Source organism: Nocardia sp. NPDC127606, assembly GCF_042671725.1.
In the GTDB taxonomy this organism is placed as follows: domain Bacteria; phylum Actinomycetota; class Actinomycetes; order Mycobacteriales; family Mycobacteriaceae; genus Nocardia.
In genome coordinates this window covers 1-55,007 of record NZ_JBHXWQ010000013.1, presented here as the reverse complement: position 1 = coordinate 55,007, position 55,007 = coordinate 1, and the positions used below count along the sequence as shown (strand labels likewise).

At 66.8% G+C, this 55,007-nt stretch carries 55 protein-coding genes, 1 tRNA gene and 1 pseudogene (1 of these 57 running past the window's edge); 37 read left to right on the top strand and 20 right to left on the bottom strand.

Annotated elements, in window-relative coordinates; translation table 11 throughout:
* The 4 genes in view from ACFVJ5_RS34745 to ACFVJ5_RS34730 are tightly spaced (at most 52 nt apart) and all read left to right on the top strand, a layout consistent with a single transcriptional unit that may run on beyond the window.
* Positions 1–409: the 3' portion of a TetR/AcrR family transcriptional regulator gene (locus ACFVJ5_RS34745; protein WP_379226822.1), read on the top strand. It extends 197 nt beyond the left edge of the window; only the last 409 of its 606 coding nucleotides appear in the window; its start codon lies beyond the left edge, outside the window; its stop codon occupies positions 407–409.
* 18 nt (positions 410–427) lie between these two features.
* Positions 428–2,056 (top strand): acyl-CoA dehydrogenase family protein, encoded by a 1,629-nt coding sequence (locus ACFVJ5_RS34740; protein ID WP_379226820.1) that lies wholly within the window; start codon positions 428–430, stop codon positions 2,054–2,056.
* Between the two features lie 20 nt (positions 2,057–2,076).
* Positions 2,077–2,742, top strand: a complete 666-nt coding sequence (locus ACFVJ5_RS34735) for a nucleoside/nucleotide kinase family protein (RefSeq protein ID WP_379226818.1) — start codon at positions 2,077–2,079, stop codon at positions 2,740–2,742.
* Between the two features lie 52 nt (positions 2,743–2,794).
* Positions 2,795–3,361, top strand: a complete 567-nt coding sequence (locus ACFVJ5_RS34730; protein ID WP_379226816.1) for a potassium channel family protein — start codon at positions 2,795–2,797, stop codon at positions 3,359–3,361.
* Here the strand turns inward: ACFVJ5_RS34730 and pgi are convergent.
* Positions 3,330–4,973: a glucose-6-phosphate isomerase gene (gene pgi, locus ACFVJ5_RS34725; RefSeq protein WP_379226814.1), complete on the bottom strand. Its 1,644-nt coding sequence runs from the start codon at positions 4,971–4,973 to the stop codon at positions 3,330–3,332. The two genes, ACFVJ5_RS34730 and pgi, sit on opposite strands and share 32 nt — an antisense overlap.
* A 190-nt stretch (positions 4,974–5,163) precedes the next feature.
* Here pgi and ACFVJ5_RS34720 point away from each other — a divergent pair, with 190 nt between their 5' ends.
* A complete protein-coding gene (locus tag ACFVJ5_RS34720) occupies positions 5,164–6,618 on the top strand; it encodes an NAD-dependent succinate-semialdehyde dehydrogenase (RefSeq protein ID WP_379226813.1) in 1,455 nt (484 codons plus the stop codon).
* Between the two features lie 101 nt (positions 6,619–6,719).
* Here ACFVJ5_RS34720 and ACFVJ5_RS34715 read toward each other — a convergent pair whose 3' ends face one another.
* Positions 6,720–7,013: a chorismate mutase gene (locus ACFVJ5_RS34715; RefSeq protein WP_056816138.1), complete on the bottom strand. Its 294-nt coding sequence runs from the start codon at positions 7,011–7,013 to the stop codon at positions 6,720–6,722.
* A 617-nt stretch (positions 7,014–7,630) separates the two neighbouring features.
* Between ACFVJ5_RS34715 and ACFVJ5_RS34710 the strand changes: the two genes are divergently transcribed.
* Positions 7,631–9,973 carry a UvrD-helicase domain-containing protein gene (locus ACFVJ5_RS34710; protein WP_379226872.1) on the top strand — a complete coding sequence of 781 codons (2,343 nt, stop codon included), beginning with the start codon at positions 7,631–7,633 and terminating at the stop codon, positions 9,971–9,973.
* A gap of 52 nt (positions 9,974–10,025) precedes the next feature.
* Here the strand turns inward: ACFVJ5_RS34710 and ACFVJ5_RS34705 are convergent, their stop codons facing one another.
* Positions 10,026–11,405 (bottom strand): DUF1731 domain-containing protein, encoded by a 1,380-nt coding sequence (locus ACFVJ5_RS34705; RefSeq protein ID WP_379226811.1) that lies wholly within the window; start codon positions 11,403–11,405, stop codon positions 10,026–10,028.
* Positions 11,406–11,491: 86 nt separating this feature from the next.
* A complete protein-coding gene (locus tag ACFVJ5_RS34700) occupies positions 11,492–12,532 on the bottom strand; it encodes a M23 family metallopeptidase (protein ID WP_379226809.1) in 1,041 nt (346 codons plus the stop codon).
* A gap of 517 nt (positions 12,533–13,049) precedes the next feature.
* Here ACFVJ5_RS34700 and sucC point away from each other — a divergent pair.
* The 6 genes from sucC (at position 13,050) to purH (ending at position 20,355) form a co-directional block, all read left to right on the top strand.
* Positions 13,050–14,219: an ADP-forming succinate--CoA ligase subunit beta gene (gene sucC, locus ACFVJ5_RS34695; RefSeq protein WP_378993279.1), complete on the top strand. Its 1,170-nt coding sequence runs from the start codon at positions 13,050–13,052 to the stop codon at positions 14,217–14,219.
* A gap of 12 nt (positions 14,220–14,231) precedes the next feature.
* Positions 14,232–15,149: a succinate--CoA ligase subunit alpha gene (sucD, locus tag ACFVJ5_RS34690; protein WP_101465684.1), complete on the top strand. Its 918-nt coding sequence runs from the start codon at positions 14,232–14,234 to the stop codon at positions 15,147–15,149.
* 279 nt (positions 15,150–15,428) lie between these two features.
* Positions 15,429–16,457: a DUF5336 domain-containing protein gene (locus tag ACFVJ5_RS34685; RefSeq protein WP_379226807.1), complete on the top strand. Its 1,029-nt coding sequence runs from the start codon at positions 15,429–15,431 to the stop codon at positions 16,455–16,457.
* 114 nt (positions 16,458–16,571) lie between these two features.
* The gene (locus ACFVJ5_RS34680; RefSeq protein WP_379226805.1) at positions 16,572–18,080 is read left to right on the top strand and encodes a DUF6350 family protein; all 1,509 of its coding nucleotides are present in this window, start codon (positions 16,572–16,574) and stop codon (positions 18,078–18,080) included.
* 36 nt (positions 18,081–18,116) lie between these two features.
* Positions 18,117–18,797 carry a phosphoribosylglycinamide formyltransferase gene (purN, locus tag ACFVJ5_RS34675; RefSeq protein WP_379226870.1) on the top strand — a complete coding sequence of 227 codons (681 nt, stop codon included), beginning with the start codon at positions 18,117–18,119 and terminating at the stop codon, positions 18,795–18,797.
* Positions 18,790–20,355: a bifunctional phosphoribosylaminoimidazolecarboxamide formyltransferase/IMP cyclohydrolase gene (gene purH / locus ACFVJ5_RS34670; protein WP_358071217.1), complete on the top strand. Its 1,566-nt coding sequence runs from the start codon at positions 18,790–18,792 to the stop codon at positions 20,353–20,355. The genes purN and purH overlap by 8 nt, the downstream gene beginning before the upstream one ends.
* A 55-nt stretch (positions 20,356–20,410) precedes the next feature.
* Here purH and ACFVJ5_RS34665 read toward each other — a convergent pair whose 3' ends face one another.
* Positions 20,411–20,854, bottom strand: coding sequence for a hypothetical protein (locus ACFVJ5_RS34665; RefSeq protein WP_379226803.1), 444 nt, complete (start codon positions 20,852–20,854; stop codon positions 20,411–20,413).
* A gap of 170 nt (positions 20,855–21,024) precedes the next feature.
* Between ACFVJ5_RS34665 and ACFVJ5_RS34660 the strand changes: the two genes are divergently transcribed.
* Complete coding sequence (locus ACFVJ5_RS34660) at positions 21,025–21,582, top strand: LysM peptidoglycan-binding domain-containing protein (protein WP_378635915.1); 558 nt, start codon at positions 21,025–21,027, stop codon at positions 21,580–21,582.
* A gap of 59 nt (positions 21,583–21,641) precedes the next feature.
* Here ACFVJ5_RS34660 and rpsR read toward each other — a convergent pair whose 3' ends face one another.
* The 4 genes from rpsR to rpmB are packed head-to-tail and all read right to left on the bottom strand — an operon-like array spanning position 21,642 to position 22,657.
* Positions 21,642–21,899: a 30S ribosomal protein S18 gene (gene rpsR, locus ACFVJ5_RS34655; RefSeq protein ID WP_067449582.1), complete on the bottom strand. Its 258-nt coding sequence runs from the start codon at positions 21,897–21,899 to the stop codon at positions 21,642–21,644.
* Positions 21,900–21,935: 36 nt separating this feature from the next.
* Positions 21,936–22,241 (bottom strand): 30S ribosomal protein S14, encoded by a 306-nt coding sequence (gene rpsN / locus ACFVJ5_RS34650; protein WP_378913385.1) that lies wholly within the window; start codon positions 22,239–22,241, stop codon positions 21,936–21,938.
* Positions 22,241–22,411, bottom strand: coding sequence for a 50S ribosomal protein L33 (gene rpmG / locus ACFVJ5_RS34645; RefSeq protein ID WP_378635921.1), 171 nt, complete (start codon positions 22,409–22,411; stop codon positions 22,241–22,243). The genes rpsN and rpmG overlap by 1 nt, the downstream gene beginning before the upstream one ends.
* A 9-nt stretch (positions 22,412–22,420) precedes the next feature.
* Positions 22,421–22,657 carry a 50S ribosomal protein L28 gene (gene rpmB / locus ACFVJ5_RS34640; protein WP_194826729.1) on the bottom strand — a complete coding sequence of 79 codons (237 nt, stop codon included), beginning with the start codon at positions 22,655–22,657 and terminating at the stop codon, positions 22,421–22,423.
* 103 nt (positions 22,658–22,760) lie between these two features.
* On the opposite strand from rpmB, the gene mrf reads away from it, so the two are divergent.
* The 3 genes from mrf to rpmF are packed head-to-tail and all read left to right on the top strand — an operon-like array spanning position 22,761 to position 24,505.
* Positions 22,761–24,065, top strand: a complete 1,305-nt coding sequence (gene mrf / locus ACFVJ5_RS34635; RefSeq protein WP_379226800.1) for a ribosome hibernation factor-recruiting GTPase MRF — start codon at positions 22,761–22,763, stop codon at positions 24,063–24,065.
* Positions 24,062–24,328: a type B 50S ribosomal protein L31 gene (locus tag ACFVJ5_RS34630; RefSeq protein ID WP_379226798.1), complete on the top strand. Its 267-nt coding sequence runs from the start codon at positions 24,062–24,064 to the stop codon at positions 24,326–24,328. The genes mrf and ACFVJ5_RS34630 overlap by 4 nt, the downstream gene beginning before the upstream one ends.
* A 3-nt stretch (positions 24,329–24,331) precedes the next feature.
* Positions 24,332–24,505, top strand: coding sequence for a 50S ribosomal protein L32 (gene rpmF / locus ACFVJ5_RS34625; RefSeq protein ID WP_378635926.1), 174 nt, complete (start codon positions 24,332–24,334; stop codon positions 24,503–24,505).
* 177 nt (positions 24,506–24,682) lie between these two features.
* On the opposite strand, the gene ACFVJ5_RS34620 is transcribed toward rpmF, so the two are convergent.
* The 6 genes from ACFVJ5_RS34620 to ACFVJ5_RS34595 all read right to left on the bottom strand — a co-directional run bounded on the left by ACFVJ5_RS34620 (position 24,683) and on the right by ACFVJ5_RS34595 (position 30,367).
* Positions 24,683–24,907, bottom strand: a complete 225-nt coding sequence (locus tag ACFVJ5_RS34620; RefSeq protein WP_379226796.1) for a hypothetical protein — start codon at positions 24,905–24,907, stop codon at positions 24,683–24,685.
* A 503-nt stretch (positions 24,908–25,410) separates the two neighbouring features.
* Entirely contained in the window at positions 25,411–26,187 is a 777-nt protein-coding gene (locus ACFVJ5_RS34615) for an MHYT domain-containing protein (RefSeq protein WP_379226794.1), read from the bottom strand.
* Positions 26,180–26,779 carry an ATP/GTP-binding protein gene (locus ACFVJ5_RS34610; protein WP_266295760.1) on the bottom strand — a complete coding sequence of 200 codons (600 nt, stop codon included), beginning with the start codon at positions 26,777–26,779 and terminating at the stop codon, positions 26,180–26,182. Before ACFVJ5_RS34610 ends, ACFVJ5_RS34615 begins: the two co-directional genes overlap by 8 nt.
* A 4-nt stretch (positions 26,780–26,783) precedes the next feature.
* Positions 26,784–27,155: a DUF742 domain-containing protein gene (locus tag ACFVJ5_RS34605; protein ID WP_379226792.1), complete on the bottom strand. Its 372-nt coding sequence runs from the start codon at positions 27,153–27,155 to the stop codon at positions 26,784–26,786.
* A 6-nt stretch (positions 27,156–27,161) separates the two neighbouring features.
* Positions 27,162–27,566: a roadblock/LC7 domain-containing protein gene (locus tag ACFVJ5_RS34600; protein WP_019049250.1), complete on the bottom strand. Its 405-nt coding sequence runs from the start codon at positions 27,564–27,566 to the stop codon at positions 27,162–27,164.
* Positions 27,563–30,367, bottom strand: coding sequence for an ATP-binding protein (locus ACFVJ5_RS34595; RefSeq protein WP_379226791.1), 2,805 nt, complete (start codon positions 30,365–30,367; stop codon positions 27,563–27,565). Before ACFVJ5_RS34595 ends, ACFVJ5_RS34600 begins: the two co-directional genes overlap by 4 nt.
* A 291-nt stretch (positions 30,368–30,658) precedes the next feature.
* Between ACFVJ5_RS34595 and ACFVJ5_RS34590 the strand changes: the two genes are divergently transcribed.
* The 9 genes from ACFVJ5_RS34590 (at position 30,659) to ACFVJ5_RS34550 (ending at position 38,760) form a co-directional block, all read left to right on the top strand.
* The gene (locus ACFVJ5_RS34590) at positions 30,659–31,345 is read left to right on the top strand and encodes a response regulator transcription factor (RefSeq protein WP_358071318.1); all 687 of its coding nucleotides are present in this window, start codon (positions 30,659–30,661) and stop codon (positions 31,343–31,345) included.
* A gap of 9 nt (positions 31,346–31,354) precedes the next feature.
* On the top strand, positions 31,355–32,809 hold the full coding sequence (locus ACFVJ5_RS34585) for an ATP-binding protein (RefSeq protein WP_379226789.1): 1,455 nt from the start codon (positions 31,355–31,357) through the stop codon (positions 32,807–32,809).
* A 92-nt stretch (positions 32,810–32,901) separates the two neighbouring features.
* Positions 32,902–34,338, top strand: a complete 1,437-nt coding sequence (locus tag ACFVJ5_RS34580) for a trypsin-like peptidase domain-containing protein (RefSeq protein WP_379226787.1) — start codon at positions 32,902–32,904, stop codon at positions 34,336–34,338.
* Positions 34,338–34,880 (top strand): MogA/MoaB family molybdenum cofactor biosynthesis protein, encoded by a 543-nt coding sequence (locus ACFVJ5_RS34575; protein ID WP_194826720.1) that lies wholly within the window; start codon positions 34,338–34,340, stop codon positions 34,878–34,880. Before ACFVJ5_RS34580 ends, ACFVJ5_RS34575 begins: the two co-directional genes overlap by 1 nt.
* Entirely contained in the window at positions 34,877–35,098 is a 222-nt protein-coding gene (locus tag ACFVJ5_RS34570) for a hypothetical protein (RefSeq protein ID WP_379226785.1), read from the top strand. Before ACFVJ5_RS34575 ends, ACFVJ5_RS34570 begins: the two co-directional genes overlap by 4 nt.
* Positions 35,099–35,622: 524 nt before the next feature.
* The gene (locus ACFVJ5_RS34565; RefSeq protein ID WP_378635940.1) at positions 35,623–36,303 is read left to right on the top strand and encodes an MspA family porin; all 681 of its coding nucleotides are present in this window, start codon (positions 35,623–35,625) and stop codon (positions 36,301–36,303) included.
* Between the two features lie 66 nt (positions 36,304–36,369).
* Positions 36,370–37,029 carry an MspA family porin gene (locus ACFVJ5_RS34560; protein ID WP_378635943.1) on the top strand — a complete coding sequence of 220 codons (660 nt, stop codon included), beginning with the start codon at positions 36,370–36,372 and terminating at the stop codon, positions 37,027–37,029.
* A gap of 344 nt (positions 37,030–37,373) precedes the next feature.
* Positions 37,374–38,042 carry an MspA family porin gene (locus ACFVJ5_RS34555; RefSeq protein ID WP_379226782.1) on the top strand — a complete coding sequence of 223 codons (669 nt, stop codon included), beginning with the start codon at positions 37,374–37,376 and terminating at the stop codon, positions 38,040–38,042.
* A 61-nt stretch (positions 38,043–38,103) separates the two neighbouring features.
* The gene (locus ACFVJ5_RS34550; protein WP_379226781.1) at positions 38,104–38,760 is read left to right on the top strand and encodes an MspA family porin; all 657 of its coding nucleotides are present in this window, start codon (positions 38,104–38,106) and stop codon (positions 38,758–38,760) included.
* A 74-nt stretch (positions 38,761–38,834) separates the two neighbouring features.
* Here ACFVJ5_RS34550 and mscL read toward each other — a convergent pair whose 3' ends face one another.
* The 4 genes from mscL to ACFVJ5_RS34530 all read right to left on the bottom strand — a co-directional run bounded on the left by mscL (position 38,835) and on the right by ACFVJ5_RS34530 (position 41,177).
* Positions 38,835–39,281, bottom strand: a complete 447-nt coding sequence (gene mscL / locus ACFVJ5_RS34545; protein ID WP_379226779.1) for a large conductance mechanosensitive channel protein MscL — start codon at positions 39,279–39,281, stop codon at positions 38,835–38,837.
* Between the two features lie 147 nt (positions 39,282–39,428).
* The gene (locus ACFVJ5_RS34540; protein ID WP_379226777.1) at positions 39,429–40,097 is read right to left on the bottom strand and encodes an SAF domain-containing protein; all 669 of its coding nucleotides are present in this window, start codon (positions 40,095–40,097) and stop codon (positions 39,429–39,431) included.
* Positions 40,098–40,188: 91 nt separating this feature from the next.
* The gene (locus ACFVJ5_RS34535; RefSeq protein WP_379226775.1) at positions 40,189–40,506 is read right to left on the bottom strand and encodes an FmdB family zinc ribbon protein; all 318 of its coding nucleotides are present in this window, start codon (positions 40,504–40,506) and stop codon (positions 40,189–40,191) included.
* A gap of 71 nt (positions 40,507–40,577) precedes the next feature.
* A complete protein-coding gene (locus tag ACFVJ5_RS34530) occupies positions 40,578–41,177 on the bottom strand; it encodes a 5-formyltetrahydrofolate cyclo-ligase (protein ID WP_379226868.1) in 600 nt (199 codons plus the stop codon).
* Between the two features lie 150 nt (positions 41,178–41,327).
* Here ACFVJ5_RS34530 and ACFVJ5_RS34525 point away from each other — a divergent pair, with 150 nt between their 5' ends.
* From ACFVJ5_RS34525 to ACFVJ5_RS34475, 11 genes and pseudogenes are all read left to right on the top strand, one after another.
* The gene (locus ACFVJ5_RS34525; protein ID WP_378635957.1) at positions 41,328–42,254 is read left to right on the top strand and encodes a UTP--glucose-1-phosphate uridylyltransferase; all 927 of its coding nucleotides are present in this window, start codon (positions 41,328–41,330) and stop codon (positions 42,252–42,254) included.
* A 39-nt stretch (positions 42,255–42,293) separates the two neighbouring features.
* Positions 42,294–43,553, top strand: a complete 1,260-nt coding sequence (gene glp, locus ACFVJ5_RS34520; protein WP_378635959.1) for a gephyrin-like molybdotransferase Glp — start codon at positions 42,294–42,296, stop codon at positions 43,551–43,553.
* 11 nt (positions 43,554–43,564) lie between these two features.
* Positions 43,565–44,215 (top strand): GNAT family protein, encoded by a 651-nt coding sequence (locus tag ACFVJ5_RS34515; protein ID WP_358109313.1) that lies wholly within the window; start codon positions 43,565–43,567, stop codon positions 44,213–44,215.
* A 136-nt stretch (positions 44,216–44,351) separates the two neighbouring features.
* Entirely contained in the window at positions 44,352–45,362 is a 1,011-nt protein-coding gene (glpR, locus tag ACFVJ5_RS34510; protein ID WP_379226773.1) for a gephyrin-like molybdotransferase receptor GlpR, read from the top strand.
* Between the two features lie 98 nt (positions 45,363–45,460).
* A tRNA-Ala gene (locus ACFVJ5_RS34505) sits at positions 45,461–45,533 on the top strand.
* Between the two features lie 902 nt (positions 45,534–46,435).
* Positions 46,436–46,774 carry a WXG100 family type VII secretion target gene (locus tag ACFVJ5_RS34500; protein WP_379226771.1) on the top strand — a complete coding sequence of 113 codons (339 nt, stop codon included), beginning with the start codon at positions 46,436–46,438 and terminating at the stop codon, positions 46,772–46,774.
* Positions 46,774–47,076 (top strand): WXG100 family type VII secretion target, encoded by a 303-nt coding sequence (locus tag ACFVJ5_RS34495; protein ID WP_379226866.1) that lies wholly within the window; start codon positions 46,774–46,776, stop codon positions 47,074–47,076. Before ACFVJ5_RS34500 ends, ACFVJ5_RS34495 begins: the two co-directional genes overlap by 1 nt.
* 6 nt (positions 47,077–47,082) lie before the next feature.
* Positions 47,083–48,543 (top strand): deaminase domain-containing protein, encoded by a 1,461-nt coding sequence (locus ACFVJ5_RS34490; RefSeq protein WP_379226767.1) that lies wholly within the window; start codon positions 47,083–47,085, stop codon positions 48,541–48,543.
* Entirely contained in the window at positions 48,533–49,027 is a 495-nt protein-coding gene (locus ACFVJ5_RS34485; RefSeq protein ID WP_379226765.1) for an SMI1/KNR4 family protein, read from the top strand. Before ACFVJ5_RS34490 ends, ACFVJ5_RS34485 begins: the two co-directional genes overlap by 11 nt.
* 415 nt (positions 49,028–49,442) lie before the next feature.
* A pseudogene (locus ACFVJ5_RS34480) lies at positions 49,443–49,762 on the top strand (IS1634 family transposase); the annotation flags it as partial.
* Between the two features lie 554 nt (positions 49,763–50,316).
* The gene (locus ACFVJ5_RS34475; RefSeq protein ID WP_379226764.1) at positions 50,317–51,906 is read left to right on the top strand and encodes a glycosyltransferase family 39 protein; all 1,590 of its coding nucleotides are present in this window, start codon (positions 50,317–50,319) and stop codon (positions 51,904–51,906) included.
* A gap of 67 nt (positions 51,907–51,973) precedes the next feature.
* On the opposite strand, the gene ACFVJ5_RS34470 is transcribed toward ACFVJ5_RS34475, so the two are convergent.
* Complete coding sequence (locus tag ACFVJ5_RS34470) at positions 51,974–53,458, bottom strand: MDR family MFS transporter (protein WP_379226763.1); 1,485 nt, start codon at positions 53,456–53,458, stop codon at positions 51,974–51,976.
* Between the two features lie 354 nt (positions 53,459–53,812).
* Here ACFVJ5_RS34470 and ACFVJ5_RS34465 point away from each other — a divergent pair, with 354 nt between their 5' ends.
* Complete coding sequence (locus ACFVJ5_RS34465; RefSeq protein WP_379226762.1) at positions 53,813–54,712, top strand: alpha/beta hydrolase; 900 nt, start codon at positions 53,813–53,815, stop codon at positions 54,710–54,712.
* Positions 54,713–55,007: the final 295 nt, after the last annotated feature.

Sequence of the window (55,007 nt, the reverse complement as noted above, 5' to 3'; positions counted from 1 at the left end):
CTTCGAGACGGTTGTCGCCCGCGAGGTCGACGCGGTACGGGCCGCGGTGGCCGATGGTGATGTGGTGGAGCGGGTCACCGCCGCGGTGGAGACCTTCGCCGGGCGTGCGATGAAGAATCCGAAACTGGCCTACGTACTGCTGGCCGAGCCCGTCGACGCCGCCGTCGACGCGCAGCGGCTGGAATTCCGGCGGGCGTTCGCCGCCTCGTTCGAGACCGCGATCGCACACGGTGTCGCCGAAGGCCGCTTGCCCGCTCAGGACTCGAGCCTCACCGCCGCCGCCCTCGTCGGCGCGATCGGCGAGGTGCTGGTCGGCCCGTTGGCCGCCGCTCCGCACGCCGAGACCGTCATCCCCGAATTGGTCGCTTTCGCCGTGCGCGCACTCGGTGCGCGCCCGGAAACGTTGTAGTCGAAGGAGTTACCGGACATGCCGACCCACGAAGTGTTCAACCAGGCGCCACCACTGATCCCCTTCGATGCCGCGCGCAACCCCGCGCTGCTGGAAGGCCTGCACCGCGAAGGCGCGGGCTGGGCCGAGGCCGAAGTACGCGAACTCGGCGTGCTGGCAGGCGGTTTCGAGGCGCAGGAGTGGGGCAGGCTCGCCAACGAGTACCCGCCGGTGCTGCACACCCACGACCGGTGGGGCAATCGTGTCGACGAGGTGGAATTCCACCCGCACTGGCACGACCTGATGAATGTCGCGGTGACGCATGGTCTGCACGGTTCCCCGTGGCTGGACGAGCGGCCCGGCGCGCACACCGCGCGCGCCGCCAAGTTCTACACCTGGGGCGCCGCCGACGCCGGACACATGTGCCCGATCTCGATGACCTACGCGGTGGTGCCCGCGCTGCGCCACAATCCCGAACTGGCAGCCCGCTTCGAGCCGCTACTCGGTTCGCGCACCTACGATTTCGGTTTGCGCGAACCATCCACCAAGGCCGGCCTCATCGCGGGCATGTCGATGACGGAGAAGCAGGGCGGCTCCGACGTTCGGGCCAACACCACCACTGCCACACCACAACCCGATGGCTCGTACCGCATCGTCGGGCACAAGTGGTTCACCTCGGCGCCCATGTCGGACATGTTCCTCACGCTCGCACAGGCCCCCGGCGGCCTGTCGTGTTTCCTGCTGCCCCGGGTACTGCCCGACGGCACCCGCAACCCCATCCGCATCCAGCGGCTGAAAGACAAGCTGGGCAACAAGTCCAACGCGTCCTCGGAGATCGAATACGAGAACGCCACCGGCTGGCTCGTCGGCGCCGAGGGGGCAGGCGTGAAGACGATCATCGAGATGGTCAACATGACCCGCCTCGACTGCGTCATCGGCTCGGCCACCGGCATGCGGCTCGGCGCGGTCACCGCGATCCACCATGCTCGCCACCGAGAAGCCTTTGGCGCCAAGCTGATCGACCAGCCCGCCATGCGCAATGTGCTCGCCGACCTCGTCATCGAATCGGATGCCGCGACCACGGTGATGATGCGACTGGCCGGGGCCACCGACCGCGCCGGCAGCGATCCGGCCGAGGCCGCGCTACGCCGGATCGCGCTCGCCATCACCAAGTACTGGATCTGCAAGCGTGCTCCCGCGCACGCCGCCGAAGCGCTGGAATGCCTGGGCGGCAACGGCTATGCCGAGGAATCGGGCATGCCGCGGCTGTATCGCGAGGCGCCGCTCATGTCGATCTGGGAAGGGTCGGGCAATGTGGCGGCGCTGGACGCGTTGCGCGCCATGGGACGTCAGCCCGAAACGGTCGAGGCGTACTTCGCCGAGGTCGGACTCGCCCGCGGCGCCGATGCGCGCCTCGACGACGCGATCGACCGGGTGGGCAAGGAACTCACCGACCTGTCCGATATCGAATACCGTGCCCGCCGCGTCGTGGAACTGATGGCACTCGTCCTCCAGGGCGCACAGCTGGTGCGACACGGCCACCCCGCCGTCGCGGATGCCTTCTGCGCGACCCGCCTCGGGGCCGACTGGGGCATCGCCTTCGGCACTCTGCCCGTCGGCGTGGACACCGGCGCGATCCTCGAACGCGGTTTCGTCGACGTGCGCTAGCTCGTCGGTAAGGTTGGGCGGTGACCTGGACGAACGACGTGCAGTCGGTGGGCGAACTGGCCCAACGGGTCCCGGCAAACCATGAGCGGTTCCTGCTCGGAATCGCCGGACCTCCCGGCGCCGGGAAATCGACACTGGCGCAGCGGCTCCGCGTCGCGTTGATCAGCGCCGGGCGGCCCGCTGCCGTCGCGCCGATGGATGGTTATCACCTGCGCAATCAGGTGTTGCTGGCCCGGAACGCGCTGGCGCGCAAGGGCGAGCCCGATACCTTCGACGCCGCCGGGTTCGTCGCCGACCTGCGGTTGCTGCGGGAAACTCCGGTCGGATCCCCGGTGTCGTGGCCGCTGTTCGATCGGGCGATCGACGAGCCCACCGAGGGCGGGGTGATCGTGCGCGACGAACGTATTGTCATCGTCGAAGGGAATTACCTGCTGTTGACCGACGCCGAGGCGCCCGGCTGGGCCGAGGTACGCGGACTGCTCGACGCGTGCTGGTACCTGGACGCGCCGAGACCGGTGCTCACCGAGCGTTTGCTGCACCGGCACACCGCCGGTGGGCGCACGCCGGAGCAGGCGAGCCACAAGGTGGCGGGCAGCGATCTGCGCAATGCCGACCTCATCGCCGCGAGCAGACACCGCGCCGATCTCGTACTGACCGCGTCGGGCCGCGACTACCGCGTGAACTGATCCACCGGCGCGTACGGCGCGGATTCGGCGAACCCGGGGCAATCATGGAGTGATGAAGCGACCTCAGCGGGTCCCCGGGCATGTGATGCGCAACGGTGCGGCGGCTCTGTGCGCGCTGCTGTTCTACTACAGCGTGCCGGTGGGATGGGTGTTCGAGCTCGACGCGTGGCCGGGGCGGGCGGTCGGGGTGTGCGCTTTCCTCACCGGCGTGGCTGGGCTCGGCTGGTTGGTGTGGCGGCGGGTCCAGAGCTTCCTGCGCGCGCCGACCGCCGCAGGCGGGCGGGTCGACGGATTACTGCTGATCGTGTGTGTCGTCGGCTCGGTGTTCGCCCTGTTCTATTACCGGCTACAGCAACTACACCCGGATCAATTCGTCGGCCTCGAGACTCGCACCGACGCGCTGTACTACACGCTGGTCACCCTCGGCACCGTCGGATTCGGCGACGTACACGCAGTCGGTCAGGTGGCACGCGTGGTGACGATGGTGCAGATCGTCTTCGACCTGGTAGTGCTCGGCACCCTGCTCACCATCATCACCTCCAGCGTCACCAGCCGGATTCACGCCGCGACCCTGGCCGCGAGAAAGGTCAGCGGCGATGAGCCCGATACCACTCGATGAGCTCGTCGGTCGACGAATCACCCACCGACACCGGCTTTTCCGGCCCGCTCAGCAGCGGCATCAGGGCGAGGGCCTGCTGCTTGCCCAGCTCGACACCCCACTGATCGAAACTGTCGACGCCCCAGATGATGCCCTCGACGAACACCTGGTGCTCGTAGAGCGCGATCAGCTGACCCAGCGCCGACGGCGTGAGCTCCGCCGCCAGGATCGTGGTGCTCGGCCGGTTGCCCGGCATCACCTTGTGCGGCACCAGTTCCGGGTCGGTGCCCTCGGCGCGGATCTCCTCGGCGGTCTTGCCGAACGCCAGCACCTTCGACTGCGCGAACAGGTTGCTCATCAGGATGTCCTGCATGCTGCCGGTGCCGTCGCGGGTCGGCAGGTCGTCGGTGGACCGGGCGAAGCCGAGGAAATCGGCGGGGATCAGCCGGGTGCCCTGATGGAGGAGTTGGTAGAAGGCGTGCTGGCCGTTGGTACCCGGCTCGCCCCAGAAGATCTCGCCGGTCGACGAGGTGACCGGGGTGCCGTCGGCGCGCACCGACTTGCCGTTGGACTCCATCGTCAATTGCTGCAGATAGGCGGGGAATCGGGCCATGTCGTTCGAATAGGGCAGGACCACACGGGATTCCGCGCCGAAGAAATTCGAGTACCAGACACCGAGCATCGCCAGCAGTACCGGCGCGTTCTCCGCCAGCGGCGCGGTGGCGAAATGCTTGTCTATGGCGTGCATTCCGCTGAGGAATTCCGCGAACTGCTCCTTGCCGATGGTCACCATCACCGAAAGACCGATCGCCGAATCCACCGAGTAGCGGCCGCCGACCCAATCCCAGAAGCCGAACATGTGCGCGGTGTCGATGCCGAAGTCGGCCACCCGTTCCGCATTCGTCGACACCGCGACGAAATGCTTGGCGACCGCTTCCTCGCCCAGCGCGTCGACCAGCCAGCGGCGCGCGGCGGTGGCGTTGGTGAGGGTTTCCAGCGTCGAGAACGTCTTGGACGCGACGATGAACAAGGTCGTCGCCGGGTCGAGGCCGGTGAGCTTGGCGACCAGATCGGCGGGGTCCACATTCGAGACGAAACGGGCGCTGATGCCCGCGTCGACATAGTGGCGCAGTGCGCGATACACCATGTCGGGGCCCAGATCCGAGCCGCCGATGCCGATATTGACGATGGTCTCGATGCGTTCGCCGGTCGCGCCGCGCCACGCGCCAGAGCGCACGGAATCGGCGAATTCGCCCATCCGGCGCAGGACGTCGTGCACCTCGGCGTCGGCGTCGGCGCCGTCGATACAGAGCTGGTCGCCGACCGGTAGGCGCAGGGCGATATGGCCGACTGCGCGGTCCTCGGAGGTGTTGATGTGCTGGCCCGCGTACATCGCGTCGCGGCGTTGCGGCACACCCGCCGTGTCCGCGAGATCGACGAGCAGGCGCAGGGTTTCGCGGGTCACGCGATGTTTGCTGTAGTCGATGTGCAGGTCCGCCACCTGCATCGTCAGCTCGCGACCGCGTGCCGGGTCATCGGCGAACAGCTGCCTCAGGTGCATCGGTGCAACGGTGCGGTGGTTGCTGTGCAGTGCCTGCCAGGCCGCCGACGCGGTGATGTCGCTGCTGCTCACGAGCCGAGGGTACCGCGTTACCGGCGGGCTGGCGCGCGGGTGTCGACGACCCCGACAGGCCACCGGTACGGTCTGGGAGTGTGCCGGGCACGAGGCCCCACCGCCTCCCACTGCTGCGCACGCGACGCAGGGCCGAGAGCTGACAGTCGAGCTCCCGGACGACGCGCTAAATTCTCGGAGAGGCGGGACAGTGTCTGAACGCGATGTACTCGAATTCGTACCCAAGGGTTTGTGGATCGGCTCCGGACCCGTGGAGGCCACCGGGGGTGGCACTTTCGACGTGCGTAATCCGGCCGACGGGACGGTGATCGCGCAGGTGGCCGACGCGACTCCCGAGGACGCGATGCGGGCGCTGGACGCGGCCGTCGCGGCGGGGCAGGCGTGGGCGGCGACGCCGTCACGGGAGCGGGGCGAGATCCTGCGGACGGTGTTCGAGCAGCTCACCGCGCGAGCGGAGGAATTCGCGCTGCTGATGACGCTCGAGATGGGCAAGGCACTGTCCGAGAGCCGCAACGAGGTGCGCTACGGCGCCGAGTTCTTCCGCTGGAACAGCGAGGAGGCCGTGCGGATCCACGGGCGGTATCTGAACGCGCCGTCGGGAACCGGGCGGATCATGGTCGCCAAGCAGCCGGTGGGGCCGTGCCTGGCGATCACGCCGTGGAATTTCCCGCTGGCCATGGGCACCCGCAAAATCGGGCCCGCGCTGGCGGCAGGCTGCACGATGATCGTCAAACCCGCCTCGGCGACGCCGCTGACCATGCTGGCGCTGGCCAAGCTCTGTAGCGAGGCAGGTCTGCCCGACGGGGTGCTGTCGGTGATCACCACCCAGCGTTCCGGGGCCGTCACTGGCCCGCTGATCGACGATCCGCGGCTGCGCAAGCTTACTTTCACCGGCTCCACCGAAGTCGGTAAGAAACTCGTTGCGGCGTCCGCGAACCGGCTGCTGCGTACGTCCATGGAGTTGGGTGGCAACGCACCGTTCGTCGTGTTCGACGATGCCGATATCGACGCCGCCGTGGCCGGTGCGATGCAGGCGAAACTGCGCAACGGCGGCGAAGCCTGCACCGCGGCCAACCGGTTCTACGTGCAGCGCGGCGTGGTCGCCGAGTTCACCGAGAAGTTCGTCGCCGCGATGGCCGACACCGTCGTGATGGGCCCCGGCACCGACGCCGCGACCACCCTCGGCCCACTGGTGAGCGAGGACCAGCGCGAGATCGTGAGCGACCTGGTCGACGATGCTGTCGCCGCGGGCGCGCGAGCGCTGATCGGCGGCAAGGTTCCCGGCGGTCCGGGGTGGTACTACCCCGCGACGATCCTGGGCGATGTCCCGCCGTCCGCCCGCATCCTGCGCGAGGAAGTGTTCGGTCCGGTCGCCCCGATCGTCGCGTTCGACACCGACGAGGAGGGCGTCGCCGCCGCGAACGACACCGAATACGGGCTGGTCAGCTACGTGTTCACTCGTGATCTCGACCGTGCGCTGCGCATCTCGGAGGCGATGGAGAGCGGCATGGTCGGCGTGAACCGCGGTGTCATCTCCGACCCCGCCGCCCCGTTCGGCGGCGTCAAGGAATCAGGCTTCGGTCGTGAGGGCGGCACCGAGGGCATCGAGGAATACCTGAACACCAAGTACATCGCCCTGACCTGAGCCGGGCAGAAAAATAACCGCCCCGGGGATGGTGTCGCACCCGGGGCGGCTTTTTGGAAGCGGCGAACTGGCTGGTCCGCCGCGTGGTTTGTGGTCTGGGGTCAGCGGCCGAGACGGCCGCGGCCGAGGCGGAGCAGGAGCATGGCGAGGGTGTGACCCTCCTGGCCCAGCTCACTGAAGCGCTCGAGGACTTTCATCTCACGGCTGTGGACCAGGCGCGTACCACCGGAAGCCATCCGGGTGCGGCCGATGATCCGGGAGATCTCGCTGCGGCGTTTGATCGCGGCGAGGATCGTGGCATCGAGCTGATCGATCTCGAGGCGGAGCTTGTCGATCTCGGCTTCGGACTGCGGCAAGGCCGAATCGGAGCCGGTGGTCGTAGCAGGGGTGCTCATCATTCATCTCCTCGTGTCAGAACTTGGATCGGTCAAACCGAACGGCCTGTTACCCGATCTGTTCCGTCACCCTGAAACTTTTCCCGATGGGCAGTACTTGATCCCCCCGGGAGTGCGCGATCAGTACTCCCCGCCACGATATCGGATCGGCTGCCGATCCGGACATGCGGAGAAGCGCTGACCATGGGGCTCAGTCTGCCATGGGGCGCTAGGTAGGCAAAACAGTTCTGTTTGTGAATTCGCTGAGAACGCTCACCACGTGTCGCCCGCGTCGACCTGGTCGGGTTCACCGGATGTTTGCCCGGCTGTCGTCGGCTGGTCATCGCGGTGGCGGCAGTTCGCGGCTTGTCGGTGCCCGCCGGTAGCGTGGACAGACGATGGATATCACGGTCGCTCCCCACGCCTCAGCCACCGATCCCAGCGAACCCGCGCCCGCGCCGACCGGTGGCGCGCTACCGCCTCGGGACGGGGGTGGCACCGGCGCGTCCGCGCTGGCTCAGGCGGCGGCCAGGAACAGCGCCGAACAGTCACAGCGCCGCCAGGAGCGTGAACAACAGCGTGCCGAGGAGATCGAGCGGCTGCTCGACGGGCTCAACCCGCCCCAGCGTGCCGCGGTGATGCACGCGGGTTCCCCGCTGCTGATCGTGGCGGGCGCGGGCTCGGGCAAGACCGCGGTGCTCACCCGCCGGATCGCCTATCTGCTGGCGGCGCGCGGCGTACGCACCGGGGAGATCCTGGCCATCACCTTTACCAACAAGGCCGCCGCCGAGATGCGGGAACGGGTCGCCGGGCTGGTCGGTCCGCGGGCGGCCAGCATGTGGGTGTCGACCTTCCATTCCAGCTGTGTGCGCATTCTGCGGATGCAGGCCTCCCTGCTGCCCGGCCTGAATTCGAATTTCTCGATCTACGACGCCGACGATTCTCGGCGTTTGCTCACGATGATCAGTCGCGATTTCGAGATCGATACGAAGAAGTATTCGGCGCGTTTGCTGTCGACCGCCATTTCGAATCTGAAGAACGAACTGATCGGTCCGGAAAAGGCCGCCGCCGACGCGGAAGCCGACGACACCGAACTGCCCGCGCTGGTCGCCCGGGTCTACGCCGAGTACCAGCGGCGGTTGCGTACGGCCAATGCGATGGACTTCGACGATCTGATCGGCGAAACGGTGGCGCTGCTGCAGAACCATCCTCAGGTCGCCGAGTACTACCGGCGCCGGTTCCGGCACGTGCTGGTCGACGAGTACCAGGACACCAACCACGCCCAGTACGTGCTGGTGCGTGAGCTGGTCGGGCACCACAGCGAGGCGCACGAGCAGGCGGTCGAGCCGAGTGAGCTGTGCGTGGTCGGCGACGCCGATCAGTCCATCTACGCGTTCCGTGGCGCCACCATCCGCAACATCGAGGAATTCGAACGCGACTTCCCGGATGCGGAAACCATTCTGCTGGAACAGAACTACCGCTCCACCCAGCACATTCTGTCCGCCGCCAACGCGGTGATTGCGCGCAACGAGGGCAGGCGCGAGAAGAAACTGTGGACCGATTCCGGCGAAGGTGAACTGATCACCGGCTACGTCGCCGACAACGAGCACGACGAAGCGTCCTTCGTCGCCAAGGAGATCGATCGGCTCGTCGACACGGGCGAGGCCAACTACGGCGACGTGGCGGTGTTCTATCGCACCAACAACAATTCGCGTGCGCTGGAAGAGATCTTCATCCGAATGGGCCTGCCGTACAAGGTCGTCGGTGGTGTGCGGTTCTACGAGCGCAAAGAAGTGCGTGACGTGGTCGCCTACCTGCGCGTGCTCGAAAATCCCGAGGACGCGGTGAGTGTGCGCCGCATTCTCAATACTCCGCGGCGCGGGATCGGCGATCGTGCGGAGGCGTGCGTGGCGGTGCATGCCGAACAGCGCGGTATCGGTTTCGCCGCGGCGCTGCGTGATGCCGCCGATGGCAAAGTCGCGTTGCTGAACACCCGCGCGCAGCGGGCGATCGCGGGATTCCTCGACCTGCTCGACGAGATCCGGGTGGCCGGAAAGCGGGCCGACAGCGACTATCCCGATGTGGGCAATGTCGTCGAGGCGGTGCTCGACCGCACCGGATATCGCGGTGAACTGGAAGCCTCCGACGATCCGCAGGACGGCGCGCGGCTCGACAACCTCAACGAATTGGTCAGCGTCGCCCGCGAATTCAGTTCCGAGGCGTTCAACAATGCCGAGGCCGCGCGAGAGGAAGGGCTGGTGCCGGAGGCGGGCGACGGCGAACCCGAGCCGGGGTCGCTGGCCGCGTTCCTCGAACGGGTGTCGCTGGTCGCCGATACCGATCAGATCCCCGATGAGGGCACCGGCGTGGTCACCATGATGACGCTGCACACGGCCAAGGGGCTGGAATTCCCGGTGGTCTTCGTAACCGGTTGGGAGGACGGGCAATTCCCGCACATGCGGGCGCTGGGTGATCCGAACGAGTTGGCCGAGGAACGTCGTCTGGCCTACGTGGGGATCACGCGGGCTCGCCAGCGGCTCTATCTCTCGCGCGCTGTCGTGCGGTCCGGCTGGGGACAGCCGGTGTCGAACCCGGAATCACGGTTCCTGCAGGAGATTCCGCAGCATCTGCTGGATTGGCGCAGGTTGGAGCCGGTGATCTCGCCGGTGCAGCGCGGGCGGCGTCGGGGTGAGGACAGTGGGTTCGATCGGGATTGGACCAGTGGGAACGGGTGGGATCAGCGGCCCGGTGTGCGTGGGGGATCCGGTGAGCGCCGGCCTGCGCCGGGTGGGGCGGTGAAGCGGAACAACACGGAACTCGTTCTTGCCGTGGGGGATCGGGTTACCGATGACAAGTACGGGCTGGGGCGGGTCGTGGCCGCTGACGGGGTGGGGCCGTTGGCTACGGTGACCATCGACTTCGGGTCCGCGGGGAAGATCCGGTTGATCCCGCAGTTCAGCCGGACGATTGTGAAGTTGTGATGGTGGACCCCCGCCCACGCTCCCGGCATGCGGAGCGCGGGCGGCGGTCGGGTCAGTGGGGCAACAGGTCTGTCAGGGCCTCGTCGAGGGTGGGGTAGCGGAAGTCGAAGCCGACCTTGTGGAGGACTTCGGAGGTGGCGTGGCGGCCGGTGAGGCCGAGGGCGGGGTCGGTGCGGAGGGCTACCGCGCCTATTCTCAGGATCGCCGAGGGGGTGGGGGGCGATGGGGGGCGGTGCAGGATTCGGCGGAGGGTGGCCATGAGTTCGGTATTGCGGACCGGGAATTCGGTGGCGGCCACGAGGATGCCGTCGGGGAGGATGACGGTGGGGTCGAGGCCGAGGGAAGCGCGGACGATGGCCAGCCAGTCCTCGATGTGGATCCAGCTGAACCACTGATCGCCGGGGCCTACCCGCCCGCCGAGGCCGGCCTTGGTGAGCTGGCCGAGGCGTTTGAGGGCGGGGGCGTCGGGGTCGAGGACGATGGAGGTGCGCAGGATCGTCCAGTGGTCGGTGCGAGCGGGGTCGAACGCCTCCTCCCACGGCTGGGCGACGCCGGTCATCTGCGGGAGGCCGACGGGTAGGGGAGTTGTTTCGGTGCACCGGGTTTCGCCCGCGTCCGACCAGATGGCCGTGGTGCTGGCCTGGACCCAGTAGTCGACGGGGGTGTCGCGCAGGCCCGCCGCGGCGACGAGAGCGGTGGTCGAATCGACTCGGCTGGAGCGCAGTTCGGCGACATTGCGTTCGGTCGGCCTGCAGTCGACCAGCTTTCCGGCGAGGTTGATCACCGCCAGCCGCCCGGGTTCGCGCAGTTCGGCGGACCAGGAGCCGACCGAGCGGCCGTCCCATTCGGTCTGGCGGAACGGTAGATCCGGGTTGCGGCGGCGGGTCAGCAGCGTGACGCGTTGTCCGCGGCAGGTCAGGTCGGCGGCGATCTGGAGCCCGAGCGCGCCGGTGCCACCGGCGATGACGACATTCAGCGCGTCGTCGACGGGAGCGAGTCCGGCCAGCCGGGCCAGCCGGGAGAAGTTCACGCGCGCATCGGTTTCGATGAACGGACGGACGACGGTGCGCGCCGCCGCGGCGGAAGCGCCGGTGAACCGCAGTTCCTGGGTGAGCTCCGTACCGCCGTCGCGCGGAGTCAGCCGCCAGGTGAGGTGCATGGTGCCCGCGGGTTCGGGCTGCTCGATGCCGAGCTCACGATGCGGTTCGAACACGGTGACGGTGAACGGTTGCGCGAACCGACGGTGAATTCGCGCCGAGACCGCGCCGCTGGGGAGGTAGTCGCCGGTGGCGCCGACGGCAACCGGCCCGTGCATCCGCACCGAACGCACCCCGGGATTCCACTCCGGCCACTGCTCGAGATCTCCGAGCACCCCCCACACCAATTCCGGTGCGAGCCCGATGAACTGCGTGTACTTCGTCGTACCAGCCATAACCGAAACGCTAACCCCGCTACCTGCTCAGGGGAAGCGTGCCGCTGGTCACGCAACAAGACCGACCATTCACGGGCCGGTGAATACTAATCGCGCTGGGCGCCGAGGCTGATGCCGCGCGTGGCCAGCCACGGGACCGGGTCGATCTTGTCGGTGCCGTTGAGCCAGACCTCGAAGTGGCAGTGCGGGCCGGTGGAGAAGCCGCGGTTGCCCATCGTGGCGATCTGATCGCCCGCCATCACGCGCTCGCCCTGCGAGACGGTGGCGGTGTCGATGTGGCCGTAGATGGTGACGGTGCCGTCGTCGTGCAGGACACGGACCCACATGCCGAAACCGGAGGCCGGGCCCGCTTCGATGATGGTGCCGTCGGCGACCGCGTAGATCGGGGTGCCGATCGGGCCCGCGACGTCGATGCCGAGGTGCTGGACGCCCCAGCGAGCACCGAAACCGGAGGTGTAGTTGCCCGAGGTGAACTTGGTGAACAGGGGCCGCAGCTTGGCGGATTCCTGGGCGGCGAGGTCTTCGGCGAACTTGGCGCCCTTGGCGAGGATGTCGTCGAAGTGGCTCTTGTCGGCGACGGTGCTCGCGTCGAGCACCTGCGGCGACGCGCCGGTGCCGGGGTCGCCGATGTCGGCGGTGCTCATCGACTGGGCGGCGATCTCGTGGACCTGGCCCGCTGCCTCGTAATCGATGCCGTGCGCGGGCTGGCCCGGATCGGCCATAGCGGCCTGACCTGCGGCGACAATAGCGCCGGCGGCGACGGCGATGACCGCGGCGCGGCCCTTCAGCGCGGCGGGCGGTGCGGGGACGCGGTGTGCGCCACCACGACGTTCGGCGCGGCGCGGCGTCGGGCGTTCCTCCGCGGAAGTCTCTTCGGCCGTGGGCGCCCAGTCGGTGCCGTACGTGCCGGTGTCGTAGGACTCGTCCGCGGTCCATTCGTCTTCGGCGGGCGTCCATGCCGCGTCGTCGGACCACGTGTTCTGATCGCGCCACGCATCGTCGGTCTGCGGCCATGCGGCGGCGGGGGCTCGACGGGCCTGCGGATGCGACGTGTATTCGTCGGCATACCGGTAACGGTGGCCGGAGTTGGTGCGATTTTCGACTGGAAGGGTGGAGCGGTGGTTCATCGGCCGTGCCGATTCGCCAGCTGTTCCAAGCGAGTACTGAAGTACCTCAAGCTTGTCGTCCTCCTCAGTCCTGACTTGCCAGTCGTGACCTGGTTGTCGTGACCTGGTTGTGACTTCGACCGCATTGACGGTAACGAAGCGATTGCAGAGTGGCAAGCGCTGGTCGAAAACCTACACGTGTGTGTGACATTCGTCACCGTAACGCGATGGAATATCTCACCGTTTTCCGGCATCCCGGGTGAGGTCTGTCGACGACATAACGTAGTAGATGCCGGGGGTGTCCGGGTTTAGGCGGCCCGACCTGCCAAGGCGTTGTGAAACGTCCGAAAACTACTCGCCAGTAGCCTTGGCCAGCGGTTTTTCGGGGCTCCCGTTATGGGCCGTGACCTGCGCCACTTACTATGAACGTGGTCGTTTACCCCTCCCCGTGACTAGCTACAGTCCGATCCGACCCGCTACCGACGTCGGGCCGCCAACAAAGACGTTGTCATAGCAACGCAGACGAGACGGTGAGTACATGGATCTCTTCGAATATCAGGCGAAGGAGCTCTTCGTTAAGCACGGAGTGCCTTCGTCCGAGGGTCGTGTTTGCGACACGGCCGAAGAAGCACGCGCCATTGCCGAGGAAATCGGCAAGCCCGTGATGGTCAAGGCGCAGGTCAAGGTGGGCGGCCGCGGCAAGGCTGGCGGCGTCAAATACGCGGCCACCCCGGAAGACGCGTTCACGCACGCGCAGAACATTCTCGGCCTGGACATCAAGGGCCACATCGTCAAGAAGCTCCTGGTCGCCGAGGCCAAGGACATCGCGGAGGAGTACTACATCTCCTTCCTGCTCGACCGCTCCAACCGCACCTACCTGGCCATGTGTTCGGTCGAGGGCGGCATGGAGATCGAAGAGGTCGCCGAGAAGACTCCCGAGCGCCTCGCCAAGATCGCCGTCGACGCCGTCAAGGGCGTCGACCTGGCCTTCGCCCGTGAGATCGCGGAGAAGGGCCATCTGCCCGCCGACGTGCTCGACGCCGCGGCCGTGACCATCCAGAAGCTGTGGGAGGTCTTCGTCAACGAGGACACCACCCTGGTCGAGGTCAACCCGCTGGTGCGCACCCCCAACGACGAGATCCTCGCCCTCGACGGCAAGGTCACCCTGGACGAGAACGCCGAGTACCGGCATCCCGACCACCTCGAGTTCGCCGACGTCGACGCGACCGACCCGCTCGAGCTCAAGGCCAAGGAAAACGACCTCAACTACGTCAAGCTCGACGGTGAGGTCGGCATCATCGGCAACGGCGCCGGTCTGGTCATGTCCACGCTGGACGTCGTCGCGTACGCCGGTGAGAACCACGGCGGCGTGAAGCCGGCCAACTTCCTCGACATCGGCGGCGGCGCTTCGGCTTCCGTGATGGCCGCGGGCCTGGACGTGATCCTGGGCGACGCGCAGGTCAAGAGCGTGTTCGTCAACGTCTTCGGTGGCATCACCGCCTGTGACGCGGTCGCCAACGGCATCGTGGGCGCCCTCGAGGTGCTCGGTGCCGCGGCCACCAAGCCGCTGGTCGTTCGTCTGGACGGCAACAACGTCGAAGAGGGTCGTCGCATCCTCGCCGAGGCCAACCACCCGCTGGTGACGCTGGCCCAGACCATGGACGAGGGCGCCGACAAGGCCGCCGAACTCGCCTTCAGCGCCAAGTAAGGAACAGCGAACATGTCCATCTTCCTGAACAAGGACAACAAGGTCATCGTCCAGGGCATCACCGGCGGCGAGGGCACCAAGCACACCGCGCTGATGCTGAAGGCGGGCACCAACGTCGTCGGCGGCGTGAACGCGCGCAAGGCCGGGACCACGGTCAAGCACACCGACAAAGACGGCAACGAGATCGAACTGCCCGTGTTCGCCTCCGTCGCCGAGGCGATCGAGAAGACCGGCGCCGACACCTCCATCGCGTTCGTGCCGCCCGCCTTCTCCAAGGACGCCATCATCGAGGCCATCGACGCGGAGATCCCGCTGCTCGTGGTCATCACCGAGGGCATCCCGGTGCAGGACTCCGCCTACGCGTGGGCCTACAACGTCGAAAAGGGCGAGAAGACCCGCATCATCGGCCCGAACTGCCCCGGCATCATCACCCCCGGCGAGGCGCTGGTCGGCATCACCCCGAACAACATCACCGGCAAGGGCCCGATCGGCCTGGTGTCGAAGTCGGGCACCCTGACCTACCAGATGATGTACGAGCTGCGCGATTTCGGTTTCTCGACCGCGATCGGCATCGGCGGCGACCCGGTCATCGGCACCACCCACATCGACGCCATCGAGGCGTTCGAGAAGGACCCCGAGACCAAGATCATCGTCATGATCGGCGAGATCGGTGGTGACGCCGAAGAGCGTGCCGCTGCCTACATCAAGGCCAACGTGACCAAGCCGGTCGTCGGCTACGTCGCCGGTTTCACCGCCCCCGAGGGCAAGACCATGGGCCACGCCGGCGCCATCGTCTCCAGTGGTGGCGGCACCGCGCAGGCCAAGCAGGAAGCGCTCGAGGCCGCAGGCGTGAAGGTCGGCAAGACGCCGTCCGCGACCGCCGCGCTCGCTCGCGAGATCCTGGAGAAGGCGTCCATCGCTTCTGCCTGACCCGGTCAGGGCCCGGAGGCGGTAGCTTGCGTAGCCACGCAGGGCCCCCGGGACAGGCGAATTGAATACTGCCTGATCACAATCTCACACTGTCGAAGGCCGCTTTCAGGTTTAACCTGGGCGGCCTTCGTCGATTCATCCACAGGCGGTGGTTTATCCACAGCCTGCATCGGTAGGTGATGACCGGGGCCGTGGCGTGCAGTAGCGTCAGGTATCGGATCAGGCACCAGTCAGTTCGACGCGACCGATGCGCACGACTCGACAAGGAGACGACGAGACATGTCATACCCGACCGGGGGCTCCGGGTACAACACACCCGCGACACCCGCCGCGCCTCAGGGCCCGAGTACCGGAGCCGCCTCGGCTGCGCCATCGACCGCGACCGGCTCGGAAGGCAAAGGGCTGCCGTTCATTCTGACCGCGGCCGCTGCCGGACTCGGCGTCGTCACCTTCCTCCTCGGCTTCGCGCCGTATGTCGGCTTCACCGCGCTGCGTGAGACCTCGACCGGCAGCATGTTCGAGTCCAGCAACGGCGCGATCGCGACGCTCATCCTGGCCGCTGCCTTGCTGGCCGGGTTGTCGCTGCTGCCCAAGCAGAATGTCCTCGGTGTCGCCGCCGCGCTCGCGGTGGCCTCGTTCCTCGGCGTCGTCGTGTCGTTGATCAGCGTGGGCGAAGGCATGGAACTGCAGTGGGGCGCGTTCGTCGTCGCCGCGTTCTCGTTCGTCGTCGCTGTTCTGCTGGTGCTGGCGTTGCTGTTCGGGCTCGGGATCATCAAGGCGCCCGCGCCGAAACCGGCTCAGCCGCAACAGCAGCCGGGCCAGTACGGCCAGTACGGTCAGCAGGGCTACGGCCAGCAGGGTTACGGCCAGAGCACCGGCCAGCAGGCCTACGGTCAGACCGGTTACGGCCAGGCGCAGACCGGTGGCCAGTACCCGACGCAGTCGCCGTCGCCGTACGGCCAGCAGAGCCAGCCGTCGGTGCCGCAGGCGCAGCAGCCGTCCTACGGTCAGCCGGGTCAGCAGGCCTACGGTCAGCCGCAGCAGTCGCCGTACGGCCAGCAGTACGGTGCCCCGCAGCCGCAGCAGCAGCCCTCGCCGTATGGTGCGGCGCCGCAGGCACAGCCTCGTCCCGACGAGAGCGCGACGCAGACCTTCGGTGGGCAGCAGCAGGGCCAGCCGTTCGGTGCGCCGACCTATGGCGCGCAGCCGTCGTCGCCGGGTCAGCCGCAGCCGTTCGGTGGCGAGCAGACCGCCGACCCGGCGGCCGACGCGACCACCGCGTTCCGTCCGAACGACGACAACAAGTAAAACCGACGGCTGCCGCACGGTGGTTCAGGTTCGATCGCGAGCCCACAGGTACGCCTGTGGGCTCGCGGCGCGCCTGACCCGCGGCTGCCGGGGAAGCTGCCACGCTGAATTGTCATGAGCTCCCGTAACGCCCTCGTGCGCCGGACCTCCGGGTCACGCGGCACCGGGGAGACAGTCTCCGCATCACCGCCCGGGCACGAGCCCGGCTGGTGGTCGCTCTCGCCCGAGCGGGCGCGAACCCTGCTGCTGGTCGCCGCGAGGCCGACGATCACCGCCTTGGCGGCGACGGTGCTGCTCGTCCTCGTGGTCATGCTCACCACCGGTACCGATCTCACCAGTGCGCCCGCCGCGGTCGCCGCGACGTGGCTTGCCGCCCACCAGGTTCCGCTCACGGTCGGCAGGACCACACTCGGTCTGCTGCCGCTGGTGCCGACGGCCGTGCTGGTCTGGCTGGCCGCCCGCGAATGCGCGCGCGCCGTCCCGAACCGCCCGACCCCCGTCGAACTGGGCTGGTTGACCGGTGCGGTGCTGGCCGGACCGCTGCTGATGACGGCCGTCTGCCTCGCCGTCACCGGCGATGCCGCTGGCGTCACTCCGCTCGAATCGTCGGGTCCGATCGCGGCGTTCGGCTGGGTGTTCGTGCTGTATCTGTTCGCGGCCGCCGCCGGGATCGCCGGCCGGGCGTGGAGCTCACTGTGCGCGCTGGTGCCGATCGAGATCCCGGAATGGGCGGTCCTGGGCGCCCGCGCCGCGCGTCGCACCGTGTTGCGCATGCTCGGCTGCGCGGCGCTGGCCACCGTGATCTCCTTCTTCGTGCATCTGTCCCGGCTCGACGGTGCCTTTCAGCAGGCCCACAACGTCACCGACGTGCTGGGCATGACCTTGCTTTCCCTGCTCTATCTGCCGAATGTGGTGATCGGCGCGGCGGGGATCCTCAGCGGCGCCGCGGTGCTGTTCGGCGCGGGGTCGGTCGGGCTGTTCGGCGTGACCGGCGGGCACATGCCGGTGCTGCCCGCGCTGATCCCCGTGCCGGAAGGGCCCGCGTCCCCGTGGTGGGCGGCGCTGCTGCTGGTCCCGCTCGCCGTCGGCGTGCTCGGCGGGATCGAACTCGGCCGCACCAGCGATGACCGGCCCGGCGCGCCGTGGGCGACGCTCACCTGCGCCGCGCTGTCCACACTGACGTTCCTGATGCTCGCGATCCTCGGCAGCGGTCAGCTCGGCGCCGTCGGGTGGGTCGGCGTCGATCTGCTGATGCTGGTCGTGCTGATGGTCACCTGGTTCGGTTTCGGTGGCTTCGTCGGCATGGTGTTCGCCCGCCGCTTCCTCGCGCCCGCCGCGCCGACCGAGGTCTACGACGAATACGACGACTACGAGGACGACGACTACTACGACGACGACGAGTACGACTACGAGGACGACGAGGATACTGACGACGACGAGGATGCTGTCGAATACGACGATCCCGCAGTCGAAGTCGACGGCGAACTGGTCGAAGACTTCGATGACGACGTCGAAGTGAGCATCGCCGCACCCGGCTCGACCGACGAGCCCGCCGACGACATCGTCGACGTCGAAGTGGTCGAGTCGGACCTGCCGGACGAGGACGAGACCCCCGGTCGCTAAGCTCGACCCGGCGCCTATCGCCATCGCCGCCGCCCGATCACACGCAGGAGTAGAGCGCTGACGTCCTCGTTTGCCCCGTGGAAGCCCGCCAGAACACCGGCTACCGTCGTCGTTCTGGCCTCGGGCACCGGCTCGCTGCTCAACGCACTGCTGGCCGCCGCGCGCGAGCCCGGCTACCCGGCGCAGATCGTCGCTGTCGGCGTCGACCGGGACTGCCAGGCCACCGCCCACGCCGAGGCCGCGGGGGTGCCGCACTTCAAGGTCGGGCTCAAGGATTTTTCGGATCGCGAAGCCTGGAACGTCGCCCTCACCGAGGCCGTCGACGCGCACAAGCCCGATCTGGTGGTCCTGGCGGGCTTCATGAAAATCCTCGGCCCCGCGTTCATGGAACGTTTCGGCGGCCGGCTCATCAACACCCATCCCGCGCTGCTGCCGTCGTTCCCCGGCGCGCACGGGGTGCGTGACGCGCTCGCCTACGGCGTCAAGGTCACCGGCTGCACCGTGCACCTGGTCGACGCGGGCGTGGACACCGGCCCGGTCCTCGCGCAGGAAGCGGTCGCCGTGATGCCCGGCGACGACGAGGACACGCTGCAGGAGCGCATCAAGGTTGTCGAGCGACGGTTACTGGCGGAGGTCATCGCCGCCGTCGCGACGCGAGGCATTGTCTCCGACGGACGAAAGGCAGAAATACCAGTGAGCGAGCACGCCGGTGAGTGAACGTAAGGCGATCCAGAGGGCGCTGGTGAGCGTCTACGACAAGACCGGGCTCATCGAGCTCGCCACCGGGCTGCACGCGGCCGGTGTGGAGCTGGTGTCGACCGGGTCGACCGCGGGCAAGATCGCCGAGGCCGGGATTCCGGTCACCAAGGTCGAGGATCTGACCGGGTTCCCGGAGACCCTCGACGGCCGGGTCAAGACGCTGCATCCGCGCGTACACGCGGGCATCCTGGCCGACACCCGCCGCGCCGAGCATGTCGATCAGCTCGTGGAGCTGGGTGTCGAGGCGTTCCAGCTGGTGGTGGTGAACCTGTACCCGTTCACCCAGACCGTGGCCAGTGGCGCGAGCGTCGACGAGTGCGTCGAGCAGATCGATATCGGCGGCCCGTCGATGGTGCGTGCCGCGGCGAAGAATCACCCGTCGGTGGGTGTGGTCGTCGACGTCACCGACTACGACGACGTGCTCGCCGCGGTGAAGTCCGGCGGATTCACCCTCGCCGAGCGGACCGCGCTGGCCGCCAAGGCCTTCCAGCACACCGCGAGCTACGACGTGGCCGTCGCGAGCTGGATGGGCTCGGTCGCCGTGCCCGCCGTCGCCGAGGAGACCGAGCAGTTCCCCGGCTGGGTCGCCGGTTCGTGGGAGCGCGCCGCGGTGTTGCGCTACGGCGAGAACCCGCACCAGGCCGCCGCGCTGTACACCAGCAACGACGGCACGGTCGGGATCGCGCAGGCGAAGCAGTTGCACGGCAAGGAGATGTCGTACAACAACTACACCGACGGTGACGCCGCCTGGCGGGCCGCGTTCGACTTCGACGAGCCCGCGGTCGCGGTGATCAAGCACGCCAACCCGTGTGGCATCGCCGTGGCAGGCGATATCGCCGAGGCGCACCGCAAGGCGCACGCCACCGACCCGGTCAGTGCCTACGGTGGCGTGATCGCGGCCAACCGTGAGGTGAGCGTCGAGATGGCCGAGCAGGTCGCCGAGATCTTCACCGAGGTGATCATCGCCCCCGGGTACGCGCCCGGTGCCGTGGAAGTGTTGCAGCGCAAGAAGAATGTGCGTGTGCTGGTGGCCGAGGCGCCGCAGCGCAAGGGCGTGGAGCTGCGCCCGATCAGCGGCGGTGCGCTGTTGCAGGACCGCGACGTTCTCGACGCCGACGGCGACGATCCGGTCAACTGGACTCTCGCCGCGGGCGACCCGGCCGACGTCACCACTCTGGCCGACCTCGAATTCGCCTGGCGCGCATGCCGTTCGGTGAAGTCGAACGCGATCCTGCTCGCCGAGGACGGCGCCGCGGTCGGCGTCGGCATGGGTCAGGTCAACCGTGTCGATTCCTGCAAGCTCGCCGTCGAGCGCGCGGGTGAGCGTGCGAAGGGCTCCGTCGCCGCCTCCGACGCCTTCTTCCCGTTCTCGGACGGGCCGGAGATCCTGGTGGCCGCGGGTGTTCGCGCGATCGTGCAGCCCGGCGGTTCGATCCGCGACAAGGACACCATCGAACTCTGCAAAGAAGCCGGCGTCACCCTGTACCTGACAGGCGCACGCCACTTCGCTCACTGAGTCCGAACCCGAAACGGGTGCCGCACCGAATCCTCGGTGCGGCACCCGTTTTCGTCTATCCGGCGTCGAGTACCTTGCGGCTGCCCAGCGGGGAACTCAAGGGGATCTCCAGCGTGCCGAAGACGGCGTTCATGGTGCACATCTTGTTCACCGAGTCCGCGCGTGTCCCGGAGCGCAGGGCGACGGTGACCGCCTCGGCGGTTTCGGTGACCGAGGCGTCCACGGCGTAGCACTGGGGGTTGCCGGTCTGGAAGTTGATGCTGATCCTGTTGTCGCTCAGCCGGTTCCAGGACGTGAACGGGATCGGGTGCGGGTTCACCAGGGTCGGATCCGCGGTGAAGGGCTGTCCGATGCCGGGGTTCGGGTCTTCGGGGCGGGTGTTCGTGGTGGACGTATTCGGTTGGGGCGCAGGGTCATCCGAGGATCCGCAGGCGGTGAGGGGTGCGATCAGCAGGGCCACGGCTGCCGCGGCGGCGGTGTAGCGCGACATCGTTCTCATGGTGTCAACCCTAGACGCCGCGGCCCGACAGTGAACTTTCCGCGAACCCTGCGCATAACCCCTGCATTTCCCAGCCGCGACGACTACATTCGGCTTCGATGCGGCTCTGCGGCAATCGGCCGGCATCTTCTGTTGGGCTGAAGTAATTGGCGATCGTCGAAAGGAACAACGTGGCCGACACGCTGCGCGTAGGCGAAGAACTGGGACTGGGACAGTCCCTGACCGGCGGTGCGTACACCCTGGCTCTGCAGCCGGATGGCAACCTGGTGCTGACCGAGCCCGACGGCAACGTCGTCTGGGCCGCTATGACGCACGGGCAGGACGCGCAGCGCGCGGCCCTGCAGCACGACGGCGACTTCGTCGTCTACAGCGGTGGCGGCGCGCGCATCTGGGCGACCGACACCAGCGGCAAGAACGTCGAGAAGCTGGTTGTGCAGCCCGACCGCAACGTGGTGCTCTACGGCACCGACGGCTCGGTCGCGTGGGCCACCGCCACCAACACCGACAACCCGTTGCCTGCTCCCGAGCCGGTCGCGGCCGCCCCGATCGCCGAAGAGGTCCCGCCGCCGCCGGCCGCGCAGACCTACACGGTCGAGTCGGGCGACACCCTGTGGGCCATCTCGGAGCGCTTCTACGGTGACGGCAACCGCTACCAGGAGATCGCCGCGGCCTCCGGTATCGACAACCCGGATCTGATCAACGCCGGTCAGGTACTGACCATCCCGTAAGGCGCAGACGAAAGTGGCCCCGAGGCAACAGCTTCGGGGCCATTCTCGCGTTCACGGCGCTACTTGGTGGTGGTGAACGGCAGCAACGCCATCTCGCGCGCGTTCTTCACCGCGACGGCGACCTGACGCTGCTGCTGCGGGGTCAGGCCGGTGACGCGGCGGCTGCGGATCTTGCCGCGATCGGAGATGAAGGTACGCAGCAGGTTGACGTCTTTGTAGTCGACGTACTCGATGCCCGCGGCGATCAGCGGATTCTTCTTCGGCTTACGCCCCTGGTCGGCGCGTGCCTTCTTGGACGGTGCTCGCTTCACTGCCATGGGATATTCCTTCTCACGAATCAGTTTGGGGAGTCTCTACCAGCTCGATTTGTGGACCCCGGGAAGCTCGCCCCGATGGGCCATCTCGCGCACACGAACACGGGAGAGGCCGAACTTGCGGAGATAGCCGCGTGGGCGGCCGTCAGCAGCGTCCCGATTGCGCAATCGTACCGGACTGGCATTGCGTGGCTGGTTGCGCAGTTCGGCCTGGGCGGCGGAGCGTTCGGTCTCGCCCGTGCTCGGCTTGCGGATGATCTCCTTGAGCTCGGCGCGCCGGGCCGCGAACCGTTCGACGATCTCGCGCCGCTGCTCGTTGCGCGCGATCTTGGATTTCTTCGCCATCAGCGCTCCTCGCGGAAGTCGACGTGGCGGCGCACGACGGGGTCGTACTTGCGCAGGACCAGCCGGTCGGGGTCGTTGCGGCGGTTCTTGCGGGTGACGTAGGTGAAGCCGGTGTCGGCGGTGGACTTCAGCTTGACGATCGGCCGGATATCGGTCGCTTTCGAGGCCATGTTCAGCTCCTAGATCTTGTCCCCGCGAGCGCGGATGCGGGCCACCACAGCCTCGATCCCGTCGCGGTCGATGGTCTTGATGCCCTTGGTGGAGACCGTCAGCGTGATGCGGCGGCCCTCGCTGGGCAGGTAGTAGGTCTTGTGCTGGATGTTGGGGTTCCAGCGTCGGTTGGTGCGCCGGTGCGAGTGGGAGACGGCTTTTCCGAAGCCGGGCTTGCGACCGGTGACCTGGCAGTGGGCCGACATGCGACCTCCTTCCATGGTTATGACAACCATTTTCGACAACGATTATTCCGCACTGTACAGTCGCCGTGAGGTAAATGAAAATCATTGTCGAAAGGGGTATCGGGTGCTGGACCAGTCAGACCGGAGAACGCCCGTGGTGCTGCTGGCCGGCTTCTCCGGACCCGCCATGGGCGGCGTCGAGCACATCGCGGCGACGCTGAGCGAGGACGCGGGCACCGTGGTGGTGCATCACGACCTCGCCGAACTGCGTGAGGGCGTGGTGCGGCGCACGGTGCGGACCGCGGGCAACGTGAGCACCACGGTGCTCGAACTGGCGCACGGGTGCGTGTCGTGCACGCTGCGCGCCGATCTGCTGCCGATGCTGTGCACGCTCGCCACCCGCGACCATGTCGAGCGGATCGTGCTCGCATTGGATCCCGGCATCGAGGCGGAGGCGCTGTGCCACGCGATCGAGCATGTCGAGGTCAGCGGGGTGGCCGATCGCGTCGACGGGCCCGCCGGTCGCAGTGTGCGGATCGAAGCCGTGCTGACCTGTCTGGACGGGCAGCAGTGGCTGGCCGACGCCACCGGCGACGAGGTGCTGGCCGATCGCGGGCTCGCCTCGGCCGACGACGAGCGCACGGTCGCGCAGGTGGCCGTCGGCCAGGTCGACTTCGCCGACGCGCTGGTGGTGCTCACCGCGGGCGCCGACGCGCTCGACCAGGACCGACTGGCGGCCGTGCTCGCCCGCCTTGCGCCCGCCGCGCCGGTCGCCTGGCTGCCCGAACTCCCCGGCTTCGACGCCTTCGAGATCGGTGCGCTGCTGACTCGCGTGCCCGCGGACTCCCGCCGAGGCCGGATCTTCGACGCGCACGCACCGCTGCTGCGCGGGCAGCCGCCGCTGAGCACCGACTACGGCGTCTCGATCGTCGAATTCGCCGCGCGCAGGCCGTTCCATCCCGAGCGGTTGCACGAGGCCCTCGACGTCCTCCTCGACGGCGTCGTCACCGCCCGCGGCCGGATCTGGCTGGCGACCCAGCCCGATCACGTGGTCTGGCTCGAGTCGGCCGGTGGCGGACTTCGAGTCGGCGGCGCGGGTCGCTGGTTGGCCGCGATGAGCGCCGAGGAACAGGCCGGCGCCGACCCGGATCGGCGGGCGATGGGTGCGCTGGGCTGGGACGAGCGGTTCGGCGATCGCGACGTGTCGCTGGTGATCCTGGCCCACGACGCGGACCCCGCCGAGATCCGGCACGCCCTGCACTGGGCGCTGGTCGAGGACGACGAACTGCTGCTCGTCGACCGGGCGCCGGAACGAGTCGCGGTGTGGGAGGACCCCTTCGGCGACTGGCACCAAGATCCCTGCGCCGATCCCACCGAGGCCACTGCCTCGGCGAGCGAGCGCACAAACCCCAGAGGAGAAACGGCATGAAAACGGGCATCCACCCCGACTACCACCCCGTCGTGTTCGAGGACGCGAGCACCGGGAAACGGTTCCTGACCAGGTCGACCGCGACCAGCGACAGCACGATCGAATGGGCCGACGGGAACACCTACCCGCTCATGCTGGTCGACGTGACCTCGGATTCGCACCCGTTCTGGACTGGCACCGCCCGCAACCTCGACACCCAGGGCCGGGTCGAGAAGTTCGAGCGCAAGTACGGAAAGCGCTCGCGCGCAGGCAAGGAAGGCTGAATCATGGCGGTCCCCAAGCGCAGAATGTCGCGCTCGAACACCCGAAGCAGACGCGCACAGTGGAAAGCGGAAGTCCCGCAGCTGGTCCCGGTGACAGTGGGCGGTGTCGAGTACCGAGTACCACGCCGCATCGTCAACGCCGTCCGCAAGGGCATGATCGACCCCGCGCGCCTCTGAAACTGACGACAACGGCCTGCCGGAACCGCCCGGCAGGCCGTTGTATGTCTCTACTGTCCTGGGTTTGCGGCCCGCCTCGGATCCGAGGGCGAGACGCAACGGCGAAGCCGCAGTATCGCCCCTCGGATCCGAGGCAACCGGGGGCCGCAAACCCCGCGGCGCCAGCCGCTATGTGACTCAGCCTTCGCGCTCGGCCACCGCTACCAGAGCCGCGGCGAGCTGGAAGAACTTGTTGTTGCCCAGGTCGGCGATGGTCTTGATCTTGAGAGCCTCGAGCAGCTGCTTGTCGTGCGCCTCGGTGAGGCCGGCCAGCGCCGACGGGGGCGCGGCGAGAATTTCGGCGAGCGTCTTGTTCTCGAATTCCTTGTCGAGAACTTTGTCGAGCACCACGTTGACGGCCATGCGAACTCCTTCGAACGAACCTTGGATGTGCCGGGCGAGACGAATGCGCCCTTCAGCGACCATAACTCGGTTGGCGCACCATGTGGTGGGCTTCCACGGGCTCGGCGGTTCGTTCTGCCCTGCCATCTGTCCAGGGGACTTACTCCGGCGGTGTTATGCCTGTTCAGGGCCCTATGGGAGTTTCGGGGCAACCGTTCCGTTAACCGTGTGACGCACACCACTTGGTACGGACGTGCGCAAGGGCTTGCGGAACGTTTGCTGGTAGTCGAATTACCAACTCTCGGTTTGTTTTTCGCCACAAGAAAATTCCCGAACCACTGATGCGGAGTCCCTCACAGGTATGTACTCTCGTGCGGGAGGGCGGGTTCCCCGAGTTTGGGGAACCCGCTCATCGCCACTTCAGAGGCGGTTTTCGCGGCAGTTCGCCGCAGGTTGCGAGAGCTCGGATCAGCGGGGCGGAAGACCGGAAAGATTCCGACAAACCGGACGTTAGCTGGTTGCGCTCACCGGGCCGGAACGGGCTGACGCACCGGGACCGCGACATCCCGCCGATCCGGCGCCACCAGCACCGCGGTGATCGGCACGGTCAGGCCGAGCGCACCGATCACGAACATCGGGAACACCAGGTCGAACAGTGGCATCCCGGCCGGTGTCCGGATACCCGGATCGATCGAGAAACTCAGCGCGGCGATGGCCGTGTAGTACACCGCCGCGACGCCGAGCGCGAACAGCACGGACACCAGCACCCGCATCGGCACCCGCCGGACCACCTGCGATACCCACAGGGTCGCGGTGCACAGCGCCATGGACACCAGCACCGACACCCCGATGAGGCCGAGTGACTCGTCGACAGTGCCCTGCACGGCGAGCGCGTCGAGGGTCAGATAGGTCGACAGCCCGACGCTCAACCCCATCGTCAGCCCGCCGATGATCAGCCGCGGCACCTGGGGGGTCCGGCCACTGATCAGCAATCCGGCCAGCACGCCGACCACCGCGATGGCCAGTGCCGCCGCGCCGAGCGCGACGTTGTACCGCATGGTGCTCTCGTTCACCCGCATCGCGAGGAGCGCGACCGAGTTCGCCAGCCACAGCCCGACCCCGCCGAGCGAGACCGCGGCCATCGTCAGCCAGATCAGCCGGAACCGGATCGAGTACTTCGCATGCCGGATACAGGCGAACGACACGAGCGCGCCGAGCGCCGACAGGTCCAACGCGAGCCACGCGATCCCGGTGCCGTGCGCGAATGTCTCGGCACCGGTCGCGGCGAGCAGATCAGGCACGCCTGCCCGCTCCTTCGAACTGCTGCGGCTCGAGTTGGGCGATGGCGTATTCGGTCACCGCCGCCAGTGCCTGACGGACCTCGACGGCATTGCGCGCGTCGATGTCGACGATCGGGATGCCCTCGCGCACCGAGAGCGCTTCGCGCAGTTCGGCGATGGGGAAGCGGGGAGCGTTGGGGAAGCGGTTCACCGCGATCAGGAACGGCAGTCCACGCGCCTCGAAGAAGTCCACGGCGGCGAAACTGTCTTCCAGCCTGCGGGTATCGATCAGCACCACCGCGCCGATGGCGCCACGGATCAGGTCGTCCCACATGAACCAGAATCGCTTCTGGCCCGGGGTCCCGAACAGGTAGAGCACCAGGTTGCCGGGCAGCACGATGCGCCCGAAGTCCATGGCCACGGTGGTGGTTTCTTTTTCCGGCGTTTCGGCGAGATCGTCGATGCCGTCGGAGAAATGGGTCACCATCGCCTCGGTGCGCAGCGGCACGATCTCCGACACCGCACCGACGAAAGTCGTTTTCCCGGCGCCGAATCCGCCGGCTACGACGATCTTGGTCGACGCGACCCGTTGTTCTTGTGCCGGCGGGCGCATGCCATCAGAGGCCACGGAGTCCACGCAAAGTCCTCTCCATCAGTGATCGGCGTTCGTCGTAGCTCGCCTGTTCGGTCAGCGTCGAATGCACTCGAAGTATCCCGCCCACTACGAGATCACCGATCATCACCCGGACCATACCCAGTGGGCGACCAAGGTATGCGGCAATCTCGACGACAGAAAGCCGATGTGTGGCAAGACGCACGATTTCGATCCGCAAATCGCCTGCGGACCAGTCGTTGTGCGCTGTATAAGAGACCGTTTCGACGACCGCCTCCAGCGGCAGCGCGATCGCGGGCTCGGTGCGGCCGGAGGTCAGGGCATAGGGCCTGACTCGGGTAGTCGGCCGGTGATCGGATCCGTAAGGGGTCGACATCTCACCTCAGCCGGCGGAGCGGGCGGTGGCGGTAACCGCCGAGCCCACCCGGTCGACGAGCAACGCCATCTCGTAGCCGATGCGGCCGATGTCGTGGCTCTTGTTGGCCAGAACCGCCAGGTGCGAACCGTTTCCGACGCTCATCACCAGCAGATAGCCCCGCTGCATCTCCACGATCGACTGCATCACCTTGCCGCCGTCGAACAGGTGCGCGGCACCCATCGACAGACTGGCCAGACCGGCGGTGACCGCGGCCAACTGTTCGGCGCGGTCCGAGGGTAGGTGCGGACTGGTCGCCTGGAGCAGTCCGTCGGCCGAGACGAGCACCGCGTGCGAGACGCCGGGTACGTCGCGGGTGAAGCGGGCGACCAACCAGTTCAGATTCTCGTCTGTGGGGTGCGCGTTGCTCATTCGAGGCCTCCGTCGTTGTACTGGATCTCGGCACGGCCGCTGCGGACGCCGCTGAGATGTCGGGTCAGGTTGTTGCGGATCTCCTCGGGGTCGCGAGCGCCCGCTTCCTCCGCGGGGGTGAGCCCGCCGGGGACGAGCTGAGCGCCCGGCTTGCGGATCGGCAGCCCGCCGCTCGTTCGCGAGGACGTGGGTGGGTGGTCCGCCTCGGCGGCGGCCGACCAGCCCGCGTCGCCGGGAGCGCTCCACGACGCGCCGTTGCCGTTACCGGATTCGGTGGGGGCGGAGGCGGGTTCGACGAGCCACTCCGAGACCATCCGCTGGTAGATCGGGGTCGGGGCCGGGCCGGAGACCGGCTGTAAACGGGTGCTCGTCGTCGGCATCGGGTCGACGTCGATGGGACGCGGCGCCGGTTCCGGCTCCTGGGGTGCGGCCGGTGCGGAAGACGCGGCGAGCTCGGCCAGCGCGCTCGCGGGGATCCGCTGCGGCAGGCCGAAAGGCGACGAGTCGGGGGCGGGCGTCGGCGGATCGGTCGCCACCGGGAGATCGTCGGTGTCGTGATCGTGCTCGGCCCACATGCCCGCCGGTGCCGCGTCCTCGTCGGGTTCGACAGTGACCGGTTCCGGAGGCGGCGCCGGTACCGCGGCCGGAACACGTTGCGGGAGACCGACACTGGTGAGTGGGGTTTTGGGGGTGCTCGCGCCGTTGGTCGGGACGAGCGGATTCGGACCCGCGAACGTCGGCAGCGCGGGAAGCGGTGAGGCCGGCAGGTCGAGACCGGTCACGGCGTCGAGCGAGACCAAGGGGCGCGGTCCGGTCGGCATGATCGGATTCGGGCCGGTGATGTCGGCGGGAGTCAGCGCGTACGGCCCGATCCCGGCGGGCACGATCGGGTTCGGCCCGGTCGAGACCAGCGGGTTCGGTCCGGTGGACGGACCCGACGACATGGGCGGCGACGGCGCGACGAGCGCACTGGGCAGATGCACGCTGGCCGTGATGCCGGGCTGCGGGGCCGCGCCGCTGGTACGGCGCAGGCTGACGGTGATGGTGTGGCGCTTGGCGAGCCTGCCGACCACGAAAAGGCCCATGCGACGGGCGGTTTCGATGGTGACCTCACCACCGGAGGCGAGCCGGTCGTTGGTCGTCTGCAGATCCTCGGCCGACATGCCGAGGCCGCGGTCGGTGATCTCGATCAGATAGCCGCTGTCGACCGCCCGGCCGACGATGACCGCCACCGACGTGCTCGGCGGGGAGTAGCGCAGCGCGTTGTCGATGAGCTCGGCGAGCAGGTGCTCGATATCGACCGCGGACTCACCGGCCACGACGCCGTCGGGCACATTGCCGATCTCGACGCGCTGGTAGTCCTCCACCTGCGAGACCGCGCTCCACAGCATGTCCGACAGCGGCACCGGCGGCAGATGACCGCGGCGCAGCACGGTGCCCGCGAGCACCAGCAGGTTGTCGCCGTTGCGGCGCATGCGGGTGGCGAGATGGTCGAGGCGGAACAGTGTCTGCAGGCGCGAGGGGTTGTCCTCGTCGTGCTCGAGTTCCTCGATGAGCGCGAGCTGCTGCTCCACCAGCGACTGGCTGCGCCGCGACAGCGTCTCGAACATGTTGCCGATCTGCAGGCGCAGGCGGGCCTGATCGCCCGCCAGATTCAGGGCCTGCTCGTGGATCTCGTCGACGGCACGGGCCAGCTGACCGATCTCGTCGGTGGAGTGCACACCCACCGGCATGATCTCCGGCGTCGCGCCGCCGCTGCGGACCACGGCCAGCTCGTCGGGCAGCTTCACGTGCGCCACCTCGAGCGCGTCGCGGCGCAGCCTGCGCACCGGCACCACCAGGGTGCGGGCCACGGCCAGCGCGAGCGCGAGGCCTGCCAGCAGCATGCCGAGCACCAGGGTGGTCTCCCGCAGGGCGCCGGTCTGGGCGGTCGCGGTGTTGCTGTCGAGGGTGTGGTCGATGTTGTCGAGCAGGGCGGAGATCGTGGAGGCGTAGGTGTCGGCGCTCACCTGGAGCGTGTTGAGCACTGCCGCGTTGGTGGTCGGATCGCCGTTGTTCTGGCTGAACACGCTGATCCGGGTCTGCACCGCGTCGAGCAGCGCCGCCTGGCTGCCCGAGTGCTCGGGCAGGATCATCCCGTAGGTCTTGATCATGTTCGCTTCGGAGCCGAGCTCGACGAGCATCTTCGACCGCGCGCTCTGACTGCGACCCGACTCGGGCGAGACGACCAGGGTGCGCTCACGGGTGAGCACCCGGCGGGCCTGGTGCAGCGCGGTCAGCTGCAGGAAGTAGCGCTGCACGACGAAGTCCTCGACCTGTGGGGTCTTGGACAGCGCGTTGCCGATCCGTTCGCCGATCTCGTCGGTCTGCTCACCGACCATCGCGGGGGAGCCGCCGCGCACGGTGTTGCGCAGGGTGGCGCCGGTGGTGGTCGCCGCGGTGAGTTCACTCGCGACGCCGGGATCGATGCGGGCCGAGCGCAGCGCGCTCTGCACCTCGGCGAGCGCCTGGTCGTAGGTGGTGAGCGCGGCGTCGGTCTGGGGGTCGGCGATCGCGCCCCAGTTGGCCGTGGCGGCGACGGCGAGTTGTTCGGTCGCGGTGGCGAATTTGACGACGGGACGGATGACGGTGGCCTGTTCGGTGGCCGCGCCCAGCTGCGTCATCGTCTGCAGTTCGTTGTTGATCCGCAGCACGGCGAAGGTGGTCGCGAGCATCACCGGCAGCACCAGCACCACACCGACCTTGCGCGTAACCGACCAGTTGGACAGGCTGAATTGCCAGGAGCGCGATGCAGGTTCCATCCGCGTGCGTTGCCTCTGCTTCCACGTGTGACCCCGGCCCGCGCGGGGAGGTCGCGGAGCGATGCGAGCGCAGAACCAACTGGAGGTCTTCTTTTACCGCAGGAAAGATACCGTGCCGAGTGGGCATCGGCAATCCGGGCCAGGCGGTCTGTAATTCGCCGAATATGCGCTGACACAACGACGATTCGTTGAGGTTTGTCAAGACCTACAACATACATCGCCTAGAACACGACGTTCGGCGCGCCGAGCCCTCTCAGTACGTTCTCAGTCGGTCACGGCAAACTACAGCACATGCGCATTCTGGTAGTCGACGACGATCGCGCGGTGCGGGAATCACTGCGCCGGTCACTGAGCTTCAACGGCTACACCGTCGACCTGGCTGTCGACGGTCTGGACGCACTCGAAAAAGTGACCGCGGCCAGGCCCGATGCGCTGGTTCTCGACGTGATGATGCCGCGCCTGGACGGCCTCGAAGTGTGCCGAAGGCTGCGCAGTACGGGTGACGATCTGCCGATTCTCGTTTTGACCGCGCGCGATTCGGTGTCCGAACGCGTGGCCGGGCTCGACGCGGGCGCCGACGATTATTTGCCGAAACCTTTCGCGTTGGAGGAATTGCTGGCGCGTTTACGGGCGTTGCTGCGTCGTCGAACGCCCGACCCCGGTGAAGCGTCGGAGGCGATGGTGTTCGCTGACTTGTCGCTGGATCCGGTCACGCGTGAGGTTTCGCGCGGCGAACGCGCGATCAGTCTGACGCGCACCGAGTTCTCGTTGCTCGAGATGTTGATGGCCAATCCGCGCCGGGTGCTCACGCGCGGACGAATCCTCGAAGAGGTCTGGGGCTACGACTTTCCGACCTCCGGCAACGCGCTGGAGGTCTATATCGGCTATTTGCGCCGCAAGACCGAGGCCGACGGCGAGGAACGACTGATCCATACCGTGCGTGGCGTCGGCTACGTGCTGCGCGAGACCCCTCCGTAGGCGGGCGAGATGGCACACAAGGAACCCGCGGTCGCCGTTCTCGGCAGGCCGCTGGACGCGAGCGAGATGCGTCCGCCGACCCCGCTCACCCGTTCGGTGTCTCTGCGCTGGCGGGTGACGCTGCTGGCGGCGTCGGTGGTGCTGATCGCGGTGGCGGTCACCTCGATCGCCGCCTACGCGATGGTGGCGCGCGCGCTCTACGCCGACGTCGACGCCCAGCTGGAGGCCCGCGCGGCGACGATGATCAACAACAATTTCGAGACCGCCGGTTTCCAGTCGATCGTGTTGGCCGGGCTGTTCTCCAACGATGTCGGCGTCGCGCTGATCTATGCCGGTCACAAGCCGTATATGCCACCTCAGCAGACGATTCCGCCGGTCGGCGCCCAGGAGCTCGCGGTGGCCGACGGCAAGATCAATTCCTCGCTGCGCACCGTCGGTGACCAGCGGGTACTCGCCGCGCGTACGCACAGCGGCGCGACGCTGATCATCTCGCAGAAGCTCTACCGCACCCGCGAGGTGCTCGATCAGCTGGCATGGCTGCTGTTCGTGGTCGGCGCGTGCGGTGTCGTGCTCGCCGCCGCGGCCGGCACCGCGGTGGGCCGCACCGGTCTGCGCCCGATCGCCCGGCTCACCGCGGCCACCGAGCGCGTCGCCCGCACCGACGACCTGACGCCGATCCCGGTGACCGGTGACGACGAATTGGCCAGACTCACCGAGAGTTTCAACACGATGCTGCGGGCGCTGACCGAATCGCGCGATCGGCAGCGCCGACTCGTCGCCGACGCGGGCCACGAACTGCGCACCCCGCTCACCTCGCTGCGCACCAATATGGAGCTGCTCATCGCCTCGGGCAGGCCGGGCGCGCCCCGGCTGCCCGACGAGGACATGGCCGAATTGCGCGCCGACGTGGTCGCCCAGATCGGTGAGCTGTCGACCCTGGTCGGCGACCTGGTGGACCTGGCCCGTGAGGATGCCCCCGAAACCGTGTACGAGCGGGTGGATCTCGGCGAGGTGGCCGAGCGTGCGCTCGAGCGTGCGCGCCGCAGACGGGTGGGGATCACCTTCGTGGCCGATCTGGCGCCCTGGTTCGTCTACGGGCACGAGGCGGGGCTGGAACGGGCCGTCCTCAACGTCCTCGACAACGCGGCCAAGTGGAGTCCGCCCGACGCGGTCGTGCGGATCACCATGCGCCCGGCCGGTCCTGGGCTCCTCGAACTGGCCGTCGGCGACGCGGGCCCCGGCATCCCCACCGGCGAACGCGAACTGGTCTTCGAACGCTTCTACCGCACGACCGCCTCGCGCTCGATGCCCGGTTCCGGACTCGGGCTGGCCATCGTCAAGCAGGTGGTGACCAAACACGGCGGCACCATCGCGGTGGACACCTCCGATCGTGGCGGCGCCCTGGTGCGCATCGTGTTGCCGGGGGAGGCGCCGACCGTTCTCGACGAGTCCGGCGCCGAGTGATCGCCGTCAGTCACGGCGAACTGATAGTCCGATCTCAGGCGCCTCTCAGTAGCCGTCAGGAAGCTGGTCTGCAAGCGTGAGGAGACAACACCATGACCGACGATCCCCAGCACCCTGCTGACCGGCCCGCCGCGACCGGACCGGGCGACGCGGGCCGTCCCGCCGAGTCGGGGCGGCCGGCAGGGCACCAGGCGCAGGCACCCGGCTTCGGCGACCAGCCGCCCTACAGCGACCAGCCCCACGGCGGACCCGCACCCTTCGGCGCGCAGGCACCCTACGGCGGACCGCAGGCGCACAGCGACCACGCGCCCTTCGGGAGCTCCGCGCCGTACAACGGCCCCATGGCGTTCGGTGCCCCGCCTTCGCAGGGTGGTCAGCCGCCGCACGGCGCGCAACCCCAGGCCTTCGGTCCCGAGCCGCAGCGAAAGCCGTTGCGGCTCGGCCTGATCGCCGGTGCGACGGCGCTGGCTCTGGTCAGCGGTGGTGTCGGTGGCGTTGTCGGAGTGCTCGCCGCCGACTCGGGATCCGCGCCGGTGACCAACGCGCTCGAGGCGCCGAAGCCCGCGGTCAACAACGTCGCCAACGCGCCCGCCGGGTCCACCCAGGCGGTGGCGCAGCGGGTGTTGCCCAGTGTCGTGATGATCAAGGTCGCGGGTAATCGCGCGTCCGGCGAAGGTTCCGGGGTCGTGCTGTCCACGGACGGTTTGATCCTCACCAACAATCACGTCGCCGCGGGCGCGGGGGCCTCGGCGAAGATGGAAGTGGTGTTCAGCGACGGCAGCACCGCGCCCGCCACCATGATCGGCGCGGATCCGGTGTCCGACCTGGCTGTCATCAAGGTCAGCGGCAAGACCGGCCTCACCCCGATCGAACTCGGCACCTCCGACGGTCTGGCCGTGGGTCAGCCGGTGATCGCGATCGGCTCGCCGCTCGGCCTGGCGGGCACGGTCACCACCGGCATCGTCTCCGCCCTCAATCGCCCGGTCTCGACCAGCGGCGAGGGCACGCCGAGCCAGGTGAACCCGGTGATCGACGCGATCCAGACCGACGCGGCGATCAACCCCGGCAACTCCGGCGGCGCGCTGGTCGACGGGCAGGGCAAGCTGATCGGTATCAACACCGCCATCGCCAGCCTCGGCGGCGAGGCGGCGGGCGGCACCCAGAGCGGTTCGATCGGGCTCGGTTTCGCGATCCCGGTGGATCAGGCGCGCCGGGTCGCCGACGAACTGATCAAGACCGGCCACGCCACCTACGCCCAGATCGGCATCAAACTGCGCCCGCAGGACACCGCCGCACGCGTACTCGAGGCCACCCCCGAGGGCCCTGCCGCCAAGGCGGGCATCCCCACCGGCGCCGTCATCACCCGCCTCGACGACCGTCCCATCGACTCCGGCGACGCGCTCATCGCCGCCGTCCGCTCACATCAGCCAGGAGACAAGGTGAAGGTGACTTACACCGACGAACAGGGCGGTAACTCCAAGACCGTCGAGGTCACGCTCACCGCCGCGGCGGCGGAAGGCGGCCGATGATGCGTTCGAACGCAAACCTGTCGTGCGTAGGCGCTACGGTGATGACCATGGACATCGATGCTCCCGTGGCAGGGCGCGCACTGGTTGTTGTCGTCGACGATCGGACGGCTCATGGCGGCGTGGATTCGCTCGGCCCGCTCGTCACCGAATTGCTCAACGAGGCCGGATTCCTCGTCGACGCCTCGGTGACGGTGCAGGCCGAGGAGGTCGAGATCCGCAACGCGCTCAACACCGCGGTGATCGGCGGCGTCGACCTGGTGATCTCGGTCGGCGGTACCGGTATGTCGCCGCGCGACATCACCCCCGAGGCCACCACTCAGGTGCTCGACCGTGAACTGCCCGGCATCACCGAGGCATTGCGCGCGTCCGGCCGGGTGGCGGGCTCGCTCGACGCCGGTCTGTCCCGCGGCGTGGCAGGCATCTCCGGCAGCACCCTGGTGGTGAACCTGCCCGGCACGCGCGCGTCGGTCCGCGACGGCATGGCCACGCTCGGCCCGCTGGCCAGCAAGGTGATCGGCGAACTGTCCGGTCTGGACGAATGACATCGGAGTCTCACGACGCGGTTCCCGGCCCCGATGATCAGGGCCGGGAGCCGACTTCGGCGGAGGAATTGCGCCGGAAAGCGGCCGAGGCAGCGCGACTGGCGAGAATCTTCGGCGATGTTCTCCCGGAGACCACCGGTGACGAACGCGGCGAGGGTTCACGCGGCTCCGGCACCGATGATTGGTTACGGTCGCAAGTTCCACCGCACCACGGGTGATCAGCCCGTTATCTACGTAGCCGCTACGTAATAAGCGGCCTTCGAATTGCCGATTACGGCACGAACGCGCACTGCGGACAAATACTCGAGACCACGCGAAAGCGTGGTCTTTTGTCGTTCGGCGGCCCAGATCGTTACCCGCGGCCATCTCCTGTCAAGGCCACGTGACAGGAGCCTCCACGACTGCATCAATGCACGTCAAGGCATGTGGCGATGTACGAATGTGTGCTGTGCTTCACAGTGAAATTTACGAACTCTTTCGTTGCCGTATCCCGGGAACGGCGTTTAATGTTCGCCATTGAGCCACCAACTATCGGTCCCCGCAGTACTCCCACCTCTGTGCGTTGAACCACCCGGTGGAACCCTGGCTCGGGTTCGCCACACCGGCCCCGGCCGTATCGTCGAAATAACAGTTAGTTACGTAACGGCAACAAAGGGGCGACACACTGATCTGGGCCCTGTGAGGTCCATTTGTCCGGCTTCGAAAGTCGAGGTCGGCTGTTAGACACCTGATGAGGGGAAGTATGAGCGAGAACCGCACCACCGGTGTGCGCCGTGGCGTCCGTGCCGCGGGCGTCGGCGCTGCCGCGGCCGCCGTGGCCTTGGGCCTGCTGTCGACCGGTGCCGCCAATGCCGATACCTTCGTGCCGTTGCCGGACGGCCAGAAGGTCAGCCCTGCTGGCGTGACCATCACCCGCACCCACGAGTCCGCACTGATCTCGCCGTCGATGGCCGCCAATGGCGCGGGTCGCGTCGTGTGGGTGTCGGGCACCGCGGTCGCCGAGGTCACCGAGACCCCCGAGGGCGAGGTCGGCCCCTGGAACGGCCCGAGCGGTCGTCCCGGCTCGAACAACTCGTCGACGCACGGCACCTCCCAGCTGAACACCGGCTACATCGTCGGTTGCCAGGTGAGCATCGCCGATGACGCCATCGGCGCCGGTGTCTCCGGCGGAATCAGCACCGGCGGCGTGACCGCCGGCGGCTCCATCGGCGTCAACCTCGGCCCCGGTGAAGTGAAGTTCGTGCAGATCAGCTCGAAGGACATCCTGAAGGCCGGTACCTACGCGATCGATTACCAGGACGCGGAAATCGAGATCCAGGGCTGCGCCGGCTACGCGCAGGCCCGGGCGTACACCGTCGTCGAGGTCATCGGCGACAACTACTCGAAGACCACCCTGTACGGCATGCCGTTCAGCATCGGCTGACGTCTTTCGATCCGGCACGAATCTTCTTCTCGCTGCGGCGAACTCAATCCTCGAGGGACAAATCCTATGATCAACCGTAAGTTCATGGCGAAGGTGGCGGGCGTCAGCGCTGCGGCCACCGTGGCCGTCGGCCTGTTCTCCACGGGCGCGGCCAATGCCGATACCTTCGTTCCCCTGCCGGGTGGACACCTCACCAAGACGCTGTCGGACGGCACCGTCGTCGACATCGCCCTTGTCGGCGAGTCGGCCCTGATCAGCCCGTCCATGGGTTCCACTCCGGTGCACCGCAACTCGTGGGTCTCCGGTAGCGCTCAGGTCACCGTTTCCGACGGCGGCTCCGGCAAGATCTACCCGGGCTACACCGTGGGTTGCCAGGTCAACATCTCGGGCGGCGGCGTCTCCGGCGGCGGCGACGTCTCGGTCGACCCCGAGGGCAACGGCTCCGGTGGCATCACCACCGGCGGCGAGCTCTCGCTCGGCCCCGGTCAGTCGTCCTCGTTCTACATTCTCGACCGCGAGCAGGCCGACGACTACGGCAGCGAATCGCACAGCAAGAGCAACAAGTTCAAGAACGGCTCCGGCTCGGTGACCTGGTCCGACACCACCATCGGCCTGAGCGGCTGCGCCGGCTACGCGCAGGCGCGTGCCTTCGTGTCCGTCGAGGTCGAGACCGACAACGTCATCTCCTGGGTGACCCTGTGGGGCGCTCCGTTCAGCCTCGGCTGATCTGTTCGCATCCCGAACTCGAAACGGGCCGGTCGCTATGCGACCGGCCCGTTTTGTTGTGCGCTCACCCTTGTATCGCTGGACATTACGAGTCAGTCTCACTATGTTGAACCCGAATCAACTGCCCCGGCAGTCGAAATCATCTTGCGTTTTCGTTCGCCGATCGGCTGAGAGTCGCGCCGATCCGGTGACGACCAGCTTCTCGATCCACCTCCCGGCAGGGCGCATCTGTCCTGTTGCCAGCGGTGCCTGTCCTGTGTGACACACCCCAGCTGGGTCCGGGCGCAACACAGATATCGGCCTCGATGGTCGAGGTCGGATTTGCGTATACCTCGAGGGGAAGAATGAGCGAGAACCGCACCAACCGCGGGCGTCGCGGCGCGTGGAGCGCGGGCGCCGCAGTGGCCGTGACGATCGGCCTGTTGTCGGCCGGTGCTGCCAACGCGGATACCTTCGTACCGCTGCCGGACGGCCAGAAGCTGGGCCCCGGTGTCACTTTGAGTCGTTCCGGCGAGCATGCCGTGGTCTCTCCGTCGCTCGCTGCCAATGGTGCGGGTCGCGTCGTGTGGGTGTCGGGCAATGCCCGCGCCGATGTGCAGGTCACGCCGGAGGGCGAGGTCGGGCCGTACAACGGACCCACGAACCGTCCCGGCTCCAACAATTCTTCGACGCATGGTGCGTCGCAGCTGAATACCGGTTACATGGTGGGTTGCCAGGTGAGCATCGGTGACGACGCGATCGCTGCCGGGTTGGCCGGTGGAGTATCGACCCTCGGCGCCTCCGCCGGTGGTGCGATCGGCCTCCACCTCGGCCCCGGCCAGGTCGCCTTCGTACAGATCGATGCCAAGGACATTCTGAAGCCCGGCGTCTATTCAGTGGAGTACCAGGACGCGGAGATCGAGGTCCAGGGTTGCGCGGGTTACGCCCAGGCCCGGTCCTACTCGGTGGTCGAGATCATCGGTGACCACTACTCCAAGACCACGCTGTACGGAGCGCCGTTCAGCATCGGCTGATCATCGGCGGTATCGAAACTCTTTCTCGTTCACACGAATTCACCCTCGAGGGGTCACTGTGATGATCAACCGTAAGAGCATGGCGCGCGTAGCCGGATTCACGGCGGCGGCGACCGTGGCATTGGGTTTGCTGTCTACCGGTGCGGCGAATGCCGACACCTTCGTTCCGCTGCCGGGCGGCCACATCACCAAGACGCTGTCCGACGGCACTGTCGTGGACATCAGCCTGGTCGGCGAGTCCGCCAATATCAATCCGTCCATGGGGTCCACCCCGGCGCATCGCAACGCATGGGTTTCCGGCAGTGCGCAGGTCTCGGTTTCCGGTGATGGCGGTGGCAAGATCTTCCCCGGTTACACCGTGGGTTGCCAGGTCAATATCTCCGGTGGTGATGCGCTCGGAGACGCTGGCGGGGAGGTCGTGGAGGGCGTCGGCTTCGGCGAGGTGAACACCGGCGGCGAGCTCACCGTCGGCCCCGGCCAGGCGAAGTCCTTCTACGTCCTCGATCTCGAAATGCCCGACGACTACGGCAACGAATCCCACAAGACCCGCAATGCCTTCAAGGGCGGGTCGGGCTCGGTGACCTGGGCCGACGAGACCATCGGCCTGTCCGGCTGTGGTGGTTACGCCCAGGCTCGTTCCTTCGTGAGCGTCGAGGTGGAAACCGACAACGTCATCAGCTGGGTGACCCTCTGGGGCGCGCCGTTCAGTCTCGGCTGAGCGAACACAACAATCGAGTTCGGGTCCCGCACACTGTGGTGTGCGGGACCCGAACTCGTTGTGGCAGTAGGGAATCAGTAGGCGCTGTCGCCGTCGGTGTGTTGCGCCGACTCGGCCCGGAGCCCGTGCTTGCCGTTCGAGCGACCGCGCTGCTCGGCCAGCAGGTCCCTGATCTGGATGAGCAGCTCGTTCTCGGTGAGTTCCTCGTCGGCCTGGGAGAACCGCTTCTTCATCCTGGTCGCGGGCACCACCAGGATGAAGTACAGGATCGCGGCGACCAGCAGGAAGTTGATCGCCGCGGTGATGATCGGCCCGACCTCGATGAAGGTGGCCGGTTTATCCGCGACGAGCTGGAAGCCCAGCCCCATCTCGTTCGATCCGCCGAACAGCGCTAGCAAAGGATTGATGATTCCCTCGCTGAACGCGGTGACGATCGCGACGAACGCTGTGCCGATGACAACGGCGACCGCCAGGTCGACCACATTGCCGCGGAGTAGGAAGTCTCTGAAACCTTTGAGCATTGCCGATGTCTCCTTCGTACAGGAGCCGGCCCGGGGCACTGCGCTCCATATCGAATGCTGCGAAACGGTGTGCTTGGTTCCTGTGTGATGCTAACGAGAGTTCGGGCAAATTTCTCGCGAACTACGCCGGGTCGACCGACGAGGCTGTCAGTGGAAGACGACGGTCAGCGCCGTTCGCAGTGACGCACCGGCCACAGCGGTGGCGTATGCGGTATCCAACGCGAGCAGGACCACCCGTTCCGCGCCGCGCCGATCGCCCGTCGCGGTGACGAGTACCACCGCGGCGTCGGTGGCCAGCGTCCGCGCGGGCTTGGCGGCACCTGGCGCACCGGCATCTTCCACGCCGACGACATCGACCCGATCGCCCGCCCGCAACACGTCAGCCACCGCGGCATCGGCCAACCGGATCGGCACGATGCGCGCATCGTCGCTGCCCGCGGCCGCGGCGGCCAGCCGGGGGCCGACGACGCGCAGATCGGTGAAAGTCTCCCCGGTATGCATGGCGCCGGTCAGCGTCGCGCCGAGCAGGAGAGCGGTCTCGCTGACCGAACCTGCTGGTAGCGAACGGGATTCGTGATGGTCGATGCGCAGATCGTCGGCGGTGAGCAACCGGCCGGGCGCTAGATCGCGGGCGGCGACCACCACCGCGACCCTGGCGCCACCGGGGTCGCCACGGACGAACAGGACGACGGCGGCCACGGCAAGCACGGCGGCGGCGATACGGCGGACGAGCAACGCGTCGGCCCAGGCCGGACGATTACCGAGGGCGAAACGCCAGGAGCTGCCACGTCCCAGATCGGCGAGACTGCGAGTCATGGGCGAAAGCGTAGAGCCGCGGCACTGCGGAAAAGCCGCTGAAAGCCCCGCCTGTGGATAACCGCGGGGCTGTGGACAACTGTCGAAAAAGTCAGCTGGCGGCGGCCGGAGTGGAGCTGGTCGAAGCGCTCGACGACGAATCGCCGTTGCCGCCGGATCCGTTGTTGCTCGACCCGTTGCCGCTGGTGCTCTCGGACGAGGTCTTCGCCGGTTCGCTCGCGGTGGACGCGCCGCCACGGCTGTCGGTGCGGTAGAAACCGCTGCCCTTGAACACGATGCCGACCGAGTTGAACAGCTTGCGCAGCTTCCCGGAGCACTGCGGGCACACCGTCAGTGTGTCGTCGGAGAAGGACTGAACGATGTCGAAGCGGTTGTCACACTCGGTGCACGCATACGAATAAGTTGGCACAGGATCCTCCGCAAGTCTCTCGTCGATCTAGCACTCTACCGCCGACACTGCCAACGTCGCGAATCGCCGTTTCATTCCGGCGAAACGGGGAGGTCGCGGCCCAGCTGTTCCAGTCCGCCGCCCGGGGTGAGTACCCAGCCCATTCGCCGATCGTGCGGTTCCTCGGGAAGCCGGTCGACCAGTTCATTATCCCGGACAACAGCGATGAGGCGCACGTCCGCTCGCGCGGCACCCAGCGTGCGGTCGTAATACCCGGCGCCGCGCCCGAGCCGTACCCCGCGCCGATCGACGGCGAGCGCCGGAACCAGGATCGTCGTGGCGCCGGCCACCGCCGCGGGCGGCAAGGTCTCGGTGGCCGGTTCGAGCAAGCCGTAGCGGGCTTTGCGCAGCGAATCCGCGCCCTCGTAGCGCGCCCAGCTCAGCGGACCCGGCTCGCCGGTCACCGGCAGCAACACCGTGGCGCCACGCTCGCGCAGCGCGTCGAGCATGCGCAGATCGCCGGGTTCGCCGCGGACCGGAACGTAGGCGCACACGATGTCATCGTCGGTGGCCAGCCCGACCGCCGAGGCTGCGAGCGCGGCCGCGTCGACGGCGTGTTCGGCGGAGCCCACCTGTGCGCGAGTGGCCAGGATCTCGCCGCGCCACGCATATTTGGTGCGCTCACCGGGCATATCCACAGCGACCACCATAGTCTGCACAGGCGCGCGTCGATCCGATGTCTTCCGCGCACGGCCGAGCCGACGGCGGACGCCTAAGCTCTTGCCGACGCCGGATCGTCGCGGAGAGGCGATCGGACGGCACTGAATGGATAGGGTATGCGCATGACAGACAAGACTTCCGGTTTCCGCACTGCGGTGGTACCCGCGGCCGGACTCGGGACGCGGTTTCTGCCTGCCACCAAGACGGTGCCCAAGGAATTGCTGCCGGTAGTCGACACCCCCGGTATCGAGCTGGTCGCCGCGGAGGCCGCCGATTCCGGCGCCGACCGGCTGGTGATCGTGACCTCGCCGGGCAAGGACGGAGTGGTCGCCCACTTCGTCGAGGACCTGGTGCTGGAGAGCACCCTGGCCGAGCGCGGGAAGTTCGCGCTGCTCGAGAAGGTACGCAAGGCGCCGGGCCTGCTCGACGTGACCTCGGTCGTGCAGGAAGAACCGCTCGGCCTCGGCCACGCGGTCGCCCAGGCCGAAGCCGTGCTCGACGACGACGAACTGGCCATCGCCGTCCTGCTGCCCGACGATCTGGTGCTGCCGTGTGGCGTGCTCGAGACGATGAGCCGGGTGCGCCGCGAGCGTGGCGGTTCGGTGCTGTGCGCCATCGATGTGCCGAAGTCCCAGGTCAGCGCCTACGGCGTTTTCGATGTCGAGGAATGCGCCGACAACGCCGAGACCGACGTGCTGCGCGTGAAGGGCATGGTCGAGAAGCCCGATCTCGCCGACGCGCCGTCGACCCTGGCCGCCGCCGGTCGCTATCTGCTCGACCGGGTGATCTTCGACGCACTGCGCCGGATCACGCCGGGCGCGGGCGGGGAACTGCAGCTCACCGATGCCATCGCGCTGCTGATCGCCGAGGGTCATCCGGTGCACGTGGTGGTCCACCGTGGGTCGCGCCACGACTTGGGCAACCCGGGCGGTTATCTTCGAGCTGCTGTGGATTTCGCCCTCGAGCGGGACGAATACGGCCCGCAGTTGCGCGAGTGGCTGAAGTTCCGGCTCAGCCCGGAGTGGGATCCACAGTCGCCCGTCGCCTAAACGCGGTAGATACGCCGCCGCCATAGATTCAGGAGCTCGATGCGCTCGGTTGAGGATCAGCTGATCAAGGTCACCGCGGCTGCGGTCGCACCCCGGCCGGTCCGGGTGGCGATATCCGAAGCCCAGGGTTTGCTGTGCGCGGAAGACGTCGTCACCGAACGGCCGCTGCCCGGCTTCGATCAGGCCGCCATCGACGGATACGCGGTGCGCAGCGTCGATGTCACCGCCGCGGGCGTCGATGTGCGCGACGAGGAGGGCGAGCTGATCGACCTCACCCTGCCGGTGGTCGGCGAAGTAGTGGCCGGTTCGCGCCAGCCCATCCGGTTGCAGCCGCGCCAGACCGTGCGGGTCGATACCGGCGCACCGATGCCGACCCTGGCCGACGCGGTGCTGCCGGTGGATTTCACCGACGGTGGGCGGGCCAGGATCAAGGTTTTCGAGCCGGTTCGCTCGGGCGACTACGTGCGTCGCGTCGGTGACGATGTGCAGCCCGGTGACGTGGCCGTGCGCGCGGGCACGATCATCGGCGCGGCCCAGGTGGGCCTGCTCGCCGCGGTCGGCCAGGACAAGGTGCTCGTGCACCCGCGTCCCCGGCTGTCGGTGATCTCGATCGGCGGCGAGCTGATCGACATCGACCGCACCCCGGGCCCCGGCCAGGTCTACGACGTGAACTCCTACGCGCTGGCAGCAGCCGCGCGCGACGCGGGCGCCGATGTGAACCGGGTCGGCATCGTGAGTGCCGATCCGCGCCGGCTCCGTGATGTGGTCGAAGGCCAGCTGGTGCGCTCGGAGGTCGTGGTGATCGCCGGCGCGGTCGGCGGCTGGGCCTCGGATCAGGTGCGCGAGGCCCTCGACGGGCTCGGCGAGCTGGAGGTCGACCGGGTGGCGATGCACCCGGGCTCGGTGCAGGGTTTCGGGCGGCTCGGGCGCGACGAGGTGCCCACCTTCCTGCTGCCCGCGAATCCGGTGAGCGCGCTGGTGGTGTTCGAGGTGATGGTCCGTCCACTGATCCGGATCGCGCTCGGCCGTCGTCAGCCGATGCGGCGGATCGTGAGCGCGCGCACCATCACGCCCATCACCTCGATGCCGGGTCGCAAGGGGTATCTGCGCGCGCAACTGCTGCGCGACGAGGCGACCGGCGACTATCTGGTGCAGCCGCTCGGCAACGGGAACGCGGGCTCCTCGCACCTGCTGGCGACCCTTGCCGAGGCCAACAGCCTGATCGTGGTGGAACCCGACGACACCGATTTCCGTACCGGTGACGAAGTGCAGGTCGCGTTCTTGGCGCAGCGCGGCTGACAGTGGACTCCATGAACGTATTCCGGGCCGGACAGCATCCCGGCTGGCCCGCCCGGCTCGGTCCGGTGATGGTGGCAGGCGGCCGGGTGACGCTGCGGCCGGTGCGCTTTCGCGATGCCGCCGCGTGGAGCCGGATCCGGCTGCGCGACCGTGACCACCTGGAGCGCTGGGAGCCGACCGGGCGCGGCAGCTGGGAGGCGCGCAATCACGCGTCGAACTGGCCGTCGCTGTGGACGAGCTTGAAGGCCGAGGCCCGGCGCGGCGCGATGATCCCGCTGGTCATCGAGGTCGACGGGCAGTTCAGCGGTCAGCTGACCATCGGCAATATCGTGCGCGGGGCGCTGCGGTCGGGCTGGATCGGGTACTGGGTGGCCAAGGATCTCGGTGGCCAGGGTGTGGCGACGGCCGCGCTCGCGCTCGGGCTCGACCACTGCTTCGGCCCGGTCGGCCTGCATCGCGTCGAGGCGACGGTGCGACCGGAAAACCATGCCAGTCAGGCGGTTCTGCGCAATGTCGGCTTCCGGGAAGAGGGCTTGCTGCGTCGCTACCTCGATGTCGACGGTGCGTGGCGCGATCACCTACTGGTCGGTCTGACCGTCGAAGAGGTTATGGGCACTGTGGTGGATCGCCTGGTCAGGGAGGGTCGGGCGGCGCTGCCGTGAAATTTCTGTTACTCATGTGGCAGGTGTGCACGGCGCGCCTGCCACACGGGCGCGTCTGCCCGAATTAACCTACGGACGTCAGTGGTGCGTCCACAGAGGGACAACACGTAGGTGGGGACGGGAGGTGATGACCGCGATGCCGAATTCGATCCTGTGGATCGGACTGGTTGTGCTGTGGGTCTTCGTCCTGTTTCCGATCCTGGCGGACCGGCATCCCCGGATCCGCCGCACCACCGATGCCGCGCTCGCCACACGCGTGCTGCACCGTGGCGGGGCCGAACGACGGATCCGCATCGGCGCGGCAGGCGGTCACGAGAGTGACCCCGATTACCGACCCCGTGTGCTGCGTAAGCGCTCCCACCGAACTGATTCGGAGGATCGGATGACGACTGAAGAGCCCGTCACCGAAGACGACGACGAAAAGCTGACCCCCGCAGCCGAACTCGAGGCAGCGGTTGCCGAGGTGGACACCGACGACGTCGGCGAGCCCACCGCGGCAGCCGATCTCGACGACGGCGAGCCGGCGGACACTGCGGCGGAACCACTCTCGGCGCAAGCTGACGAGGAGCCGCCCGTCGCCGCGCGCATCCCACCCGCGCCACCGGCGCGGCTGGACGACCTCGTGGCCGAGGACGCCGAATTCGACGACGAGGACGACGACTTCACCCCCTCGCGCCGCGGTCGCGGTGGCTACGACCCCGAGGCCGATGCCATCGCCCGCGCCGCCCGCTACAGCTTCCGTCAGCGCGCGGTCATGGGTCTGGTCATCGGCCTGATCCTGTTCGCCGCGTTCGGGCTGCTGCTCAACTCGATGTTCTGGTGGGCGTTCGGGCTGTCGGCGGCCGTGCTCACGGGCTATCTCGCGTACCTGCGCAAGCAGGTCCACGTGGAGGAGGAGATTCGCCGTAGGCGCGCTGCCCGCCTCACCCGCGGCAAGCGCCACGAGGCCGCCGAAGTCACCCCGGAAGCGGCCACCACCCGTCGCACGATGGACCGCGACACCGCACGCGCCCTGCGCCGCCGCTCCACCCTGCTCGACACCGACGACGAGGATCCGAGGTTCGAGTTCCTCGAGATCTTCGATCCGGCCACGTCTCGCGCGCTCCGCAACCGGGTCGAAGACCTCGGTCAAGCCGTCGGCGAGTAGCTGGTAGTAACCACGCAAAACAGCAGGTCAGAGTACCGATTCGGTATCGGGGCGCAACCCCTGATACAGTGTCACAGCGCGGTTCACCAGAGCCGCACGGGGCTATAGCGCAGTTGGTAGCGCGTCTCGTTCGCATCGAGAAGGTCAGGGGTTCGATTCCCCTTAGCTCCACAGTATGCGCAGTTCAGGCCGGGTTTCCGAGATAGAATTCGGACCCGGCCTGACTTGTTTTCCTGGGCGACTCACAACTAATTCGTCTGGTGGTGCGTTCGGCCCCTTGTCGGGTTGATAGGTGCGTCGGCACGTGGCGTGTTCCATGCGAGGATGAATCGTAAAGCTGGTCCTGGCACCTGAGCGGGCTGGGTCGGCAGCGAGAGACCCGTCCTGGACGGAAGCGGCGTCTGCCGAGATTGTGCGCGAGCTGCTGCGGGCCAGTACTGCAACGGCACTCTGGGGTCGGCCCAGTGGGTCGCCCCGTCGGCAATAGTGGCTGAGTCGGGCTTGATGCTGGCGTCGTCGTCGCCAGCGGTACCAGGCCCAGATGCGATCGGGGCCGTGCGCGTCGGCACCGACCGACAGCCGCTGCCGCGAGCCGGCCGTGATCACCGCAGATGCCGCTAACTGCTGCCGAGAAACCGCCAAGACGGTCGATCGAGGTGCTCACTACAATTCTTACCGCGAATTCGAACCAGAAGAATCTGCGTCAACAACTCAAATCCCTTCCTGGAAACAGGTTCCAGTCGCGGCGGTCACCATCGAGCCCGGGCCCTGGTTGCGCGGGCATCGGCGCATCGAGAATTCTGCGCACTGGGTGCGTGAGGTGGTCTTCGACGAGGACCGCTACCCTGGGCGCGATACCGGTCGTACCAGTCCGTCAGATGATCGGTCCGGCCGTGCACATCCCCAATATGGCAGCAATGCAACAGAATTCGCCGAGGGAGTGCCAGGCATGAATACTGCGGCGAAATCAGTGCACGAGGGGTACGCCGGTGCGGGCAACCCTCGACAGATTGTTGCAGTTCCAACCCTGTCGTGGCTAGGCTGGCTCTCGTTGTCCTGAAGAGGGGGGTCGCGTGTCAGGTGAGAACGACACGACTGCAACAGTTTTCGCGATGGTTCCAGCCGAAGTGACCGACGCGGGCAACTACGTCCAGCAAGTCGCCGAGTCCCTGATCAACGGACTCAGTTCGCTTGACCACGAGGTATCTGGCGTTCTCAACAACTGGACGGGGTCGGCGGCAGGCGCATTCGGGGAAGGCTGGGCTGAAACCAAGAAGGGTGCCATCGTCGTATTGAACGCCCTCAACACCATGGGCGAACTCTTAGGTGACGCGAGCAAAGCTATTGTCAGCCAGGACATCTCCAGTTCCAATACCCTAAGCTCGCTCGATCTACCAGAGCTGAACCTGTGATGGTCGACCACTCGCGCGACTTCACCTTCGATATCGACGAGCTAGACCAGCTCATCAGTCGCGCCGACGGATTCATCGGATTCCTCGCCGAGAGCCTCGACGGCATCAACAACCGAATCGCCACCATCCAACAGAACTGGCACGGAGCTGCTGCCACCGCTCAAGAGGAAGCCTATCGAGAATGGGCAACTGGGGCCGCAGCGGTAGTTGACGGGCTCACCCAGATGTACAACGCCGCCGTCACCGCCCGCGACGCCTACAGTCAAGCATCAGAAACCAACTTGAGAATGAGCGGCGGCTAAATCTCCGTGGCCTCGATCTCCCCGCAGTCCTATGAGACCGCAGCCAAGGCATGCTACGACCTTTCGGAGAAATTCCAAACCGTCTACAACTCACTGCAAACCGTTATTTCAGACACCCCCTCGATGGCCGGTGGATATCAAGCAGTCCGGCTGTGGTCGAAGGCCTACGACGTCCGTGCCGCCGCAGTGGCTATGGTTGCGGGCAACTTCGCGCGCGCCCTGCGAAACTATGCCGATATACTGACCGCGTCCAATTACAACTGGACGCTCGGGGAATACATAGCGAACCTCGACCCCAACAAAGGCGACCCCCCATCATTGCCGACTGGCTTCCCGACGGAACTACCCTACGGTTCGGGCATAGTGATCGGTGTCGCTTCGTCGGGGACGTACAGTAACGGATTGCAAACAGACTGGACCGAACTACAAGACAAAGTCGCCACGCTCGTCTCTGGCGGCCAAGTCCCTGACGGCGACACCGAAAACCTCGCGCGCGCGGCAACTGCGTGGAAGACCTTCGCCAATTCAGACCCGCTCGAGTACGGCGTGTCACAACTGCTCACGGTCGCCTCTGGGCTGGAGCGTGGTTTCGGATCCCAGGTCCCAAGAGACATTCCGAACCACGCTACCAACCTCCGTACGCTCGCTCACAGCCTCCGCGACATCCGTACCGTGGCCCACGATATCGCGGCGGCGATCGAGGCCCACAAGGTTGCTCTGACGACAATGCGCGCGGACATCAACACCCAGTTCGCGACGGTAGTGGTCGTCACCGCTATCTCGATTGGGCGTTCAGCGGTGACCGTCAAAGAGCCACCATCAAAAACAAAAACGCCGAGCAAGCAACAATCACCCAACCCCAACGAGAACAAAGTCGAGATCGATATCGACTTCCTCAACGATGCCGCCTGGGCCATAGCCGGCCCCGCCAACATCTTCCTCACTACACTCGGTGGCCTCACCTTCACCGCAGCAGAGCTGACCAATGGTCAACTATTGACCATCGTCGCACTGCCAATACTGATCACTGAAAGGAATGGCAAGGCGCTCACTGACCAAGGTCATTCTCCGATCAACGGAGCAGAGGAAGCCCAAAAGGTTCGTGAACGCTTGGCCGCAAGCGGAGAAACGATAAAGAAATCTCGTAATGTCGCCGTAGCGCGGGGCGAGATTAACGGACAGCAAATTAGCCTGGACGCCGTCAGTGGCGACGATTCTCCAACGGGCACGGTTCCAAAACCGGAGAACCCGGTCCTGGAACCACGTTCGGACGATGGGCTAACGGACCGCCCTTCTGATTCCGAGTTCAAAATTCTTGATAGCTTAGCGCAACAGCTTGGCCCGGACGCAACGGGGACAATCAACTTATATACTGAGCGTGAACCTTGCGACGCTTGTGATAATGTGGTAGAACAATTCATGAAGAAATATCCTGGAGTGAAAGTGAAGGTGACCTATGGCGCGTGAAGATAGTAACCACGACATAGAGACCTTCGGTCGTGAGTTGATAGAGTCCGGATTTGCAACGAGCGACTCGATCATGGGATGCGACTCAGCGGAGATCGCACAGGTCCACTCCGTCGCACCCGAAGGCTTCGCTATCCCTGATGAGTATCAGGCGTTTCTTGAATACATGGGAAAGAAGGCTGGTACGCTCTTTAAAGGAACTGACCTATTCTTCCCGCGGATGCTGGATGCCGTAGAGGCCGCCGAAGACGTCGCTGGTAAGGGGCTAACGTTGGATGGCCAGTTCTTCTTCGGTCATCACCAAGGTTATAAAGTCTATTTCTTTAAGCGCGGATCCGGTGCAGTCTATGCCTATCAGGAGGGTTCTTCCGAGGAGCAAAAGCTTACAGATGGTTTCATTGAATTCCTTCGGCAGTCCTGGCGTATCCAGCAAAAGACTCGCGAATCTACGGAAGCGATGCGTAGGGAGAGAAATAAAATGTAGGGTGTCATGAGGGAAATCGCAAAGTCCTATTATCGGGGTCCGCACCGCTCGGTCACCCAAACCGCGGGATGCGCGCCGATAACAAACCGCGGCCGAACCTTGCCCAGGTAATGTTCGAGCACCCCGACGCCCAGTCTGTTTTCGGCACGATGAACACCGTCCGCCGTGGAAAAGATGGGCGCTGCGGACGCCTTCGAACTCGTTGATGTGCACGCCACCGTTGTCTGCGTGCAGAGTCTGTATCGGCGCCCGATCGAATAGCTCCAGACACGTTGCCTGCCAGCCGTAGCGGGGCCGCAGATGAAGTCGCGGAACATCCGCAGCGAGCTCTGATGCTGCCGTGCCATCGACACGCTGAACCCTGCAGTGCCCGCCTGAGTCGGCTCCGCTGTCTCCGATGCCGTGTTCGCGCCGGCTCATCTGGGTGAGTCTGACGACGCTGTCTTTCGGGCCGGAGAAGGAAGGCAGCCTGTGCAACGTCGGCTACTCGACAGAACATCGCATCGACCCGCGGATCGTGGTCGGCCTACTCGTCGACCGACTCGGGTTCCCTCTCGAAATCGGTTGCTGGGAAGCAACAAGGCAGAGAAGCACACGATCGGACCGATCATCGCCCAGTTCCGGGCTCGGCACCGCATCGAGAGCATCGTCGTGGTCGCCGATGCCGGCATGTTGTCGGCAGAGGACCTGACCGCGCTCGACAACGCTGATATGCGGTTCATCGTGGGCTCGCGCTGTCGAGAGTTGTCGTATCAGGCACGTTTGTCGAGGTAGAAGGCATAGTCTGATGTCCAGAAGGGCACGGTCGCCGACCGGGCCCTTTCTCTGTGTCGGCCTGATGTCGGCCGTCGTGCCCTTGCGGCACGCACCTTAGACTCGCCAACGATCGAATGCATGCCCCCAATTGTTTTGGCATGATCCGTCGATCGAATAAATACTGGTGAGTAATAGTCTTTTCAATTTCCTTCATTATGAAAGCTTCACTTTGCTGTGCAGCAGAATTCACTTATTCGCAAACTGATTAAACCGTTAGCTCGGTCACATCGGTAACGCTGCCCAAGTGGTAGCCGATACACCGAAAATGGCTATTACTGTGCACGTCAGTGCATTTGCGGACCCTGCTGAATAGCAGTAACGTTTCGGTAAAGCACATGATCCGCGCAGGACCGCGAGCGCCCGCGCTCACCAAGTTCGCTGCCGGGGAGGAATCGTTTCACCAGCGAACAGATGTGACGCCACCACGGGAGGGGGCGTCGAACGCGTCTGTTGGAAAGCATCAGAGGCAGTTCATGACAGCGGTCATCGAGGCTCGCACCGAGCCCGAAGAAGTACCGAATACCCATCCGTCGTTCGCTTTTCGTGGCGTCGCGCTGATCGCTTCGATAGCCGCGATCGCGCTGACGGCGACGGCGGGCCGTTACGACTACTTCGGTGACGAACTCTATTTCCTCTCCGCCGGACGGCGACTCGACTACACCTATGCCGATCAGGGCGTGGTGGTGCCCATGTTCGCGTGGATCGCCGACCAGCTCGCACCGGGATCGGTGACGGCACTGCGTCTCCCGGCCGTCGTGATGTGCGTGTGCGCGGTAGTGGTGGCGGCCCTGATCGCCTACGAACTGCGGGGCAGCCACCGTGCCCAGATGCTGGCCGCGGCCGGGTACGCGTTGTCGGGACTGGCGGCCAATCAGGTCGTGTTGAGCACGTTCTCCTTCGATGCCACCCTCACGGCCGTGATCACCTGGCTGTTCGTTCGATGGGTTCGTACTCGCCAGGACTGGCTGATCATCATCGCCGGATTGGTTGCCGCCCTGGACATGCAGGTGAAGTGGATGATCCCCATCGTCTGGGCGTGCCTCGGCATGGCGGTCATCCTGTGCGGTCCCCGCGAGATCCTGCGCCGCCCCGCGCTGTGGGTGGCGACCGGCATCCTCGCCTCGTCCCTGATCCCGATTCTTTACTGGCAGTCACAACACAATTGGCCACAGTTGGCCATGGGCGCGGTCATCGGAGCCGAGCAGGACGCTACCGGCTACGGCCCGGTGGGATTCCTTCCGCAGTTTCCCATCTTGGCGGGCATCCTGGGCACATTGCTGCTCGCTATCGGATTCTGGGCGGCGTTCAAGCAGGAGTCGCTGCGCCCGTATCGATTTATCGCGGTGGCGCTTGTGATCATGACCGCATTTGTCATGATCACGCATGGGCGGCCGTATTACCCGGGGGGCCTTTTTCCCGCCATGTTCGCCTTCGGCGCCGTCGGTCTCTGGCAGTACGACCGGAAACGGTGGATGAATGTGGCACTGGTTCCGATCGCCGGAATCTCGGTGCTGACAACCATCGTCACACTCACGGTGATACCCCTCGCGCCCAGTTGGCGTACTCAGGCCGAGAATGCGATCGACCTCGGACTCAAGACGGCATTTTTCGGAAACACCAATTGGTCGTCGATGGTCTCCGCCGTCAATGACGGCTACCGCACGCTGACGCCGGCGGAAAAGGCCGATGCCGTCATCGTTGCGCAGGGCTATCCGCAGGCGGGCGCCGTCGAACAGTTCGGCAGGCAGTACGGCTTGCCCGCCACGTACAGCCCGAGCCGTGGCTTCGGCTTCTTCGGCCCGCCGCCGGACTCGGCGACGTCGGTGGTCTACGTCGGACTCGACACCGCCGAACACGACCTGCGGACCCGTTTCACCGAGGTGGAGCGAGTGATCCACCTCGACGACCCCCTCGGCACCCCCGGCATCGACCGCATGACCGCCGTCTGGATCTGCAAGGGCCCGAAGCAGCAGTGGTCGACCATGTGGGATTCCATGACCACGCTGTATTTCGATCTCGGCCTCTGGCGAGACGTTCGCACCACCACCCGACCCACGCACTGAGCGAGGACGACACAAACGAACCCCCGGTCGCGAATGCGGCCGGGGGTTCGTCGTTCGAGCGGGAGCGTCAGTTCTTGACCAGCTCCGGCGCATCCGCGGCGTCCTGCACGGGTGCGGCGTGCGGGTCGGCTGCCGCACGGTTCGGCAGCAGGACCGCCATGGCGATGACGATCAAGGCCAGCAGGGCCGAGATCAGGAAGGCCAGGCGCATGCCGTCGAGGGTAGCGACGGCAGGCGAGGTGCCCTCCTCGATGAGCGAGGTGCTGCGGGCCGACATGACCGTGACCACCAGCGCGGTGCCGAAGGCCGCCGCCACCTGCTGGATGGTGCCCAGCATCGAGCTACCGTGCGAGTACAGGTGCATCGGCAGCGCGCCGAGGCCCAGGGTGAACACCGGAGTGAACGCCGCGGCCAGCGACACCATCAGCAGGATGTGCAGGCCGAGCAGCTGCCAGTACGGCATGTCCATCGAGATCTGGGTGAAACCGGCCAGTGAGGCGGCGATGCCGATCGAGCCGGGAATCACCAGCAGGCGTCCACCGAACTTGTCGAACAGCTTGCCCACGGTCGGACCGAGCAGACCCATCGCCAGACCACCCGGCATCACCAGCAGGCCGGTCTCCAGCGGGCTCAGACCGCGCAGGTTCTGCAGGTACAGCGGCAGCAGGATCATCGAGCCCATCATCGCCAGGAACGCGACCGACATCAGGACCAGCGCCTTGGTGTAGGTGCCCTGCAGCAGGACCCGCAGATCCAGCAGCGGGGTTCCGTTGCGCTGCAGGCTGACCTGACGCAGCGCGAACGCCGCGATCAGCGCGACACCACCGGCGGTGATCAGCGCCGCGGTGGAATAGCTGTCACCGTGGAACTTGCTCAGCCCGAACACCAGCCCACCGAAGCCGAGGGCCGCCAGTGCCACGCTGGGGAGGTCGAGCGTGCCCGGCTGCGGCTCGCCGACGTTCTCCAGCTGCCGCAGACCCAGCCAGGTGACCAGACCGGCGATCGGCAGCATCACCACGAACAGCAGTCGCCAGGAGTCGATTCCCGGGATCGCGATCTGCAGGATCAGGCCGGAGATGACCGGGCCCATGGCAGGCGCGACCGAGATGGCCAGGGTGACGTTGCCCATCACGCGGCCACGGTCCTGCTCCGCCACGACGGTCATCAGGGTGGTCATCAGCAGCGGCATCATCACCGCGGTGCCACCGGCCTGGATGACGCGGCCGATCAGCAGCACCGCGAACGTCGGCGCGAGCGCCGAGATCACGGTGCCCGCGATGAACACGCCCATCGCGGCCGCGTAGGCCTGACGGGTGGTGACCCGCTGCAGGAACCAGCCCGTGGTGGGGATGATGGCGGCCATCGTGAGCATGAACGCGGTGGAGACCCACTGCGCGGCGACCTCGGTGACATGCAGGTCGCTCATCAACCGCGGGATCGCGTTGATCATGATGGTTTCGTTGAGGATGACGACGAAGGTCGCGAGCACCAGCACGCGGATGACGGTCGGTGTCTTGCCCTTCGTCGTCGGCGTGGATAGATCGGCTGGCATCGGGGTAACCTCCGGAGAACATGGGGAAACGGCGGGGCGAGAGCTGTGGCCCGATGCCGAGTCGTCGACGTCCCGGCACCACAAGAGAAGAGACGGATTCCGTCGGTCCAACTCATCGGGCGCCGGTCAGTATTCCGGGCGGGTACGACACAAATCACCTGGTTTTTCGGATTCGCGCACACGAGGACGTATCGAAAGTCGCAGGTCCCGGGGGATATCGAAGCGGGTCTCACGCTGGATCGTGAGCCTGGTCACTGCCCGATCTAGGCCGACGGCGCGCCGGTGTGTTCCCGGAGTGGACCCCGAGCTGCGGGGTATACCGGTTAGGTGACTGCATCGAGAAGCTGGCTTGCTGTGGTGTGCGCGATTGTCGCCGCTCTCGGGGGTGCCACGGCATCGGCCGATCCGGGGGCGTATGTGGCGGGGGAGGCGCCACTGGGTGGCAGGTCCGCTCAGATCGATGTGTACTCGCCCGCGATGGGGCGGGTGATCCAGAACAAGGTGATCAAGGCGGCGGGGGCAGGGGCTCCGACGTTGTACCTGCTCACCGGGGCCGGTGGTGGGGCGGACGGGATCTCGTGGTGGGACAACACCGACGTGCGCGGCTTCTTCGCCGACAAATTCGTGAATGTGGTGATGCCGGTCGGTGGGGCGTTCACGCTGTACACCGACTGGATTTCCGATGATCCGGGGGTCGGTCGGGTGCGGTGGGAGACGTATCTGACTCAGGAGTTGCCCGGGGTGATCGATGGCGCGCTGGAGACGAGTGGGCGCAACGCCATCGCCGGGGTGTCGATGAGTGCGTCGTCGGCGCTGGATCTGGCGATTCGGAGTGGATCACGGTTTTCCGCCGTGGCGGCGCTGAGTGGTTGTCCGTGGGCGGCGGATCCGATGGGGATCGCGATGGCCAGTGCGCAGGCGGTGCGTGGTGGGGGGAATCCGGGGAACATGTGGGGGATTCCTGGTGGGCCGGGGTGGCGGGAGCATGACGTCTTCGCCAATGCGGGGGGTCTTGCGGGGAAGACTGTTTTCCTGTCGGCGGCGACGGGATTTCCCGGCGGGCAGGATCGGGGGTTGCCTATGCCGCCGATCGAAGCGCTGGCGGGGGCGTGTACGGCTGCGTTTGCTGGGAGGTTGGGGCAGTTGGGGATACCGGCTGTGCATGTGCATCGGGCGACTGGGTCTCATACGTGGGGGCAGTTTCAGGCTGACTTGCATGAGGCTTGGCCGCATTTGGCTGGGGCTATCGGGTGAGGGGTCGTCCCAGGCGGTGAGAAGTGGCAGGGCGGGTGAGTAGTGGTGCCGTGAGGGGGGTAGTGGCGCTACGGGTGGGTAGTAGTCCCAGGACGGTTTGACGCTGTGTTTATTGGCGCGCTGGCGCGCGCGTGTCCGCGGCCCTGAGGGGCCGCCGGTTAGGCGCCGCGGAATCGCTCCTTCGTCGCATCTCCGCGGCGCCTAACCGGCGGCCCGGCCGCGGACCGGCCACTTCGTGGCCGTCCCTCCCTAGGGGTCGGGAGTGCGGTGGGTGGGTTGGGTGGGTTGTGGAAGA

What these genes read in the sequence shown, in the direction of transcription:
- ACFVJ5_RS34580 (WP_379226787.1), top strand. Translation starts at nt 32,902, where the DNA reads ATGACCGACGATCCCCAGCACCCTGCTGACCGGCCCGCCGCGACCGGA.
- ACFVJ5_RS34575 (WP_194826720.1), top strand. Translation starts at nt 34,338, where the DNA reads ATGCGTTCGAACGCAAACCTGTCGTGCGTAGGCGCTACGGTGATGACC.
- ACFVJ5_RS34740 (WP_379226820.1), top strand. Translation starts at nt 428, where the DNA reads ATGCCGACCCACGAAGTGTTCAACCAGGCGCCACCACTGATCCCCTTC.
- rpmG (WP_378635921.1), bottom strand. Translation starts at nt 22,411, where the DNA reads ATGGCCTCGAAAGCGACCGATATCCGGCCGATCGTCAAGCTGAAGTCC.
- ACFVJ5_RS34610 (WP_266295760.1), bottom strand. Translation starts at nt 26,779, where the DNA reads ATGCGCCCGCCGGCACAAGAACAACGGGTCGCGTCGACCAAGATCGTC.
- glpR (WP_379226773.1), top strand. Translation starts at nt 44,352, where the DNA reads ATGCCGAATTCGATCCTGTGGATCGGACTGGTTGTGCTGTGGGTCTTC.
- ACFVJ5_RS34590 (WP_358071318.1), top strand. Translation starts at nt 30,659, where the DNA reads ATGCGCATTCTGGTAGTCGACGACGATCGCGCGGTGCGGGAATCACTG.
- ACFVJ5_RS34555 (WP_379226782.1), top strand. Translation starts at nt 37,374, where the DNA reads ATGAGCGAGAACCGCACCAACCGCGGGCGTCGCGGCGCGTGGAGCGCG.
- ACFVJ5_RS34565 (WP_378635940.1), top strand. Translation starts at nt 35,623, where the DNA reads ATGAGCGAGAACCGCACCACCGGTGTGCGCCGTGGCGTCCGTGCCGCG.
- rpmB (WP_194826729.1), bottom strand. Translation starts at nt 22,657, where the DNA reads ATGTCGGCCCACTGCCAGGTCACCGGTCGCAAGCCCGGCTTCGGAAAA.
- ACFVJ5_RS34540 (WP_379226777.1), bottom strand. Translation starts at nt 40,097, where the DNA reads ATGACTCGCAGTCTCGCCGATCTGGGACGTGGCAGCTCCTGGCGTTTC.
- ACFVJ5_RS34600 (WP_019049250.1), bottom strand. Translation starts at nt 27,566, where the DNA reads ATGAGCAACGCGCACCCCACAGACGAGAATCTGAACTGGTTGGTCGCC.
- ACFVJ5_RS34605 (WP_379226792.1), bottom strand. Translation starts at nt 27,155, where the DNA reads ATGTCGACCCCTTACGGATCCGATCACCGGCCGACTACCCGAGTCAGG.
- ACFVJ5_RS34470 (WP_379226763.1), bottom strand. Translation starts at nt 53,458, where the DNA reads ATGCCAGCCGATCTATCCACGCCGACGACGAAGGGCAAGACACCGACC.
- ACFVJ5_RS34620 (WP_379226796.1), bottom strand. Translation starts at nt 24,907, where the DNA reads ATGGCCGTCAACGTGGTGCTCGACAAAGTTCTCGACAAGGAATTCGAG.
- sucD (WP_101465684.1), top strand. Translation starts at nt 14,232, where the DNA reads ATGTCCATCTTCCTGAACAAGGACAACAAGGTCATCGTCCAGGGCATC.
- ACFVJ5_RS34530 (WP_379226868.1), bottom strand. Translation starts at nt 41,177, where the DNA reads ATGCCCGGTGAGCGCACCAAATATGCGTGGCGCGGCGAGATCCTGGCC.
- ACFVJ5_RS34715 (WP_056816138.1), bottom strand. Translation starts at nt 7,013, where the DNA reads ATGAGCACCCCTGCTACGACCACCGGCTCCGATTCGGCCTTGCCGCAG.
- ACFVJ5_RS34630 (WP_379226798.1), top strand. Translation starts at nt 24,062, where the DNA reads ATGAAAACGGGCATCCACCCCGACTACCACCCCGTCGTGTTCGAGGAC.
- sucC (WP_378993279.1), top strand. Translation starts at nt 13,050, where the DNA reads ATGGATCTCTTCGAATATCAGGCGAAGGAGCTCTTCGTTAAGCACGGA.
- rpsN (WP_378913385.1), bottom strand. Translation starts at nt 22,241, where the DNA reads ATGGCGAAGAAATCCAAGATCGCGCGCAACGAGCAGCGGCGCGAGATC.
- ACFVJ5_RS34560 (WP_378635943.1), top strand. Translation starts at nt 36,370, where the DNA reads ATGATCAACCGTAAGTTCATGGCGAAGGTGGCGGGCGTCAGCGCTGCG.
- ACFVJ5_RS34585 (WP_379226789.1), top strand. Translation starts at nt 31,355, where the DNA reads ATGGCACACAAGGAACCCGCGGTCGCCGTTCTCGGCAGGCCGCTGGAC.
- mscL (WP_379226779.1), bottom strand. Translation starts at nt 39,281, where the DNA reads ATGCTCAAAGGTTTCAGAGACTTCCTACTCCGCGGCAATGTGGTCGAC.
- rpsR (WP_067449582.1), bottom strand. Translation starts at nt 21,899, where the DNA reads ATGGCAGTGAAGCGAGCACCGTCCAAGAAGGCACGCGCCGACCAGGGG.
- ACFVJ5_RS34475 (WP_379226764.1), top strand. Translation starts at nt 50,317, where the DNA reads ATGACAGCGGTCATCGAGGCTCGCACCGAGCCCGAAGAAGTACCGAAT.
- ACFVJ5_RS34550 (WP_379226781.1), top strand. Translation starts at nt 38,104, where the DNA reads ATGATCAACCGTAAGAGCATGGCGCGCGTAGCCGGATTCACGGCGGCG.
- ACFVJ5_RS34700 (WP_379226809.1), bottom strand. Translation starts at nt 12,532, where the DNA reads ATGAACCACCGCTCCACCCTTCCAGTCGAAAATCGCACCAACTCCGGC.
- ACFVJ5_RS34730 (WP_379226816.1), top strand. Translation starts at nt 2,795, where the DNA reads ATGAAGCGACCTCAGCGGGTCCCCGGGCATGTGATGCGCAACGGTGCG.
- ACFVJ5_RS34570 (WP_379226785.1), top strand. Translation starts at nt 34,877, where the DNA reads ATGACATCGGAGTCTCACGACGCGGTTCCCGGCCCCGATGATCAGGGC.
- glp (WP_378635959.1), top strand. Translation starts at nt 42,294, where the DNA reads ATGCGCTCGGTTGAGGATCAGCTGATCAAGGTCACCGCGGCTGCGGTC.
- ACFVJ5_RS34685 (WP_379226807.1), top strand. Translation starts at nt 15,429, where the DNA reads ATGTCATACCCGACCGGGGGCTCCGGGTACAACACACCCGCGACACCC.
- ACFVJ5_RS34515 (WP_358109313.1), top strand. Translation starts at nt 43,565, where the DNA reads ATGAACGTATTCCGGGCCGGACAGCATCCCGGCTGGCCCGCCCGGCTC.
- ACFVJ5_RS34705 (WP_379226811.1), bottom strand. Translation starts at nt 11,405, where the DNA reads ATGGCTGGTACGACGAAGTACACGCAGTTCATCGGGCTCGCACCGGAA.
- ACFVJ5_RS34665 (WP_379226803.1), bottom strand. Translation starts at nt 20,854, where the DNA reads ATGAGAACGATGTCGCGCTACACCGCCGCCGCGGCAGCCGTGGCCCTG.
- ACFVJ5_RS34680 (WP_379226805.1), top strand. Translation starts at nt 16,572, where the DNA reads ATGAGCTCCCGTAACGCCCTCGTGCGCCGGACCTCCGGGTCACGCGGC.
- ACFVJ5_RS34495 (WP_379226866.1), top strand. Translation starts at nt 46,774, where the DNA reads ATGGTCGACCACTCGCGCGACTTCACCTTCGATATCGACGAGCTAGAC.
- rpmF (WP_378635926.1), top strand. Translation starts at nt 24,332, where the DNA reads ATGGCGGTCCCCAAGCGCAGAATGTCGCGCTCGAACACCCGAAGCAGA.
- ACFVJ5_RS34595 (WP_379226791.1), bottom strand. Translation starts at nt 30,367, where the DNA reads ATGGAACCTGCATCGCGCTCCTGGCAATTCAGCCTGTCCAACTGGTCG.
- ACFVJ5_RS34525 (WP_378635957.1), top strand. Translation starts at nt 41,328, where the DNA reads ATGACAGACAAGACTTCCGGTTTCCGCACTGCGGTGGTACCCGCGGCC.
- ACFVJ5_RS34710 (WP_379226872.1), top strand. Translation starts at nt 7,631, where the DNA reads ATGCACGCGGGTTCCCCGCTGCTGATCGTGGCGGGCGCGGGCTCGGGC.
- ACFVJ5_RS34485 (WP_379226765.1), top strand. Translation starts at nt 48,533, where the DNA reads ATGGCGCGTGAAGATAGTAACCACGACATAGAGACCTTCGGTCGTGAG.